51 protein-coding genes (1 of these 51 cut by a window edge) are annotated in these 57,671 nt (G+C 40.8%); 21 read left to right on the top strand and 30 right to left on the bottom strand.

Annotated features, from left to right (window positions below):
• The 6 genes from A9267_RS14360 to rfaD form a co-directional block, all read left to right on the top strand.
• Positions 1-385, top strand: partial view of an SPFH domain-containing protein gene (locus tag A9267_RS14360; protein ID WP_065109662.1) — the end only. Its footprint begins 623 nt before the window's first position; the window shows 385 of its 1,008 coding nt (coding positions 624-1,008); the start codon falls outside the window, past its left edge; it ends in the stop codon at positions 383-385.
• Between the two features lie 11 nt (positions 386-396).
• A complete protein-coding gene (locus tag A9267_RS14365; RefSeq protein ID WP_065109663.1) occupies positions 397-1,323 on the top strand; it encodes a sugar kinase in 927 nt (308 codons plus the stop codon).
• 159 nt (positions 1,324-1,482) lie between these two features.
• A complete protein-coding gene (gene prs / locus A9267_RS14370) occupies positions 1,483-2,337 on the top strand; it encodes a ribose-phosphate diphosphokinase (protein WP_065109664.1) in 855 nt (284 codons plus the stop codon).
• Between the two features lie 10 nt (positions 2,338-2,347).
• Positions 2,348-3,958, top strand: a complete 1,611-nt coding sequence (locus A9267_RS14375) for a nicotinate phosphoribosyltransferase (protein ID WP_065109665.1) — start codon at positions 2,348-2,350, stop codon at positions 3,956-3,958.
• A 328-nt stretch (positions 3,959-4,286) separates the two neighbouring features.
• The gene (locus A9267_RS14380) at positions 4,287-5,303 is read left to right on the top strand and encodes a glycosyltransferase family 9 protein (RefSeq protein WP_065109666.1); all 1,017 of its coding nucleotides are present in this window, start codon (positions 4,287-4,289) and stop codon (positions 5,301-5,303) included.
• 71 nt (positions 5,304-5,374) lie between these two features.
• Entirely contained in the window at positions 5,375-6,328 is a 954-nt protein-coding gene (rfaD, locus tag A9267_RS14385) for an ADP-glyceromanno-heptose 6-epimerase (protein WP_065109667.1), read from the top strand.
• A 75-nt stretch (positions 6,329-6,403) separates the two neighbouring features.
• Here rfaD and A9267_RS14390 read toward each other — a convergent pair whose 3' ends face one another.
• From A9267_RS14390 to A9267_RS14410, 5 genes are all read right to left on the bottom strand, one after another.
• A complete protein-coding gene (locus A9267_RS14390) occupies positions 6,404-6,805 on the bottom strand; it encodes a CBS domain-containing protein (protein ID WP_055022874.1) in 402 nt (133 codons plus the stop codon).
• Positions 6,802-7,152, bottom strand: coding sequence for a P-II family nitrogen regulator (locus tag A9267_RS14395; protein ID WP_055022873.1), 351 nt, complete (start codon positions 7,150-7,152; stop codon positions 6,802-6,804). The genes A9267_RS14390 and A9267_RS14395 overlap by 4 nt, the downstream gene beginning before the upstream one ends.
• Before the next feature lie 3 nt (positions 7,153-7,155).
• Positions 7,156-8,043: a DUF1538 domain-containing protein gene (locus A9267_RS14400; protein WP_080914766.1), complete on the bottom strand. Its 888-nt coding sequence runs from the start codon at positions 8,041-8,043 to the stop codon at positions 7,156-7,158.
• Between the two features lie 64 nt (positions 8,044-8,107).
• The gene (locus tag A9267_RS14405) at positions 8,108-8,839 is read right to left on the bottom strand and encodes a DUF1538 domain-containing protein (protein ID WP_055022872.1); all 732 of its coding nucleotides are present in this window, start codon (positions 8,837-8,839) and stop codon (positions 8,108-8,110) included.
• A 315-nt stretch (positions 8,840-9,154) separates the two neighbouring features.
• Positions 9,155-9,949 (bottom strand): substrate-binding periplasmic protein, encoded by a 795-nt coding sequence (locus A9267_RS14410; protein WP_055022871.1) that lies wholly within the window; start codon positions 9,947-9,949, stop codon positions 9,155-9,157.
• 443 nt (positions 9,950-10,392) lie between these two features.
• On the opposite strand from A9267_RS14410, the gene A9267_RS14415 reads away from it, so the two are divergent.
• Positions 10,393-11,385 carry an NAD(P)H-quinone oxidoreductase gene (locus tag A9267_RS14415; RefSeq protein WP_065110030.1) on the top strand — a complete coding sequence of 331 codons (993 nt, stop codon included), beginning with the start codon at positions 10,393-10,395 and terminating at the stop codon, positions 11,383-11,385.
• A gap of 323 nt (positions 11,386-11,708) precedes the next feature.
• Positions 11,709-12,149 carry a hypothetical protein gene (locus A9267_RS14420; protein ID WP_065109668.1) on the top strand — a complete coding sequence of 147 codons (441 nt, stop codon included), beginning with the start codon at positions 11,709-11,711 and terminating at the stop codon, positions 12,147-12,149.
• Between the two features lie 101 nt (positions 12,150-12,250).
• On the opposite strand, the gene A9267_RS14425 is transcribed toward A9267_RS14420, so the two are convergent.
• From A9267_RS14425 to A9267_RS14440, 4 genes are all read right to left on the bottom strand, one after another.
• Positions 12,251-13,285, bottom strand: coding sequence for an aldose epimerase family protein (locus tag A9267_RS14425; RefSeq protein ID WP_065109669.1), 1,035 nt, complete (start codon positions 13,283-13,285; stop codon positions 12,251-12,253).
• Between the two features lie 85 nt (positions 13,286-13,370).
• Positions 13,371-14,513 (bottom strand): galactokinase, encoded by a 1,143-nt coding sequence (galK, locus tag A9267_RS14430; RefSeq protein ID WP_055022867.1) that lies wholly within the window; start codon positions 14,511-14,513, stop codon positions 13,371-13,373.
• A 332-nt stretch (positions 14,514-14,845) separates the two neighbouring features.
• The gene (locus A9267_RS14435; protein WP_065109670.1) at positions 14,846-16,219 is read right to left on the bottom strand and encodes a sigma-54-dependent transcriptional regulator; all 1,374 of its coding nucleotides are present in this window, start codon (positions 16,217-16,219) and stop codon (positions 14,846-14,848) included.
• Entirely contained in the window at positions 16,216-18,240 is a 2,025-nt protein-coding gene (locus A9267_RS14440) for an ATP-binding protein (protein ID WP_065109671.1), read from the bottom strand. Before A9267_RS14440 ends, A9267_RS14435 begins: the two co-directional genes overlap by 4 nt.
• Positions 18,241-18,675: 435 nt before the next feature.
• Between A9267_RS14440 and A9267_RS14445 the strand changes: the two genes are divergently transcribed.
• The gene (locus A9267_RS14445; protein WP_065109672.1) at positions 18,676-20,463 is read left to right on the top strand and encodes a flavocytochrome c; all 1,788 of its coding nucleotides are present in this window, start codon (positions 18,676-18,678) and stop codon (positions 20,461-20,463) included.
• 96 nt (positions 20,464-20,559) lie between these two features.
• Here the strand turns inward: A9267_RS14445 and A9267_RS14450 are convergent, their stop codons facing one another.
• The 4 genes from A9267_RS14450 to cutA form a co-directional block, all read right to left on the bottom strand.
• A complete protein-coding gene (locus tag A9267_RS14450) occupies positions 20,560-21,354 on the bottom strand; it encodes an ABC transporter permease (RefSeq protein WP_065109673.1) in 795 nt (264 codons plus the stop codon).
• Positions 21,355-21,499: 145 nt separating this feature from the next.
• On the bottom strand, positions 21,500-23,170 hold the full coding sequence (locus A9267_RS14455) for a cation:proton antiporter family protein (RefSeq protein ID WP_065109674.1): 1,671 nt from the start codon (positions 23,168-23,170) through the stop codon (positions 21,500-21,502).
• Positions 23,171-23,324: 154 nt separating this feature from the next.
• On the bottom strand, positions 23,325-25,187 hold the full coding sequence (locus A9267_RS14460; protein WP_065109675.1) for a protein-disulfide reductase DsbD: 1,863 nt from the start codon (positions 25,185-25,187) through the stop codon (positions 23,325-23,327).
• The gene (cutA, locus tag A9267_RS14465) at positions 25,184-25,507 is read right to left on the bottom strand and encodes a divalent-cation tolerance protein CutA (protein WP_065109676.1); all 324 of its coding nucleotides are present in this window, start codon (positions 25,505-25,507) and stop codon (positions 25,184-25,186) included. Before cutA ends, A9267_RS14460 begins: the two co-directional genes overlap by 4 nt.
• Before the next feature lie 252 nt (positions 25,508-25,759).
• On the opposite strand from cutA, the gene A9267_RS14470 reads away from it, so the two are divergent.
• Positions 25,760-26,350: an FxsA family protein gene (locus A9267_RS14470; RefSeq protein ID WP_065109677.1), complete on the top strand. Its 591-nt coding sequence runs from the start codon at positions 25,760-25,762 to the stop codon at positions 26,348-26,350.
• 139 nt (positions 26,351-26,489) lie between these two features.
• Here the strand turns inward: A9267_RS14470 and A9267_RS14475 are convergent, their stop codons facing one another.
• Positions 26,490-26,852 (bottom strand): hypothetical protein, encoded by a 363-nt coding sequence (locus A9267_RS14475; RefSeq protein ID WP_065109678.1) that lies wholly within the window; start codon positions 26,850-26,852, stop codon positions 26,490-26,492.
• Between the two features lie 159 nt (positions 26,853-27,011).
• Positions 27,012-28,427, bottom strand: coding sequence for an MATE family efflux transporter (locus A9267_RS14480; RefSeq protein WP_065109679.1), 1,416 nt, complete (start codon positions 28,425-28,427; stop codon positions 27,012-27,014).
• 223 nt (positions 28,428-28,650) lie between these two features.
• On the opposite strand from A9267_RS14480, the gene A9267_RS14485 reads away from it, so the two are divergent.
• Together A9267_RS14485 and groL are read left to right on the top strand one after the other, a co-directional pair.
• Positions 28,651-28,941 (top strand): co-chaperone GroES, encoded by a 291-nt coding sequence (locus A9267_RS14485; protein ID WP_055022857.1) that lies wholly within the window; start codon positions 28,651-28,653, stop codon positions 28,939-28,941.
• A 52-nt stretch (positions 28,942-28,993) separates the two neighbouring features.
• The gene (gene groL, locus A9267_RS14490; RefSeq protein WP_065109680.1) at positions 28,994-30,637 is read left to right on the top strand and encodes a chaperonin GroEL; all 1,644 of its coding nucleotides are present in this window, start codon (positions 28,994-28,996) and stop codon (positions 30,635-30,637) included.
• A gap of 358 nt (positions 30,638-30,995) precedes the next feature.
• Here groL and A9267_RS14495 read toward each other — a convergent pair whose 3' ends face one another.
• The 6 genes from A9267_RS14495 to A9267_RS14520 all read right to left on the bottom strand — a co-directional run bounded on the left by A9267_RS14495 (position 30,996) and on the right by A9267_RS14520 (position 35,759).
• Complete coding sequence (locus A9267_RS14495) at positions 30,996-31,598, bottom strand: hypothetical protein (RefSeq protein ID WP_065109681.1); 603 nt, start codon at positions 31,596-31,598, stop codon at positions 30,996-30,998.
• Between the two features lie 133 nt (positions 31,599-31,731).
• Entirely contained in the window at positions 31,732-32,130 is a 399-nt protein-coding gene (locus A9267_RS14500; RefSeq protein WP_065109682.1) for a hypothetical protein, read from the bottom strand.
• A 123-nt stretch (positions 32,131-32,253) separates the two neighbouring features.
• Positions 32,254-33,102 carry an energy transducer TonB gene (locus tag A9267_RS14505; RefSeq protein ID WP_065109683.1) on the bottom strand — a complete coding sequence of 283 codons (849 nt, stop codon included), beginning with the start codon at positions 33,100-33,102 and terminating at the stop codon, positions 32,254-32,256.
• Positions 33,103-33,234: 132 nt separating this feature from the next.
• A complete protein-coding gene (locus tag A9267_RS14510) occupies positions 33,235-33,780 on the bottom strand; it encodes an excalibur calcium-binding domain-containing protein (protein WP_065110031.1) in 546 nt (181 codons plus the stop codon).
• 19 nt (positions 33,781-33,799) lie between these two features.
• Positions 33,800-34,777 carry a nuclease-related domain-containing protein gene (locus A9267_RS14515; RefSeq protein WP_065109684.1) on the bottom strand — a complete coding sequence of 326 codons (978 nt, stop codon included), beginning with the start codon at positions 34,775-34,777 and terminating at the stop codon, positions 33,800-33,802.
• Positions 34,778-35,039: 262 nt separating this feature from the next.
• Positions 35,040-35,759, bottom strand: a complete 720-nt coding sequence (locus A9267_RS14520) for a PilZ domain-containing protein (RefSeq protein WP_065109685.1) — start codon at positions 35,757-35,759, stop codon at positions 35,040-35,042.
• Positions 35,760-35,930: 171 nt separating this feature from the next.
• Between A9267_RS14520 and A9267_RS14525 the strand changes: the two genes are divergently transcribed.
• Positions 35,931-36,647, top strand: a complete 717-nt coding sequence (locus A9267_RS14525) for a zinc metallopeptidase (RefSeq protein ID WP_231919144.1) — start codon at positions 35,931-35,933, stop codon at positions 36,645-36,647.
• A gap of 100 nt (positions 36,648-36,747) precedes the next feature.
• Here A9267_RS14525 and A9267_RS14530 read toward each other — a convergent pair whose 3' ends face one another.
• From A9267_RS14530 to A9267_RS14545, 4 genes are all read right to left on the bottom strand, one after another.
• Positions 36,748-37,374 carry a DUF1240 domain-containing protein gene (locus A9267_RS14530; RefSeq protein ID WP_065109686.1) on the bottom strand — a complete coding sequence of 209 codons (627 nt, stop codon included), beginning with the start codon at positions 37,372-37,374 and terminating at the stop codon, positions 36,748-36,750.
• The gene (locus tag A9267_RS14535) at positions 37,371-37,985 is read right to left on the bottom strand and encodes a hypothetical protein (protein ID WP_156669175.1); all 615 of its coding nucleotides are present in this window, start codon (positions 37,983-37,985) and stop codon (positions 37,371-37,373) included. The genes A9267_RS14530 and A9267_RS14535 overlap by 4 nt, the downstream gene beginning before the upstream one ends.
• An 87-nt stretch (positions 37,986-38,072) precedes the next feature.
• Positions 38,073-38,294: a hypothetical protein gene (locus A9267_RS14540; RefSeq protein ID WP_065109688.1), complete on the bottom strand. Its 222-nt coding sequence runs from the start codon at positions 38,292-38,294 to the stop codon at positions 38,073-38,075.
• 388 nt (positions 38,295-38,682) lie between these two features.
• Positions 38,683-39,297 (bottom strand): tetratricopeptide repeat protein, encoded by a 615-nt coding sequence (locus A9267_RS14545; RefSeq protein WP_065109689.1) that lies wholly within the window; start codon positions 39,295-39,297, stop codon positions 38,683-38,685.
• 371 nt (positions 39,298-39,668) lie between these two features.
• Between A9267_RS14545 and A9267_RS14550 the strand changes: the two genes are divergently transcribed.
• On the top strand, positions 39,669-40,499 hold the full coding sequence (locus A9267_RS14550; RefSeq protein WP_065109690.1) for a sulfite exporter TauE/SafE family protein: 831 nt from the start codon (positions 39,669-39,671) through the stop codon (positions 40,497-40,499).
• Between the two features lie 135 nt (positions 40,500-40,634).
• Here A9267_RS14550 and A9267_RS14555 read toward each other — a convergent pair whose 3' ends face one another.
• Together A9267_RS14555 and A9267_RS14560 are read right to left on the bottom strand one after the other, a co-directional pair.
• On the bottom strand, positions 40,635-41,684 hold the full coding sequence (locus A9267_RS14555; protein WP_065109691.1) for a methionine synthase: 1,050 nt from the start codon (positions 41,682-41,684) through the stop codon (positions 40,635-40,637).
• 141 nt (positions 41,685-41,825) lie between these two features.
• Entirely contained in the window at positions 41,826-42,803 is a 978-nt protein-coding gene (locus A9267_RS14560; RefSeq protein WP_065109692.1) for a DUF1852 domain-containing protein, read from the bottom strand.
• 484 nt (positions 42,804-43,287) lie between these two features.
• On the opposite strand from A9267_RS14560, the gene A9267_RS14565 reads away from it, so the two are divergent.
• Entirely contained in the window at positions 43,288-45,666 is a 2,379-nt protein-coding gene (locus tag A9267_RS14565; RefSeq protein WP_065109693.1) for a hypothetical protein, read from the top strand.
• A 127-nt stretch (positions 45,667-45,793) separates the two neighbouring features.
• Positions 45,794-46,243, top strand: coding sequence for a hypothetical protein (locus A9267_RS14570; protein WP_231919146.1), 450 nt, complete (start codon positions 45,794-45,796; stop codon positions 46,241-46,243).
• Between the two features lie 122 nt (positions 46,244-46,365).
• On the opposite strand, the gene A9267_RS14575 is transcribed toward A9267_RS14570, so the two are convergent.
• Entirely contained in the window at positions 46,366-46,833 is a 468-nt protein-coding gene (locus A9267_RS14575; protein WP_231919148.1) for a YHS domain-containing (seleno)protein, read from the bottom strand.
• A gap of 298 nt (positions 46,834-47,131) precedes the next feature.
• Between A9267_RS14575 and A9267_RS14580 the strand changes: the two genes are divergently transcribed.
• Entirely contained in the window at positions 47,132-48,472 is a 1,341-nt protein-coding gene (locus A9267_RS14580) for an MFS transporter (protein ID WP_065109694.1), read from the top strand.
• Positions 48,473-48,649: 177 nt separating this feature from the next.
• On the opposite strand, the gene A9267_RS14585 is transcribed toward A9267_RS14580, so the two are convergent.
• Both A9267_RS14585 and A9267_RS14590 read right to left on the bottom strand, forming a co-directional pair.
• Positions 48,650-49,177 carry a TlpA family protein disulfide reductase gene (locus A9267_RS14585; RefSeq protein ID WP_065109695.1) on the bottom strand — a complete coding sequence of 176 codons (528 nt, stop codon included), beginning with the start codon at positions 49,175-49,177 and terminating at the stop codon, positions 48,650-48,652.
• Entirely contained in the window at positions 49,137-51,254 is a 2,118-nt protein-coding gene (locus A9267_RS14590) for a TonB-dependent receptor plug domain-containing protein (protein ID WP_065109696.1), read from the bottom strand. Before A9267_RS14590 ends, A9267_RS14585 begins: the two co-directional genes overlap by 41 nt.
• Before the next feature lie 534 nt (positions 51,255-51,788).
• Between A9267_RS14590 and A9267_RS14595 the strand changes: the two genes are divergently transcribed.
• The 4 genes from A9267_RS14595 (at position 51,789) to A9267_RS14610 (ending at position 57,303) form a co-directional block, all read left to right on the top strand.
• Positions 51,789-53,501, top strand: a complete 1,713-nt coding sequence (locus tag A9267_RS14595) for a sensor domain-containing diguanylate cyclase (RefSeq protein WP_197495547.1) — start codon at positions 51,789-51,791, stop codon at positions 53,499-53,501.
• Positions 53,502-53,764: 263 nt separating this feature from the next.
• Positions 53,765-54,931, top strand: coding sequence for a BamA/TamA family outer membrane protein (locus A9267_RS14600; RefSeq protein WP_065109698.1), 1,167 nt, complete (start codon positions 53,765-53,767; stop codon positions 54,929-54,931).
• 54 nt (positions 54,932-54,985) lie between these two features.
• The gene (locus A9267_RS14605) at positions 54,986-55,726 is read left to right on the top strand and encodes a hypothetical protein (protein WP_231919150.1); all 741 of its coding nucleotides are present in this window, start codon (positions 54,986-54,988) and stop codon (positions 55,724-55,726) included.
• Between the two features lie 407 nt (positions 55,727-56,133).
• Complete coding sequence (locus A9267_RS14610; protein WP_065109699.1) at positions 56,134-57,303, top strand: MFS transporter; 1,170 nt, start codon at positions 56,134-56,136, stop codon at positions 57,301-57,303.
• The last annotated feature ends 368 nt before the right edge of the window (positions 57,304-57,671 follow it).

A 57,671-nucleotide genomic window follows, 5' to 3' on the forward strand; every position in this document is an offset into this window, starting at 1 on the left:
AGAAACTGAAAAAGCAATACAGAAGAAAGAACAAGACCTTGAAGAGTCGCGATTAGAAGCACAGAGATTGAGAAAAATTCAGCAATTTAAAATCAACCAAGAGGATATTACGGCTCAGATTGAAGATGAAAAACAACTCGAAGAATTGGTCTCTATAAATTCAGCTAACGAGAAAGCTCGTGGTGATGCACAAGCTTATAAAATACAAGTGCAAATGCAGGCTTATCAAAATATTGATACTGATAAATTAAGAGTAATGAGCATGAGCGGTATGGCACCAGAGCAGCTTATTGCACAAGCAATAGAAAACTTAACGCAAGGTGATAATCAAATAGGTAATTTGAATATTTCACCTGATCTACTTACTACACTGACTAATACCTAAAGGAGCTTGTTATGCTCACAGATAGAAAAATAGTAGTTGTAACAAGAAAGACTAGATTGCAGGAATTAAAGGAAAAATACTGCACCCTTGGGCAGGCTAAGTTTTATCTTGAACATTTAGGTGAGTCATTTAGTGACTATGAAGAAGAAAGTACTCTTTACTCCAACTCTGTCGCCCAATCTATTAGCCTCTTAAAAACAGTTGGTCGGGTTCAGCAACTAGAAAGAAGTGTGCTTTCAACTTATTTGTTTTCTCCCGATGATTTAGTCGTAGTTATTGGTCAAGACGGATTAGTGGCTAACACGCTTAAGTACCTTAATGGACAACCTGTAATAGCAGTCAATCCTATCCCAACACTTTATGATGGCCAGCTTTTGCCCTTTTTAGAAGCTGAGCTTGGTGAAGTAATTCTACAAGTGCTAAACCAATCTATTAATTCAAAAGCAATTGCTATGGCTGAGGTAAATACCAACATTGGTCAAAGTTTATTAGCCGTAAATGACCTATTCATTGGCCCCAAGACACACACTTCTGCAAGATACATGATGTCTGTTGATAATCACCAGGAAGAGCAAAGCTCTAGTGGCGTTATTGTCAGCACAGGCTTAGGCTCTACTGGTTGGTTTAGAAGCATAATTACAGGTGCGAGTGGTATTATGGATAAACCGATTAACCATCACCTACAAAACGGATTTTCGTGGGATAGTGAGTTTCTTTATTATTCAGTTCGGGAGCCATTTCCGTCAGCAAATACCAAGTGTAGTAAGGTTTTTGGAAAAATAACCAATCATTCAAAATTCAGCATGTCTTCAAAAATGGCTGAAAACGGTGTCATCTTTTCTGATGGAATTGAGCAAGACTGCCTTGAGTTCAATGCCGGAACTGTTGCCAATATATCTATAAGTAGTCGCGTTGGAAATTTAATCACTCCTCACTAGCTTTCCTCGCTATATCAGTAGGTTATTTTAGCTGTTACACTCACTGACAATAAAAAACAAACTTTACGTCCTTGTGACACAAATGAGACTTGATCAATACCTAACTCTTTGCTAAATTACATTGTGTCTCAGGGACACAAATAATAAAAGGAAGTAATAATGAAAATATTTAGCCATGATTCAACAGGAAATAAAACACCTATCTACTTTGACAGCTTTACTTTTTCTGGCGGAGAAGAGCACATTCGTTTTAATCCAATGGACTTTGCAACTACGGTAAAAGTAGAAATCTTTGAACGCCTTACTGTTTCTTCAAAGCTAATGCAATTAATGGTTGCCGTTGATGCGCTTAAAAGACTTTCAAATGAAGCGACTTCTATTGAATTGGTTATTCCTTATTTTCCTTATGCACGTCAAGACAGAGTTTGTGTTGAAGGTGAAGCGCTAGGTGCAGCAGTTATGGCAAGCTTTATAAACAATTTAGGCTTCGCCAAAGTAACTATTTGGGATGCGCACAGTGAAGTATCACCAGCATTATTAAATAGAGTAGTAAACGTACCGCAAATTAACCTACTTGAGCGATGCGATGAATTAAGCCAACGTCTATCTACAGGCGAACTTACCTTGATTTCACCTGACGCTGGCGCTAGTAAAAAAACAATTAAAATTGCTGAGACATTTAATGGTGAGCCTGAAGTTATTCAAGCACAAAAAATGAGAAATTTGAAAACAGGTGAAATCATTAAAACTGAGATTCTTGGTGATGTTAACGGAAAGAAAGTACTTATCGCTGATGATATTTGTGATGGTGGTAGAACATTTATCGAGTTAGCTAAGGTATTAAAAGACAAAGGCGCAGTGGAAGTTTCACTGTTTATCACACACGGTATTTTCTCAAAAGGATTAGAAGTATTTGAAGGTCTAATTGACGCTATCTATACAACTGATTCATTTAGAGCCGCTGAAGAATTCAGCACGAGCAATAAAATTAAATTACAAATTATTGAGATGTAAGGAGACTATCATGACTATTACCGCTGCTAGTATGCAAAAAGATGTTTATAAAGAATTCCACAGCCGAGCTTATCACCCTGATGTGACAGAAGTTTATGCCAACTTCACATCAAGAAGTGGTAAATTAAGTAATGTTGAAAATAGTAACAAAGTAGCATTTGTTGGTCTTCAGTATTTTATTAAAAGCTACTTACAAGAAGAATGGGCTGAATTCTTTAACAGCGATAAAGCTGTCGCTGTTGCAAACCATAAACGTATTATGAGTTCAATGTTGGGCTACCCTGTAAACGTCAAGTATCTAGAAGACTTACACGATTTAGGTTATTTACCATTAAGAATAAAAGCACTACCTGAGGGAACACTTGTTCCTTACTTAGTGCCACCAATTACTATTGTTAACACCAAAGAAGGCTTTCAGTGGTTAACAAATATGATTGAGACAGTGTTAAGTTGTGAAAACTGGCCAATCCAAACAAGCGCTACTACTTCAGTTGCTTATTTAAAAGTATTCAAGGAGTTTGCTAATAAAACGGGACTTCCTTTAGATTTTGTTCCTTTTCAAGGACATGATTTTAGCTTTAGAGGTATGTTTGGTAAGCACGCTGCTGCTATGAGTGGTTTTGGTCACTTAGCTTCAGGGCTTGTAGGAACAGATACCATACCAGCAGTATTATTTGCTGAAAAATACTATGGTGCAAACGTGGATAATGAACTTGTAGGCTGCTCTGTAGATGCTACTGAACACTCTGTTACTTGTTCTTGGATCATGGAAGGTGAAATTGAGTTCTTTAAATATTTAATGAAGGAGCAATCTCCAGCTGGGATATTAAGTGTTGTGTCTGATACTTGGGATTTTTGGACATTAGTAACTGATTATCTACCACAGCTTAAAGACGAAATAATGGCTCGCGATGGCACATTAGTGATTCGCCCAGACTCTGGAGATCCGGTAAAAATATTAACAGGTTATAAAATCTCTCCTGTTTCTGAGTACAGTGAGCTATTCCAAACTCAAGTTGAAGCTGAAAAAGATGTTATAGAAAATGGGTATGAAGCATATCGCTGGAATGGTGAATACTACGGTTTCGAAAATAATGGTTTCGATAGTGAACAGACTATTCAATTAATGCTTTGTGAAGTTAAAGGGCTTATTGAATGTTTATGGGATATTTTTGGTGGAACGACTACCAGCAAAGGGTTCAAGTTACTTGATGAACATATTGGCGCTATTTATGGTGATGCTATTACCCTTAAACGCCAACGTCAGATTTTACAACGCTTAATGGACAAAGGCTTCGCTTCAAAGGTTGTGTTAGGTATTGGCTCATACAGCTATCAATATGTGACGCGCGATACTCACGGCTCAGCAGTAAAGGCTACCAGTGTTGTTAAAAACGGTGAACGTGTTGCTATTTTTAAAGACCCTAAAACTGATACTAAGAAGAAATCTGCTAAAGGTTTATTAAAAATTGAGCGAGTTGATGGTGAGTTAACCTTGTTTGATAACGTGACTGATGAAGAAGAAAATCAAGGGTTATTAGAGGTTGTTTTTGAAGATGGAAATCTAACAAAGGAAACTACTCTAGACCAAATAAGAAAAGTAATAAACGAGCAAATATAACTCTGATTTTGGTTATAATTTTGTAAGGTTAATAGGATAAGACTTGTGGCAACCTAGCAACTTATTGAACATAACTTAACAAAAAATCTGAAACTTACCTGTATCGCCTTATATATAAAGGGTTTTGTTTTTATATGAACTACCGTATTAATACAAAGTATTTTTTGGATTAATCGAAGTGATATTTAAAATCCCTGTTATGCAGGGATTTTTTGTTGTTCATTAACAAGTTTGATTGATGATGAGTGTGAAGCACGCTTTGTTGGTATAAAATGAAACATTCATTGGTTTATTTTGACGGATAACAAAGAGTTTAGGATCTGAGTAAATGAAAAAAATCCTGTATGTTAGACATGATAAAATTGGTGACTTCACCACGAAGTGGCCCGCACTTAGCATGTTAAAACAGGCAATACCGGACGCAACAATTGACGTATTTGTTGCTCCTGTAGTGAAAAGTTTTGCCGAGGCATGCCCTCATGTGGATAACGTCTTAGTTGATACAGGTGATGATGCTGCTATAGCAGAGCTGATTAAAGAGCAACATTACGATGCAGCTATCGTTTCATTGTCTCAATACCGAGTTTATAAACTACTTAAACCAGCTCGAATTCCTTATGTACTGGTTCCCACGCTAAATTGGTACCAATATCTCTATAAACACAGAACCAACGCACAATATCAAGATGGCATTTCTGTTTGGCGAAGAGGTTGTAATGTTGTTGAGCACTTTCTAAAAGAGCACAATTACCCTATTCCAGAAGTGAAACGACCTTTTTGGGATATGAGCAATAAAAAGCACAAGTGGCAAGAGTATTACAATAAACAGGGTGAAGAAAAGTTGATTTTCGCTCACCCTGGAACGGGCGGTTCGTCGGGCGGAGTGCCAGTTAAGTCATTTTCAAATATGCTTATTGATATTAATCAGCGTACTGCGTTAGATTGCCGATTTGTGGTCACTTACAGCGGCCAAGAAGAAGTGCTTGCCGATGAAATGGTTGCCATTTTGTCTGAAAGCGGCATTAAGGTTGAAAAAGCCAAACCACTGCCGAGCTTAAGCGACTTTGCTGAGTCATTAGTGGCTGCAGATATGTTTATCGCAGGTTCAACAGGCCCCTTACATTTAGCAGGCCTTCATAATGTCCCGACGTTAGGGTTTTATGCTGGCAGACGATCTGCACCGCATATACGTTGGCAGTCATTATCAGCAGATGATCGCCGTTTAACCTATACGCCGCCTGTTGGCAAAAGAACGGGCCGCAATATGGCGTTAGTTGATTTTGACAAGGCAGCCAATGAGGCTGCAGCGTTTTTAGATTCATTTTATTCAGACGTTAGTCGTTAAGTTAAGGCTATCAAAACAAGATTTGGTTTAAGCGTGATGTATGTTCACGCCAATACACAGGAATTGAGCTTATGATCGTGGTTACAGGTGCTGCAGGATTTATTGGTAGTAATTTAGTTAAGTCACTTAATGAAATGGGCCGTACAGATATCATCGCCGTCGATGATCTTACTGATGGCACGCAAATGTTTAATTTAGCCGATTGCGAAATCGCTGATTACTTAGATAAAGATGCCTTTTTAGCCAGTATTAAAGCGGGCGAGTTTGACGGTAAATTAGAAGTGATTTTCCATCAAGGAGCATGTTCATCGACCACTGAGTGGGATGGCAAGTTTATGATGCAAAACAACTATGAATACTCAAAAGTATTACTGCATTATAGCCAAGCAAATGATGTGCAATTTATTTATGCATCATCGGCATCTGTGTACGGTGGTAGTGACACTTTTGTTGAGAAGCGCGAAGTTGAAAAACCGCTAAATGTGTATGCTTACTCTAAGTTCTTATTTGACCAATACGTCCGTCAACAAGACACAACTGCCCAAGTTGCAGGTCTTCGTTATTTTAACGTTTACGGTCCTAGAGAGCAGCATAAAGGCGGTATGGCGAGTGTAGCATTCCACTTTAATAACCAAATCAAAGCGAACGGCGTTTGTCGTTTATTTGCCGGTGTAGATGGCTATGAAGATGGTCAGCAACTACGTGATTTCGTGTTTGTTGAAGACGTCGTTAAAGTGAACATTTGGTTATGGCAGAACAAAACCGTATCGGGCGTATTTAATTGTGGAACAGGTGAAGCACAAAGCTTTAATGATGTAGCAAATGCCGTTATTCAGTACCATGGTAAAGGCGACATTGAATACATTCCTTTCCCTGATAAATTGAAGGGTGCTTACCAGAGCTACACTCAAGCAGATTTAACCTTGCTTCGTTCAGTGGGTTGCGACCATGTTTTCAAAACGGTTGAACAAGCAGTGCCTGAGTATTTAGATTGGCTAAAAGACCAACATTTTATCGGCCAGTAATCATAGATTGATGGCAAATCTATAAAGCCTTGATGAGTAAATCATCAAGGCTTTTTTATTGGCAAAATCCTAATGCTATTGACTAACCATGCCTTTAAGCACGATATCGTCATAAGTCACAAAGCCAATAATGTTGCTGTTTTCAACCACAGGTGCTTTATTGATTTGGAATTGATCAAATAGCCTAGCGGTATAACGGATATCCATATCTGCGCTGACAGCCATCACGGGTTTTATCATGATTTCATATACGTTAACTCGCTCCGGTGACTTATTTGTTGCGAGGACTTTTCTGGCAATATCGCTGAGCAATAGCATGCCGTATTCGTCATGCTCATTACGCTTGTTGACGACCAAAATAGAGACATTCTGTTCCACCGCGATCGCAATAGCTTCGCTAATGGTCAGCATACCGTCAATCATAGCGTATTGATTCATCAATACATCTCGATTTTTAATAGGCGTTGTCGGCTTCATATTTGATCCTTAATATCATTGGTGAGTTTTTCAACTTGATGAGCAACACCAACGGCATCTTCAACATCAATTTGAATCGCAATACCTTGGCCTGGGTTAGTGTTAAACCCGCCCACCTCGCATATTGTCTCTAAAATATGGCGACTCATATGCTCTTCTACTAGCCATAAAATCACATCACGCTGAACATCTAAGCCTAAGCCCATGAAGGTTTTCTTTTTCTTTAGCCCTTCACCTCTAGCATGGTTGATAACTGTGGCGCCAGTGGCGCCAGCTTCTCGGGCGGCATCAAGTACAGTGTCTGTCGTGATGTCGTCAACAAAAGCGATAATTAACTTAAATCGCATTTATTACTCCTTAATGGAATGATTATTTTTTATTGTTGATGTTGGCACTGCTGAACTAGGAAGTGCCTCTGATATATCTGCTGGAACGGCTGCATTTTTTTCATTGAGCTCAGTTTCATCAATTGCTTGGGATTTTCGTTTATCTAGCCAGGCTACAAGTTGGGCATAGCTCATTACAGCAATAATGGGAAACAAACTGGCAAAAGCGATAAGCCCAAAGCCATCAATAAGTGGATTACGTCCTTCAACATTTGAGGCTAAACCTAAACCTAATGCCGCGACCAGGGGCACGGTAACAGTTGAAGTGGTGACGCCACCTGAATCATACGCGAGTGGGATGATGGATTTAGGTGCGTAGAAGGTTTGGATCACTACCACCACATAACCTGCCATGATGTAATAATGGATTGGGTCACCAACGACGATGCGAAAGCAGCCTAGCGAGATGCCGAAAGCCACGCCAATTGCCACCGAAATACGTAACCCTTGAGTGCTAATCGTGCCACCTGACACTTCATTCGCTTTAATAGCGACTGCAATTAATGAGGGTTCGGCAATGGTGGTGCTGAACCCAATAGCGGCAGCAAAGACATACACCCATAAATAGTCTTGCCAGATGTAAGGCCCAGCAGAACCATCAGGGTGCAAAATTTCTGGTGAGGTTAACTGATTTGCAAGATTTTCACCGATTGGGAACAGCGCCAGTTCGAGTCCGACTAAGAAAAAGCTTAACCCGAAGGTGACATAAACAAACCCAAGCACCACCGTTTTCCAGTTAGCTATAGGACGTTTAAGTACACCTAATTGGAATCCAAATAGAATGATGGCTATCGGGATCACATCTCGCATTGTGAGCAGCAAGGTTTCTAATAACTGATAAAGCCACGTCATTTGACCTCCTTGGAAAATTGTACCTGCTCATTAAGTAAAGTAATGCCTTTATTGCACATCATTGTCATAACACCATGCCGTAAAGTAAGACAAAAATTACCGGCGTTAAACTTGCAAAAGCAATGAGTCCAAAGCCATCTAACATTGGGTTTCGGCCTTTAATCACAGTGGCTAAGCCCACGCCTAATGCCGTCACTAATGGCACTGTAATCGTTGACGTGGTCACGCCACCCGAGTCATAAGCGATGCCGATGATATTTTCTGGGGCGAAGCTTGTGAGGATCATGACAATAATGTAGCCACCGATGATCAGGTAATGAATTGGCCAGCCTTTAACTATCCTGATTACTCCAAGCAAGATGGCTAAGCCAACGGAGACTGCTACCGTTAATCTCAGTCCCATCGCATAACTGTCCATTGCTGCTTCTGTGGCGGCAATGGCGCCACCTTCTGCTGCGACTTCAGCCGCTTCAGCTGCTACAGCGGTCAGCGCGGGTTCTGCTAGGGTCGTGCCAAAGCCGAGTGAGAAAGAAAAAATGACTAACCAGAATGTGCTACCTTTGCGAGCAAGGGCATGAGCTAAGGACTCACCGATTGGGAATAGGCCCATTTCCAATCCGAACACAAAAAAAGTCAGTCCTAAAACGATAAAGATGACACCGACAAGGATAGAAAAAAGGTTATCAGGAGCTTGTTGGAGGATAAAAATTTCAAAAAAACTCACCACTAAAATAATGGGGACTAAATCTCGAAAACTGCCGAGCATAGATTGTAATAACTTAACTAATCCGCTCATTCCACCTCCTGTGAAAGTTAATAATGACAATCGCTTAAGCGTAATTCCTCGCGTATATGGAAAAGAAAACGCCTTATTGGAATGGTCTAACTTATATATTCAGTTTGCCAAGGTTACACATTGAGGCAACAGAAATTTAACAAAAGTTGCAATAGTTTTGAGCTAGATCAATTTGTCTTTGAAAATGTGCGCTAGGTGAATCGAACTGAAGGTATTTGCAATAAACAATCAAACCTAAAAGGTGCTAATTGTGGGGGGAGTCGTACAGTGCGAGGCATGTATAACTAGGGCATTGTAAAGCAAGGGCATTTAAAACTAAGGAGTTAGCGCTAATGGATCTGCTGGGTGCTCAATATTGTATTTATCCAATATTTGTTGGTATTCCCCCGTTTTTTTGAGCTTAGTTAGCCCTTGATTAAACATTTTGGCAGCTTTAGTCGCGCCTTGGTTAAAGCCAACATACAAAGGCAATGGTTCACCGAAGGTACCTGCAAAGCGAATTTGATCATCTAGAGCTAGCTTTTCAGCCGTGTTTTGAATAACCACTTTATTACCCAGCATGACATGAAAGCGGCCTTTGATAAGCCTTTTTAGGTTCATGGTTAACGGCTGGTTTCCAGTCGCAATGTAGAAACGATTTGAATTGGCAATTTTATCGTTTAATCGCTCGCCATAGTCATAACCACGAATGATACCAACTTGCACGTTATCTAAATCTTCAAGCTGGTTAAATTGCCAAGCAAACCCTGTCGTGGTGTAGAAATCTTTGCTTGCATAACCCACAACTACTTCATCAGTATATAAATTAAATTGGCTAACATGCTCTGGCGTGACGGCTAATATTGCATCAATATTTCCGTGTTGGACTTCTTTTAAAGCACGATTAAATGGCACTGCGATAAAATGAACCGGTTGATCCATTTCAGCAAAAGCCCTTTTTGTTAATTCAGTGACATAGCCTGTTTGACCTTCACATACGTAAGGGCACCAAATATCAGATGCGATTAAAAGGGGCTTAGCAGATAAAGACGCTGACCAAAGGCTACTAAGGCACAATAGACATGCTGTAGTGCAAGCGAACAACTTAGTTAAGGCTGTGTTTAGCGTCATTTTCACAATGATATAAATTCCAGTCAGTTTATGTGTTCGCAATTCATAACAGGCCTAACAAGCAACCCATTATTAGTTTGTTGAGTCAATAAAGAACAGTATAACTAAATCTTCCCGAGTAATAAGTTACTTCGTGTACATTTGAAGTCATAAGGTTAAGCAGTGAGTCTAACTCTTTGAGTTATTGTATCTTAAAGCGGCAATCTATTAGATTAAATTTAATCGTTCTTGGTATTTTTGCCACTTTTGTAAAGCGAAATCGTTAATCGTCGTGAGTTATTGATAAGTTATGTAGCAATGCTATCTTCATGCTTTTGTCTCGGCGCAGTTTTCGAGTTGAAGGTGTCTAGAGGCTAATTTGTTTCAAGGTCATGTTGTCCATCTGGTCACATTCTGGTGCTTATTTCACCCTTGTTCGACTGACTATTATTGAGGTTTATATCATGAAATATATTACTTTTACTGAGCCTGGAAGCGCAGAAGTTATGAATATTGCACAATCTCAAGATGACTTAATCACTCAAGCATTAACGTCGGATCAGGTTGTCATTAACGTCCATGCTGCAGGTGTGAACGGCCCCGATATTAAGCAGCGAGAAGGGGCATATCCAGCCCCCAAAGGGGCTAGTCCTATTTTAGGCTTAGAAGTGTCAGGTGAGATTATTGCTGTCGCAGAAGGTGTTTCTCAATGGCAAGTTGGCGATAAAGTATGTGCCTTAGTTCCAGGTGGCGGCTATGCCGAACAAGTCGTGACGTTTGCTAGTCATTGTTTACCTATTCCTAAAGGTTATAGCTTTGAGCAAGCTGCTGCACTACCCGAAACCTGCTTTACGGTTTGGGGCAACATGATGATCAGAGCAGGGTTGAGTAAAGGTGAGTCTGTATTAATTCACGGTGGCTCAGGTGGTATCGGAACAACAGCAATTCAAATCGCTAAGGCAATGGGAGCACGCGTATTTGTCACTTCTGGTTCTGATGAAAAGTGCCAATATTGTCTGCAACAGGGGGCAGAACTTACCATTAATTATCACACACAAGATTTTCTCGAGCCGATACTTAATGCGACAGATGGCCAAGGAGTCAATGTGGTGTTTGATATAGCGGGTGGAGACTTTGTGAATAAAAACCTCAAAGTGGTGGCAACGGATGGCCGAATGGTGACTGTCGCCATGCAAAGGGGAATAAGAGCTGAAGTGGATATTTTTAGACTCATGGCAAAGCGGATCAGCTGGACAGGTTCCACCTTGAGGCCGCAAAGTGTTGAAGCGAAAGCTGACATTGCTGCAGCACTGAGAGCGCAAATTTGGCCATTACTTGATAGTGGCTCAATTAACATCAAGCTGGATAAGATCTTTGCCTTTGAAGAGGTTATCGCAGCACATCAATATATGGAGTCAGGACAGCATCAAGGTAAAATTGTATTGAAAGTGATATAGAACAGATTTTTTCGAATTGAGAACTTGAAGCTTACGTATTTTGGGCTAAATTTGAGCGTGTATGAGAGGGTTAATTTTCAGCCATATTGTCTGATTATTAGCGATTGATATGCGGGTAGGTGAATCGCCTAGCTCACTATGATATCGATTTTATTGTTGAGTTCAAAATATCAAAAACTTCATAAAACATCAGTTGATTTTTGAAGAAGTTTTTGATTAATTACCCTCAATAGTCATGCGTTAACTGTATGGTTTATTTATTAAACGATGTACTCATCAGTACATTTTTAAAGGTATGTGTTGATTTAAGGGCGTTAGCATATATGTATAACACTGCAAAAAAACAAGTGTGGTTCGGTGAATTAAGAACTGCAAGAGGCACGTCAATCGTCGTTCATGATAACCGTTTACCTGAAGCGTCACCTGGACGGATCTACTTATTCAATGCGAGTCGAAATACCATTGGTGAGTATGTCGAAGATATTGTTAAAGTGAATCTTCATGAACTTGATGATGCGCAACTTGCTGAGGCAAAAGCTGAACATGATGCAGCATGGCAAGCCGCTAGAGCTGAGTTTATGGCAAAGCATGAGGCACATATTGAACTATCTTCAGTGCCAGATTCAGCACCTGAAGTGAAAAGTAAGGCGCCGGTTGTTCCCGACGAACCAATGGATGATGTCATGGATGCTGATGACGATATGGAATTTGAAGATACGGGTTTTGAAGCCAGTATGAGTGATGATGGTGGCGACGACAGGTAGCATCAATGTAAAACGGCATTGGTTGACTATAGTATTGTCATTACAATAAAAAAGGCGCTCCCTTCAAGGGTAGCGCCTTTTTTATGGCGAATTCTCAGGGCTTATAGCACACCAAACTCATAGCGAGTGTGATGGTGATAAGTATCACCTGCAGCAATCCACGGCTCACCCGGTAAGTGGGGTTGATTTGGAGAGTCTGGTAGCATCTGCGGCTCAATACATACAGCGCGATGGGATTGATAAATCTCCCCTTTAAAACCTTTTGTTCCCTCAAGGAAGTTTGCCCCATATAGCTGAACGCCAGGCTGATCAGTGTAGATGGTCATAGTGCGGCCGCTTTTAGGGCTTGATAGGCAACCAAAGCGAACAAGATCATGATTTGTCTGAGCTAGAACATAACAATGGTCAAAACCATTGGTAGCGCTTAATGCTGCTCGCTGTGTCTGCTCAGAAAAAGGTGTCGGTTTTGATAAATCTAAGTCGCTGCCAAGCGTTTCATCCATTGAGGTAGGCACGCCGACATCGTTCATGGTTAAATATTGGTGGGCATCGACTTGAATGTGATGATCCACATTCGTCTCACTATCAGCGCCTTCTAAATTAAAGTAACTGTGCTGAGTTAAACTAATAGGACAGGCTTTATCGACCTGAGCTTGCATGTCGATCAGTAAATTATTGCCTTCTAAACGGTAGTCTAGCTGAACTTTACATAGCCCAGGAAAGCCCATTTCTCCATCAGGGCTGTCGACCGTTAACCGCACTCCATCAGCTAAGGTTTCCATATGCCATTGCTTTAAATGAAACCCGTCACGACCGCCATGTAAGCAGTTTGTCGCTTGGTTAATGTCTAGTTGATAGTCTTGCCCTTGATAATGCAATTGACCATTAGCGATACGGTTAGAATAGCGACCTGCAATCGCTCCTAAATAGGCTTGCTGAGCTAAGTAGTCAGCGACACTGTCACAACCCAGTACAATGTTCTGACGCTGTCCAAGTTTATCTGCAGTCCATAATTCACGAATGATCCCACCTAGGCTTAGAATTTCGATTGCGATGTTGCCGTTATCGATTCGGACACGCTCGATGCTGCCACCACGAGGGTCTTGCCATGGCTCCAATGCCGTGATTTCAATCATTGTAGTCTCTTCCTGATGAGATAATTAAGCCCTGTGGCAGCCGCTACATTCACTATTAGACACTGCCAACTGATGCTGTAGTGGGTTAGTCGATTCTGCCTGCACCATCACTGGCTGAGCATAAATAAATAATGGCCTCAAGCCCCGTTTGTTCTGGGTATTTGGCTTCAATAGCGTTGACAACAGCATCGGTAAGTTCATGATCAATTAAGGCTACAACGCAGCCATCACTCATACGAACACCGCCACGGTTGCCAATGACGTCTTTAACAATACCGACAAGGGTATCGATTTCTTGCGTGGAAATGTCGAAATCGGTTTTCATTGAGTCATGAGATTGTGCCATCAACTGACTGAAACGTGTTATATCATTTTGCTCAAGTGCTCTAGCAGCATTTACAGTACGTTGATTCTCAGTTAACACATGCCTTGCTCGACAAAATAGCGTGTCACCTAGGGCATGCTTTTCACGATTTAGCTGCACCAAACTGACTTCTCTTAATGACTCAATGGCTAATAGGTCGTTAATTTCGGCACACTCTTTTTTGCGTGCTTCAAATCGTTCTATTAAACTTTGGCGATCGATATGTGGATCGACAATTAATAAACTGAGATTTTCAGGGATCGAGACAGGCTCACTATCAAGCTCTAAACAATCAATGAGCAGGGCATGATCAGCTTCAGCCAAGGCGCTAATGGTTTGATCCATAATACCTGACTCAGTTTTTATAAAGCGGTGTTCGCCACGTTGCGCTATTTGGGCAATAGCAAGTGGTGATAAGTGCAGTTGACTGGCATAGCTGATAGCGGTGCCAAAAGCGACCTCTAAGGCAGCAGAAGATGACATGCCGGCACCTAAAGGCACATTGCCAACAATCGCTAAATCAAGCCCTTTTGCTTTTAGGCCCGATTGAAACATCGACGCGGTAAATCCTTTTAAATAATTACCCCAGCTATTACTGTCTTGGCTGGTACTTTCTTCACCAAATTTCCACTGTATTATCTGACCCGGAAACGCATCAGTTACAGCACGAAATGTATTGTCACTGCGCTCTTTAACAGCGATGACAGTGTGAAAGTTAATTGCAGCGGGTAAAACAAATCCTTCGTTATAATCCGTGTGTTCGCCAATAATATTGACGCGACCTGGTGCTTGATAAAGGTCGTCAGCCGTAGTTCCAAATGTTTGTACAAACAACTTCATGGCTTTTTGAGCAGGATTAGACATACAGTTACAGTTCCAAAGAATGCCGAATTACTTAGATATTTTTACGAGTATCGAATTGACTACTTAACTTTAAACTTAGACTAAATTGAGTTAATTGTCCGATAGATATGTGATTTATATCACGATTGGTCGGAGGTGTAACTAGGATTCACTATTTTGATTCCATTTCTGACCGAAAATGGATATTTATTAAGTAAATTCATGTCGTTTGGTGTAGCCGCTTATCTTAAAGGACTATTCTAATGCGGCTATTATTTCGTTTAAAGAACAACAGCCGTCTAGATTAAACAGTATCAAGCGCCCATTTTAGACAGCCTTGATCATGAATCGAGTTACTCTTTTTTTGTTATTCGTCGACTTAATGCCGACTGACTGATACCTAACATTTGCGCGGCTGCGGTTTGATTATTTGCCGTACGGCTCATTGCTTCATCAATCAAGGCTTGGCTCATATCGGCTAAGGTCGGTAAAGTCTGCGGAAAAATAATCCGATTTCCTTTAGGAGAGTTTGATGATTTAAGTGCATTAATCGCTTCCATAAATGGGGAGATGGTTAACTGCACTCCATCACTGCGACTGACTGCATCGAACACCATGCCTTTGAGCTCATGTAAGTTACCTGGGAAGTCATAATCTTGAAGCTGTGTCGCTAGATCGCTTGGTTGATGCGGCGGTGTTGAGTTCATTTCTTCTGCAGCTTGTGCGATAAAATGATTAATCAACATCGATATATCAAGTTTGCGCTGCCTTAAAGGGGGTAAATGGATTTTATGGGCACGTAAGCGATAGAGCAAATCACGCCTAAATTTACCTTCTTGGCTCAAGGCGAGTAAATCTTGTTGAGTGGAAGCTATGATGCGGCAATTGACTGGATAGGGTCTGTCACTGCCCATTGGGTAATATTGTTTTTGCTGCAAAATATCAACAAGCTTCGCTTGGCATGATAAAGGCAAATCTGCAATCTCATTAAGGTAGAGCAACCCTTTGCCTACTTGGTGTAATGCGCCAGCTTGCGATTGGCCTGGTTCTTGGCTTAAGCGCCCAAAGACCTGAAGTTCAAAAGCGCTTTCACTTATTCCTGCTAAATTGATATTAATAAAAGGGGCATCAGGGCTGCATAACTGATGGCAACTCTTTGCAAATTCATCTTTGCCTGTGCCACTTTCACCGTAAATCAGTATTGGCTCAGGGCTAAAAGCCACCGCTTCTAAATAACGAAATTGATCAAGCAAGGCTGGCTCGCAGGTCAGAATATTATTAAACGCACTGGGCTGGGTTAACGTTTTGCTTAAAAAGCTTTCTTTTATTCTATGGTAATTACGCTCTAGCCCGACGACTTCTAAAGCACGGCGCACCGTTAATGCTAATTCAGCGACATCATCAGTTTTAATAAAGTAGTTATAAGCGCCATGTTTAATACAGCGCACCGCTGTTTCTACTTCATTGACACCAGTAACAATAATCACTCGAGTGTTGGGATACTCAAGGCGGATTTGCTCGAGTAAATCCTCGCCCGAATGAAATGGCATCGTTAGATCAAGTAACACAAGGGCGTAGTCAGTGCCTTCTAACCGACTCATCACTTGGCGGCTATCAACACAGGTGTCGATAACAGCTTCTGGTACTAAACGATTTAAGGTCACTGATAGTGTACGTAGCCATGAGGCTTCATCGTCGACGAGTAAGATATTACGTGCGAGTTTCACTGTATTGGCTTCCTGCTATTTGTTGTTGATGAGCTTATTGGCGAAAAAGGCGCAGATTGTTCAGGTTCGATGGCACTAAACACCAAAGTAAACTGACTACCTTGATTGAGTGTTGAAGTGACTTTCATCTCACCGTGATGCTCTTTTAAAATGCGGCTGCACACTGAGAGCCCTAGGCCGCTTCCACCGTATGAGCGACGTGTCGTGAAAAATGGCTCAGTGATCCGCTTCAGCGTCGCTTTGTCCATGCCTGAACCATTATCTTCAACACTGACATAGGCAGCTTTGCCTTTCATTGCTGTACGTAAATGGATATGGCCATTAGTGGTGTCCATGGCATGACATGCATTTTGAATAAGGTTAATTAACACTTGGTGTAACTGCTGGGCGTCGCCTTTGATAATTGGGCTTGGCTCAGCAAGCTCAACGGTAACTTGGAACCGCTTAAGCTGGTTGGCGGTTAAACGCTGGGCTACGTGTACCACTTCATTTAAGCTGGTAGCTTGATGGTTCGCTGACAAATTTGGTAATGCGTAACATTTAAGATCATTAACGATTCTGGAGATGCGTTTAGCACTCTCTTCTACGACCTCATTACTGTGGTTAATCTCGGCGAAAGCCGCTTGAGGATCTAATCCTGCAATTAACCAAAACGGGTTTTGTTGTTGGTAATACTCGGCAGCAGGTTGCAGATCTTTCATTGCCTCGGCAAACAGAGCAATGGAGTGAATAATAATGCCGGTTGGGTTATTAATTTCATGGGCGACACCAGCCGATAACTCGCCTAAAGAGGCTAAGCGACTGGCTTCATCATTGGCTTGGCGCAAATGCTGTTGCTCAGTGTTTTCTTCAAGTAGTACAACGGCTTGCTCGTCAGCAATTGGATGAATTTGCACTTGCCAATACTGAGCAAGATATCCCATGTCAGCAATAAAGGACTTTTTAGAGTCAATGACGCTTTTAACACTTTCAGCTAAATCAAAAGGCGACCCATCAATGTAATGAAACTGGCTATGAGTCAATAACTGATTATTGTCATTACTCCACAGGCACTGCATTTGTTTATCAAAGATGGTCATTCCATGAGGTATACCATCCAGCACAGCTTGGAACTGCTGTGATAATGAACGGATTTTTTGCTCGGCGATTTTACGTTGTTGTAGCTCAAGCGCTAATGCTTCAGAGCGATACTTCAAACTACGGCTTACGGAAAAGGTATACAGCATGCCCATTGCCGAAATTATCGAAATAACAATAGATAAAGTGAGCATCTTTTGGTGAGTTGAGGTGATATCAAACTTTTCTCGTCCCATGCCAAACCATTTATTGACTAATCTGTCATATTCTCCCGAAATTTTCAGTTGCCTTAAAGCATCATTGATTTCTTTCAATAACGGGGCATTGGCAGGATGACTAACAAAGGTAAATGCACCAAAAATTAATGCATCACTGGCGCTGCGCACTGATGGGTATTTGGGTTGTAACCGTCTAGCGACAAAATTCTCCGCTAGGACCACATCCACTTCTTTACTCATCAACATTTGAAAGCCTGTTTCGTACAAATCGACTTTCACTTGGGTGAAATCTTGTGGCTGATTTTTTAAAAAGATATCCACAAACGCGCCATTTTTAATGGCCACCCGTTTACCAACTAAGTCAGACCAATTATCGATGTAGTCTTCACCTTGCAAAGTAAAGGCTTTGGCATGCGTGGCATACACAGGATCGGATTGCGCCAGTTCTCGACGAAAGTTAACAGGGCTAACAACTGCAATCACATCCACATCACTGTCGCTACTGTGCATGTCACTGACTAATTGCTGAAATGTCTTGCGCCTCACTGTAATAGGCTTGTTCAACAGTAAACCAATGCTTTCCATGAGTTCTACATTAAACCCTTGATCCACGCCATTATCTCGCCACTCAAGCGGCGCAGTTGTGGAGTGCACACCAAACACAATTGCCTCTTCAGCATTAGCAGGTATGGATAGTATTAGCAGTAATAGCGCAAAATATTTCATCAAAGGATAATGGATTTACAAGAGATATTAGCTGCACTTTAGCAAATGATAATCTTCAGAACTGTGGCATTGAGCGTAAATATGACACAAAGATGAGCAGTGAGATTCAAGCTTGATTTTAGTCAGTTTATTTCTAAGCTTTGACACGTCTTAGTTTGAAAGAACCAAGAAATTCAGCATCAATTGATTGTGACACAGATCACTACAGGCTATGCAAAAATGCATAGTCACCATTGAGGTTATGCGCTTTTGCATAGCTATAAATGGCAGATGTGATCCGCTGTAAAGTTTCAAATCGAGTCTGCAGAGTTTGATTGAGGCCGCATTAACCCAGAGTCAAAATAGTCTTACATCAGGTTCAATAGCAAAAGGTATGGCTTAGTGATTAAGCATGCCAAGGCGAATTAGCGTCATTGCTATTTTTAAGGAGTTACCATGAAATTAACACGATGCGCAGCCTTGTTAGCTGTACTACTTGGCTCAGCGGGGTTAGCGGGAGGCGCAATTGCAGCTGACAACCTTGCTGACTTTCACTCAGAAAATCAAGATTGTGAAAGCTGTCATTTACCAAGTGGTGAATTGTCTAATGACAGCTTAACTTATGAAAATGAACAGTGTGTGTCGTGTCATGGCACGTTAGCGGAAGTGGCAGAAAGCAATACTCGTGAAAATTATAATGCCCATGAATCTCACTTCCCAGGTGATGTCGCATGTACATCATGTCATAGCGGCCATGAAAAATCAGTCGTGTATTGTGACTCTTGCCATAGCTTTGAGTTTGATATGCCATTTGGCAGCAAATGGGAGCGCTACGAACCTACGATTGCAGAATTAGCAAAAGATGCAGCAGATCGTAAAGCGGCATTATCAGCAGCACCAAGTGACATTGTGAATGTGGTGGTTGTGGGCTCTGGTGGCGCAGGCTTCTCAGCCGCAGTGGCAGCAACGGATGCAGGCGCTAAAGTTATTTTGATTGAAAAAGAGCCAGTGATTGGTGGTAACGCTAAATTGGCTGCAGGTGGTATGAACGCCGCGTGGACTGATCAACAAAAAGCTAAAGATATTAAAGATAGCGTTGAGTCTATGTATAAAGACACCATGAAAGGTGGTCGCGAGTTAAACGATCCTAAGTTAGTGGATGTATTAACCTCTCACTCTAAAGGCTCTGTTGATTGGATGACAGGCATGGGCGCTGATTTAAATGATGTTGGTCGTATGGGCGGCGCATCAGCTAACCGTTCTCATCGTCCTACAGGAGGTGCAGGTGTAGGGGCTCACGTCATTCAAGTGCTTTATGATAATGCACTTAAGCGTGATATCGACATGCGTATGAATACCCGTGGTGTTGAAGTTATCAAAGATGATTCAGGTAAAGTGGAAGGTTTACTGGTTAAAGGTAAATACAAAGGTTACTACTGGATTAAAGCTGAAGCGGTCGTCATGGCAACGGGTGGATTTGGTCGTAACAATGAACGTGTTGCTAAACTTGATCCTAAGTTAAAAGGCTTTATTTCAACTAACCAGCCAGGTGCGACAGGTGATGGTTTAGATGTTGCGGGTAACGCTGGCGCAGGCATGACAGATATCCAATACATTCAAGCGCATCCTACTTTGTCAGTGAAAGGCGGGGTGATGGTGACTGAAGCGGTGCGTGGTAACGGTGCCATTTTGGTTAATAAAGAAGGTAAGCGCTTCGTTAATGAAATCACTACTCGTGATAAAGCTGCTGCGGCGATTCTTAATCAAACCGGTAAAGTGGCTTACTTAATCTTTGATGATTCAGTGCGTAAATCATTGAAGAAAATCGATAAGTACATTCAACTTGGTGTCGTGCCATCAGCTGAAACGCCAGAGAAGTTAGGCAAAATTGAAGGTATTGACGGTAAAGCACTAACGGCAACGATTGCTCAATACAACAAGTTAGTTGCAGCAGGCAAAGACACTGACTTTGAACGTGCGAACTTACCACGTGCATTAAATGAAGGTCATTACTACGCCATTGAAGTTACACCAGGTGTGCATCACACCATGGGCGGTGTTTCAATTGACGATAAAGCGGAAGTGCTCTCAGAAGATAAGAAAGTGATTCCTGGTTTATACGGTGCAGGTGAAGTGACAGGTGGTGTTCATGGTGCCAACCGTTTAGGTGGTAACGCAATCTCTGACATCATTACCTTTGGCCGCTTAGCAGGTGAGCAAGCGGCAGCCTATTCAAAAAAATAGTCATCAATTTTGAATCGGTAGTAACAAAATAGCATGACTCCCCTTCATGCTAATAACTAAAAAGTGAGCCTCATGGCTCACTTTTTTATGTCTGGTTTATCTTTGGTTATCAGTATTGGTGAGCAAGTTAAAACGCATTTTGCCTGTATGCGCGAGCAATTTATGTAAAGCAAAGCTAATTGAACTTGTTACAGAAATCGTTAAGGTCGCAAAAATGGCAACCAAAATGACGATCTGATATTTGACTGCGATTATGGGGTCTACACCCCCTAAAATTTGTCCAGTCATCATGCCAGGTAAACTGACTAATCCCGTTGTCGCCATCGATGCCAGAATCGGGGCAAAAGATTGTTGCAGCGCTGTTTGCACAAAAGGCGCTGCCGCTTGTTTAGGTGTTGCACCCAAGGCAAGTGCGCCTTGATATTGTGCTTGCTGTTGGTCAAATGCAGCAAATAATCGCTGCAGAGCAATAATATTGCTACTTAAACTATTTCCCAGCAACATTCCTGCTGTGGGTATCAAATATTGCGCATTGTAAATCGGTGTAGGCTGAAATAACCACAACATCATGATGAGCAATATTGGCACAAGTCCTAGTATTAAGCCTGATATAACAGGCGCCATCAGTGGGTGTTTGGGTAAATTAGCCTTGCTGATTATGGCGCTAGCCCCCACAAGTAACATCACGATAAGCCAAATGAAGTTAACCCAAAGGTTATCAAGGTGAAAAAGATACTGCAGATACACACCAATTAACGCCATTTGCACCGTCATACGAGTCACCGCAATGGCCATATCTTTGCCCAAGTGAAGCTGATAAACCTGATTAATCGCAATGGGGGCGATTAATACCAGCATAAATAACCCAAGCGCTAACCAGCTAATATCCATAGGGTGTCTCGTTTAATTGATGAATACAGTTCCCCGTCGTTGACAGGCATTGTAGATAAAATATGAGCATAAAAAAGCGCCTTATGAAACCATAAGGCGCAGATAGATTCACGTTAGCGTGTCACGCTATGCTATTACTGAGAAGCTATGGCTTACTGAGAATTTGGTTTATTTCATCAGACGCGACAGCCTTATCTTGTGAATTGTCTTGTGAATTGTCTTGTTCGTCTTCAGTGACTGGCTCTAATAACTCATGGATGACATTATCCACAAAACCTGCACCAGCAGCTTCGTACAAGTTATATACGCTGTCTACACCTTGCTCTTTGAGTGACAATGCATCTTCTGAGTACTGGACTATCGCACTAATTTTGCCTTTATACTCCAGTTTTTTCAGTTGCTCTACAGCAAACATATTCCCCACATGGTGCGGCATGGCAAGTAACACGAGTTCTAGACTTGGGGCACGCTCAAGCTTTTCCCAAAAGTCGGTATCGCTGGCATCACCTTGCACCACATTACGGCCCTCATTACGATGAAAATCGACCAAATCTTGTTTATGTTCAATTCCTAGAATTTCGCCTTTATATTTACTGCGAAGCTCATCGTAGGCGCCCGAGCCAATGCGGCCCATACCTAGAATCAAAAAGCGTGGATTGCCGACAGGAATTTGTCTGTCTTCAGGATGCAATGGGTGCTTTTCTAAGGTCGTTACTGTTGTCTGAAAACGCTGATAAATGCGGTTGACGCTGGCATTCAGCGGCGCTGCAATTAAAAAGCTAATACTTAACGCTACGGCGAGAATAATCAGCCACTCAGCAGGTAACCAGCCTTTTTGCGCGGCCACGGCTGCTACGATTAAGCCAAACTCACTGTAATTACCTAAGTTAAACGATGCAAACATTGATGTACGAGCACGCAGTTTAAAGCGAGTTAATATGACAAAGAACAGCATGATTTTAAACGGCACTAATAGTACCAATAGGCCTGCTAAACCGACATCTTCAATGGTTGGTAGTCCATTTAAGCCAATCGTTAAAAAGAACGCCACTAAGAACAGTTCTTTAAAGTAATAAATTGATTTGGCCAGCTCAGAGGATTTAGCGTGACCAGCAAGTAAAATCCCCATGATCAAGGCGCCTAAATCTGGCTTTAATCCGACCGCCTCAAATACCCAAGCGCCCATAACCAATGCCATAGCAAGACCAAATAGAATTAGCATTTCACCGTGGCCAACACGATCAAACACTTTATAAATAACCGGTTTTAACAGCGGCAATAACAATAAACCCAGAGCATAAACTGAGGGGAATTCACCTTTAGAGATAGTTAAGAACAAGACAGCGAAGATATCTTGCATGATCAAGATACCAATAGCGATACGGCCGTATAACGCTTGGCCATCACCGTTTTCATCTAGCACTTTAACGGCAAATACCGTACTGGAGAAGCTTAATGCGAAGCTCAGCAGCAATAGTTGGTTCATTTCAAGATCAACCAATCTATCTAAGCCAACCAAGCCTAACAATTTAAGGATAGGTAAAAAGAATAGAATTGAGCCAACTAAGTGAAGACTGGAACTGGCCCAAATCTCCGACTTAAGTAAACTTTTAACATCCAGCTTTAAGCCAATGGCGAACAGTAACAACATGACGCCTAAGTCTGCTAACTCTTGTAGCAGTGGAACACTTTCATCTTGTACGCCAAAGATAAACAGTAAGAAGCCGGCCGCTAAATAACCAATGAGCGGAGGGAGTCCCACTCGGCTGACTAGCATGCCGCAAAGAAGGGTAATAATGAAAATTGCTGGTTCCATAATGCCTTAAGTCTAGTTGTTGAAAAGAGGTTGTAGGTAAGTAGATTGTATAAGAAATTAATTAACTTGATATTAAAAATTGCGTATAAAATAAAAAAATGGCCAATTTAATTACTAAATTGACCATTTATCAGTAGTTTACTATGTGGTGAAATTATTTTTTAAGTAATAAATCTAGGTGTTCAGCAAACGGTTTAGGCCCCATAAAGCCTGTTACTCGTAAATCTTCACGTTGGTTGCCATTTTCATCAAACATCAACAAGGTAGGTAAGCCTAATACGCTGAAATGTTCTAGCAATTCCACATCAATCGCATCACTCTTAGTGACATCAGCTTGTAGTAACACCATTTGATCTAAACGTGACATCACTTCAGGGGCAACAAAGGTAATGTTTTCAAACTCTTTACACGCCACACACCAGTCGGCGTATAAATCTAACATTACGGTTTTGCCACTAATACTGGCCTTATCGAGTTCAACTTCTAAATCTTCTACAGATTTAATAATTGTAAACTCAGCATGCTCAACTTTAGCTGTTTGACTAATTTGAGTGCTCATTGAAGGCGCTTGCATCCCCAATGCAGACATTACCGCTTGGAAACCATACGAGAAACTGGCAAGCAAAGTCAGCATCAGTAGCACGCCTCGAGTGGTTTGCTTCCAGTTAAATTCTGAAAGTTTATTCTGGTGCATTAAGTAGCCAGTTAAGCTAATACCCCAAATTGACCACAGTACATCAGACACTACGCCAGGCCAGATACGGCCGACCATCACAATCGATACCGAAATCAGTAAGAAACCGAAGATGGTCTTGATGATATCCATCCATGCACCTGCACGAGGTAACAGCTTACCACCAGATGTACCAATAATAAGAAGGGGAACCCCCATGCCCATGCTTAATACATACAAGGCTAAGAAGCCTTGGAGCAGATCACCACTTTGTGCAACATAAATAAGCGCACCAGACAGCGGCGCAGTAGTACAAGGGGAGGCCACTAAGCCTGAAATCACGCCCATAAAGAATACGCCAACAAGGTTGCCACCTTTTTGGTTATTCGACAGGGTGTTCATTTTGTCTTGCCATTTACCAGGTAGACGCAGCTCGTACAGACCAAACATCGATAAACTTAATAGCACAAACATGACGGCTAAGAAGATTAAGATAGCGGGATGCTGCAGCGCCGCTTGAAACTTCATTCCGGCAGAAGCTACCACTAAACCTAATAGCGAATAGGTGATGGCCATACCTTGAACATAGGCCATCGATAAGGTGAATGCTTTAGCCGTTGATAACTGCTTGCCTTGGCCAACAATAATGCCAGACAAAATAGGGTACATTGGGAATACACATGGGGTTAACGCTAATCCAATACCTAAACCAAAAAAGATAATTAAGGTCCACATTAGACTGTCGTTAGCTAACATCTGGCTCAAACTATCTTGCTGAGTAATTGGCGCTTGTGTGTCAGTGTTTTCTGAGGCGTTATCAGCCGCTTTCTTTGCTGCATAAGCATCGCCGATGATGGCTTTTTTCGTTGCAATTTTACCGTCGTTTGCTTCAACCGCATCTAAAATGACATCACGCTTGGTTGGGGGGTAACACAGTTTCCCTTCAGCACAGCCCATAAAGGTTACTTGTACTTTGGCATCGTCAGCGGCTTCTTTTATCGCTAATGGCAATGTAACAAATGAATAGTAAACGGCTTGCTCGCCAAAGTACTCGTCATCGTGCATCTTGCCTTTGGGGAGGTCAATATCACCAATCACAGCGCCATCGGCACTAAATTGCAGTTTGTCGCGGTACATGTAGTAGCCGTCAGCAATGACAAAGCTTATGGCGACTTGATTACCTTTTTGCTGGTAATCAAATACAAAAGCTTCTTCAACGGGCATTAATTCAGGCTCATCTTGCAAAAAACTGAATTTATTACTGTTGCTAAAAATGTCTTCACTGTGAGCTAAAGGGGAGAGCAGCAGTAAAGTGGTAAATATAAGCGCAAATATTTTTTTCATGATTGAGAAGTTTCTTTTATCCATTGTAAATAGTTTGGCAAGCCTTGAGCGATCGGCACAGCGATTAACTCTGGTACTTCATAAGGGTGTTGTTGGATCACTAATTGTTCAATGGCATCATAATGACAGGCCAAACATTTTATGTGCATTCCTACTTCACTACTATGACAAACCTCATCCTCCCATACATAGACTGACTCCATTTGTGGATACAGTTGTACGCATGCTGCCAGCTTTGCATCGACTAAGGCACTAGCCAGTTTCTTGGCACTGGCAATATCAGGACAAGTTGTTATAACTAATAAATACGCTGCTGACATAGGGAGTCTATCATCTTTGGTTTATCTTAAAGTTAGCTTAAGCTTAATAACCTAAAATAGGTGATTGCCAAGGCTGGTATATTTATCACGACCCTTTATTGCAACTAATTTTCATTATTCACAATAAAGCAATACTGTACGATTTTTTGTAATCGGTTGCATTAGTCATTAATGATTATCGTGACGCGTCTTGAATTAAGACCCGACTACCCCCATATATCGTTCATAGCCAATGAAAAAATTGAGGCCAACATGCTGTTAGTTATATTTTTAGTGTTTATTCTTGTCCCTGCTATTGAATTATCAGTACTGATTTCAGTAGGTGAAGTGTTCGGCTCATTAAATACCATTGCATTAGTGTTTTTAACTGCGATTGTGGGTGTGTCATTGGTTCGTAGCCAAGGCTTGAGCACCTTGATGTCTGTGCAATCTAAGCTTGAGCGTGGCGAAGCGCCAGGCAAAGAAATTGTTGAAGGTATGATGCTTGCTGCTGCTGGTTTATTACTGTTATTCCCAGGGTTTGTGACTGACTTTATTGGTTTATTACTGCTTACCCCCATCACTCGCTCGCCGATTGCGAGTTATATTTTTAAACGCATGCAAATGCGAGTTGTTGCTGGTGGCGGTTTTCAAGGACAAGCTGGACAAAACCCGTTTGGTCAACAAGGTTTTGGTCAAAATCCATTTGATCAAGGCCGTCATGGAGATAACGGTAATACGTTCGATGGCGACTTTGAGCGTAAATTCGATCCAAGTGAATTAACCCCAGAAACTCATCAAGTTGAAGTGAAAGATATCACGCCGAAAAGCGACGATAAGTCAGAAGATGAAAAAACGAAATAACGACGCGATTTAAGTCACTGCGCTATATACCTTAATGCTGACGCAGTTAAGGAAAGGCTGCCCATTTCGTATAAATGCGACTAAAAAAGAAAGCCGGCTGAGAATACTCAGCCGGCTTTTTTGTTACTGCTTGGCAAATTTAATCACTGGAATGAGCAGCGGCATCATCCATTTTTTTACCCATTATAAAAGCGCTAATGGTGCCACCAATCCAACAGAGTAAAAAGGCGTACATTGCCAAAGTGGCCGACGTGGGTAAGTTGGCAGTGACACTCGCGTGCACTGCGCTATATATGGCTGTAAAGTCTAAGGCGATGTTACCTGCGACAATATCATCGGCTATGGCTTGAGCTCGCTCGATAACCACAATCATCATGGCGCATAAACTGGCAAAACAGGTGATGATAATACCCCAACCCATTGCCTTTTTGCCCAAATATAAATGTCCTGTGCCAGGGCAGACAAAGGCATTGAGTAGCGCGGCATTAATGGATTTACTCATAAATGATTCCTCATATTCTTCCTTGAATGCTTGCGTCATGACACTCGGTTACATAAACCTGTATAACGCTACGTTATGACACATTGGGCAAGTAATACAAATTAATAAATCGTCATCTTGATAAGTTGCTAAAGCGCCAGATGTTAGATTCCAGACGGCTTAGATAACGCTGTCAGCGGAGTTTGTAATGCCACTATCACTACCGCTATTACCATTTGAATTATTATTGGTGTACTTAACCGAAGGATGTTCAGTGATCCTGCAAGCCATAATGTAACAGGCTATTCCCATAATCACGTTAGTCACTGGTATAGCAATAAACAAGCCTTTTACGCCGCCCAAATACATCCCTAAAGCAGCCAGTGGCAACATCAATCCAAACAACCTGATGACATTAATGACTAATGACTTTAGTGGTCGGTGGTAGGCATTTAAACAGGTGGCAAACATGATAACGATAGCAAGCCAGCCGTAAGCAGCAGGCAATACTTGAATATAAAAACTCAGCCAATCGATGACTAAAGGGTCGCTACTGAACAACTTAGCAATGGATTCGCCACTTAACAATATTGGAATATACATTAAGCTTTGAAACACAAATGCAAACCGTAGTGCGAGCAACATGCCTTCTTTGGCTCGCTTGTGTTGTCCGGCCCCGAGGTTTTGCCCAACAAATGGCATAAGACTGGAGGTCATCGCCATGGTGACTACAATAAATAAGGTTTCTAAGCGAATACCTGCCCCATAAGCTGCCACAGCGGCTTGGTCTGCTCGGGCTAGCATGGCTAATATCACCCCATTGGCAATAGGATTTAGCATATTCATTAAGGCGGCAGGTCGTGCAATGTGACCTAATGTTTTCCAGTTCTTTTTTATCCTTAGCTTACATAAACTCATCATTTCGAGGATTTGTTTTTTAAACACTAAGATATAAACAGACACGGTAAATGAAACGACCCAAGAGACCAATGTCGCAATGGCAGCCCCTTGGATTTCTAATCGTGGAAATGGCCCGATACCAAAAATAAGGAAGGGATCTAAAACCAGATTAATAATGGCGGCAACAGACATAATAATTGCTGGTGAGCGGGTGTCACCAGTTGCTCTTATTCCTTGGTTACCGACCATTAATAAGACTAAAAGTGGAGCACTGATGAACCAAATCAGCATGTAATCGTGGATCAGTGGTAACGTTTTTTCGTTTGCCCCCATTAGGGTAAACAATGGGTCAATGGCCATAATTCCTACTGACACCAGTACACTGACTAATAAAAACGTCAGTAATAGGGCATCAAACAAGAAATTTTTCGCTTTATCATGATGACCAGCGCCAATGAGCCTTGCTAAGTTTGTTGATACAGCGGCACCAATGCCTATTGCAATACTTGCAAAAACAACAGCGACAGGAAAAGTAAAACTGACAGCAGTAAGCGCATCAGTCCCTAATTGGCTAATGAAAAACGTATCTATAAGGCTTCCACCATAAATGGTGAGGATACCGATAAGGTTAGGGAAACTCATGTTAAATAGCACGCGGCCAATGGGTGCGCTGAGTAACCCGTGTTTATCTATCATTAATCTCGACTTAAACACGAAAACGGGAGGCAAATACTACCAGCATTCATTCTGTATTAATAAATACTCGCTACAAATTTTACAAAAAAATCGCAGTTTTTTAGAAAAGCCCCTTGGAACTGTGATCATCTACCCCCATATATCATTCATCAAAGGGTAAATACCCTTATCATTTGTTTAAACCGCCTCGTTTGTGGGCAGCAATCATTAGGAGAGTCCGTAGATGAATATTCGTCCATTACATGACCGCGTAATCGTAAAACGTTTAGAGGTTGAGTCAACTTCAGCTGGTGGCATCGTATTAACTGGTAGCGCTGCAGAAGTATCAACACGTGGTGAAATCCTAGCTGTAGGCAATGGTCGCATCTTAGAAAACGGTGAAGTTAAAGCCCTTGATGTAAAAGTCGGCGACGTAGTGATTTTCAATGAAGGTTACGGTGTGAAGAAAGAAAAGATTGATGGTGAAGAAGTTCTTATCCTATCAGAATCTGACTTAATGGCAGTTGTAGGTTAATCCTAATTATTAACTCGCTTTCAATCATCAACAAATTTTAAGGAACAGACAAATGTCAGCAAAAGAAGTTAAATTTGGCAGTGACGCTCGCGTTAAAATGCTAGACGGCGTAAACATTCTAGCTAATGCAGTAAAAGTGACTTTAGGCCCTAAAGGTCGTAACGTTGTTTTAGACAAAAGCTTTGGCGCACCACTTATCACTAAAGATGGTGTTTCAGTTGCGAAAGAAATCGAACTAGAAGACAAGTTTGAAAACATGGGCGCACAAATGGTGAAAGAAGTTGCTTCTAAAGCCAATGATGCTGCGGGTGACGGTACCACTACCGCTACTGTTCTTGCACAATCAATTGTGACTGAAGGTCTTAAGGCTGTTGCCGCGGGTATGAACCCAATGGATCTTAAGCGTGGTATCGACAAAGCCGTTGTTGCCGCTGTAACTGAGCTTAAAGCATTGTCTCAAGAGTGTTCAGACTCTAAAGCGATTGCTCAGGTTGGTACTATTTCAGCTAACTCTGACGAATCAATCGGTGAAATCATTGCCACTGCAATGGAGCGCGTCGGTAAAGAAGGCGTTATCACTGTTGAAGAAGGCCAAGCACTAGAAAACGAATTAGACGTTGTTGAAGGTATGCAGTTTGACCGTGGTTACCTATCACCATACTTCATCAATAAGCCAGAAACTGGCAGCGTAGAGTTAGATTCTCCATTTATCTTATTAGTTGATAAGAAAATCTCTAACATCCGTGAATTACTACCAATTCTTGAAGGTCTAGCAAAAACAGGTAAGCCATTGCTTATCGTTGCAGAAGACGTTGAAGGTGAAGCATTAGCAACATTAGTTGTGAACAACATGCGTGGCATCGTTAAAGTGGCTGCTGTTAAAGCACCAGGCTTTGGTGATCGTCGTAAAGCAATGCTACAAGACATCGCAATCTTAACTGGCGGTACAGTTATCGCTGAAGAAATCGGTCTTGAAATTGAAAAAGCGACCCTAGAAGATTTAGGTACTGCTAAGCGTGTTGTTATCACTAAAGATAACGCAACCATCATCGATGGTAACGGCGAGCAAGTTCAAATCTCTGCACGCGTATCGCAAATCAAACAACAAGTTGAAGAATCAACGTCTGACTACGACAAAGAAAAGCTACAAGAGCGTATGGCTAAGTTAGCTGGCGGTGTTGCAGTGATTAAAGTTGGCGCAGCGACAGAAGTTGAAATGAAAGAGAAAAAAGCGCGCGTAGAAGATGCATTACATGCAACTCGTGCTGCAGTTGAAGAAGGTGTTGTACCAGGAGGCGGGGTAGCGCTAGTACGTGTTGCATCTAAAATTGCTGAAGTTGAAGTGAGCAACGAAGATCAAAAACACGGCGTTATTATCGCACTACGTTCAATGGAAGCACCACTTCGTCAAATCGCGACTAACGCAGGTGAAGAAGCATCAGTTGTGGCTAACAACGTGAAAAATGGTAACGGCAACTACGGTTACAACGCAGGTAACGACACTTACGGCGACATGCTAGAAATGGGTATTCTTGACCCAACTAAAGTAACCCGTAGTGCACTACAGTTTGCAGCATCTATTGCAGGTCTTATGATCACAACAGAAGCAATGGTAGCTGAAATTCCACAAGAAGCTGCAGCGCCTGATATGGGCGGTATGGGCGGCGGAATGGGCGGAATGGGCGGCATGATGTAATTTACTGGTTTAAATGGGTTATAGCTGCGTTACTTTGCAGCTCGTGTAGAAAAACACTACACGTCGCTACAAAAAGCCTTGCTCTAAGCCCATTTATCCTGCGTAAATGCTCTGCTGGTCTCTAGCCTAAAAGCTTAGAACCGAACTTCTTGTAAAAGAAAATGAAAGCCCCGATACCTAACGGTATCGGGGCTTTTTGCTTAGAGTTCAAAAGCGTTATTTCGATTAAGTTTACTTCGAACTCACTTTTCCCGTGAATTCTTCCATGGGTTTAGAGATTTAATTCTTATGTAGGGCAACTTCTATTCATAGCCATAAATATTTTAATCTCTCCTGCATGTATATGATTGAGTTTACACTAGCTTTTAACTATCCAGTCAATTGCTGATTTTGCTTTATCCTTAATAGAGGGATAAAGCAAGCTGGCAACAGTTGAAGAAAGTATGCCAACAATAAAGCTAATCAGTAAGCTAATAAACTGAACAGATACATCATCATTGTTAACGTCATCTAGAGTTTTTTTAAGACTAATAATTTCTTCACCTTGGAGTGTTTTAATGGTATCCAAGTTTTTCTTAAGTTCACGAAAGGTTACCCCGTCATCATCCATCTTGGCCTTTAAATCAACCCAAGCTTCATATTGAGCATCAATTTCTCTAGTAGTTAAATTAATAAGAGCTACTGTTTTTGTGATCGTAGAACGTATGTCTTTGAGCGGTAATGATTCAATGTCATTAATCATTAAATTCATCTTATCAGAGTGCTCTTGTAACTTAGTTAAACTGTTTGGTGTACGGGTAACTAGCATAAGGTTTGTGCTGGTGGCATTTTCCATACCCATAGTGACAACCGCAGCTCGATAGCCTAGTAAGCCGAAAACCCCTAAGATAATTAAAACAAGAACTATTACCCTTTTCTGAGTAATCATCATTCTTTGAGCAGGGGTTAGTTGGCGGTTCATTACGCAGTCCTGATGAGAGGATTAGTTGATCAATAAAACTACTTTACCACTTTGTTAAAATAAATGTAACCAATTGTATTTATGAATTTTATTGGTGAAAAGGATAAGTGGGAGCAGAGTAAACTTTAACCACTTACCTTAATTGCTTTTGATGTTTTCTTATATAAAAATCAAATAAAGCCAATAAAACTAGATAAAATACAATGTATATAAAAACAGTAACTTTCTTTTCCGGAACAAATTGGAATTTATAAATGAAGTCATTAAGAACCATAAAAGCACCATAGCCCATACAACCAGTAAGTAACTTTGTTTTCTTTGGTTTATATATAGCGATACACAATTTTGAATAAACGGTATTAAAATGCACTAAACTAAATAATATTGAATAAACTAAAAATTCAATATACCAATCAGAAAATCCTACCAAATAAACAGCTATATAAACACAAAACCAAGTCATAATTACCATAACCGCTTGATTGAAAACTTGGTCGTTATACTCCATGTTTTCTGAGTTTATTTCCCGCATAAATATCCTTAAAAAGTGGAAATTGGGGGCAGAGTAAACTTTTTCAGCCCCCCTTAAATATCAATTACACCATTGTCTTTCACATGGCACACCGTCGTTGTCGATTTGGTGTTTGAGCAAAACTCATATTTTTAGATTGAATTCTGCGTTTGCTATGCGCTTAATCATTTGCGGGTCAGTATCTCCAGTGAATCTTATCCAACGTTTGTAGGTGTCTATGGCTGCTTGATAAAAGGATTGTTGGTAATTTAAATCTGCGAGTAATCGCAGTGCAGCAGCATGATCTTGATCTGACAAAAGTTGATTTTCAGTCGCTGCAGTTAAGTAGTTTATTGCAGTATCAAAATCTCTTTTTTCTGCAGTAAAACTACCGATAAGTCTATTGACATAAGCTTGTTCAAATGGAGTCGATGTTTTTATAACTTTCGCTGTCGATATAGCCTGATCTAGTTTTCCATCTAAGTACAGTTGGAAGCTATGGCTGATTGATTTCCATAGATATTGGTCTGTAATGATTTGGTTTTTATTCGGTGGGCGAGGGGTGAAGTTACTGGTGAAAGAATCAGAGTTAACCGCATTTTTATCACTTAAGGTAAAGTCGAGTTGGATCGTCATTTCATGTTGATGAATAGCCTCTCCATTAACTATTTTGGGTCTGTATTCCCATTTGCTTAAAGATTCGATAGCCGCTTGGTCGAATACGCCTTCAGGGTTAGATTTCAATACGCTAATATTTTCAGTGTTGCCTTGGGCATTTATATCGAAATTCAACTGCACCCAACCTTCAATACCTTCATTTGCCGCAGCAATGGGGTATTTAGCTGGAGATGGTTTTACCAACGGCCTCTTGCTCAAATTTTCAATATCCGTTTCTTTATGGGGTGCTATGGCTTCAGAAGTCGATTGACTGCCTGCGATTGTGCAACCGCAAGTTATCAGAATCAAACTTAGAGTAATTATTTGTCTTTTCACTATTTTTAAATTTCCTTTATTTTTGTTTTCGTTAACACTAAGTGCTCGGTTTATGAACAGTTTATATAGCCACCCATGATCAGAAAAGAGAAAAGTGGGGTCAGAGTAAACTTTTATCCTGACCTTTGAGCATCAGTTACACCACTGGCTTTCACAGGGGATGCCGTCTCTATCACCGTCCATTTTTGTACCTGGGCAGTTGTTATTATAAAAAGTCGCCTCGGCACATGAGCGCATATGGCTACAGTGGGTTTTTCCTGCCTCACAGCGGAAATTTTGTACGGGCTTAAACTGCATTTGTTCAATATCTTGGTTAGTTAGTACTGGTGTTGCGGTCATGTCTTTATATTTTTGAAAGCCGAATATGCCGAGGGCTAATATGACTAAAAGAGGGATAAGCATGCCGCTTGTTGATCTATTATTGTCGTGTCGGCGATTATTATTGGACTTGCGGGTAGAGGTGACTGCGACACCTTCGATATTGGCTTTTATCGCTTTGATCTTTCCATCACTTTGAGTTTCTGAAAAGTAGTTAATTTGGTCGCCTACGAGTGGTTTTCTCGTCATGTGTTTGAGTATTGATATATGAATGAATATATCTTTATTACCTGTGGAATCAGGTTTGATAAAACCAAAGCCTTTTTCGTCGTTCCAACGAACAAGTTTGCCCTTTTCCATGTTTTTCAATTGCTATTCCTTAGACTATTTGCTGACTATGACTGCAATCTTGGCAATTCAAGGTGTAAGTTTCTTTTCGTTTTTGTACTTTGGTATTTTTGCTGTGGCACATGGGGCAGGCTTGTTTCATTGGCGTATTTTTAGTGCATTGATTACAGTTGATGTAATAACCAAACTTACCGTACATTGGGATATAATTTGTTGATTCACCACAATGTTTACAGCTTAATTTTGTCGCTGATGCAGCTTGGTTATTAGTTATTGGCGTGGTGTTATTAACTGCTGTTGGTGCTTGGGGTTGCTGATTTTCTTCAGGAGTTTTAGTGACCACTTCACTTGCTTGGCTATTGCCATCGATATGCTGGCTGATGATGAAGTGGCCTATAGAATCGAGTTCTTCTTGGTCGAAGTAAGGTCGAGTGTCATAGACATTAACTTTTCTTAAAAGCTTATTTCCTAGTTTCATTATTTTGTTGAGCTTATCCACCAAAAACTCAGATTTGACCAACTTGTCAGACACTTTCTGAGGCATAGTGTTTCTATCAATGATCGCATCACTTGATACCACGCAGAGGTGATCCCAACGGCGACCATTGAAACCTTGTTGAATACCTAGCATCTTGCCAAGAATTTCTACTTTATGATGCTTGAGTAGTTCTTTGAGTAATAGCTGTTGCAGTTCAACTTGCTTGATTGGCGAGGGGATGCCTGACCATTGGTTGTTATAGCTGCGAGTCCATTCTTGTTGCTGATTGACCTTTACATGACCTTTAATGCTTTTTGATTCGATCAGTACAAAGCCATAGGGGTAAATGATCAAGTGGTCGATCTGGGCGACTTCATCATTAAAGGTGAATTTGAAATCATTGATGATCAGTATTTCGGGGTTATCTTTAAATGCACGGCGTAAAAAGAAGGCCACGTTTTGCTCTTGCTTTTGACCAGCAATAGCCTGTGGTGAAGCCGTATTTTGAAGGGTTTTGGTTTTTAGAATCATTTATCAACAGCATCCATTCATAACTTGATAACAATCAGTACCATAATACTCATAGAATACGTTTTAAGGCTATATATTATTTAAGTTTGGAAATGACTTGCGAAATAAGTGAGGTCATAAGTAGGAACAGAGTAAATTTTTCAAAGTCCCATTTTAATAATATGAAAATAAAGTCCTGATACAGTTAAGTATCGGGGCTTTTTGATCGGGAGAGGAAACATCATTTGGTTAAAGTTTAATCTGCCCTCACTTACTTCTTTCTTTAGCTAGCTTGAGAGAGCATAGGATATTGCAGAAGCTGAGCGAGTTGTTGGTTGATTTTGGGGCTCATTTGCTCGCTCAAAAACTCTATTCCTAATGACAGCACTCCATTACGACCAGCATTGCTATTACTCACTTTGGCCTTGATTTTAAGTGGCACAGTACTCGCGTCTAAACTAATAGCTAGCTCAATCAATCTGTCTAAATGATGTAAGGTTTTAGGTTGGCTATCGGTTTTAAAGCGACAACCCGATATCGAAATATCATGGATTGTCCCGGTCAGTAATTGGCTATGTTGCTCAGAGTTAGCTTGCTGAACGCTCAAGCTAGCAGGGAGATGAGTACTCAACCTTGCTTGTTTGCGCAGGTTAATCATCTCTAATTTTTTTGGGAAATCGATAAACAACAGATAATAGGGAGCTCTACTTACCGACTGGATACGCACTTTAAAAGCAACGCAGGCACCTGTATTACCTTCAATAATTGATCTTACTACCACAGTCTGCCCTTCAACTAGCATGCTTTCTTGAGTACGAAATACCGTTTTAGGTAACGCCAATAGAAAATACTTGCCAGTTTGAGCACCTACAACACGGCCTTTGATGCGCTCGTTACTAAAAAAAGCAAACTCGATGTCAATTTGGCTATCAGCCTTGAGCAAACCTAAAGTGTGATTGATTTTCTCTGGTTCAGTAACAAGCTGTACGCGTTTATTAGTCACTCTAATGCCACCTCGTGATAAATAGGCCGCAGCCTAAAATAAGTCTAGATTTAGACTTATGCTAACGGATAAATAGGCTACTAATTTGCCATTTGGCGCCAAGCTTGATGGGAAATAATAAAAAAGAGTCAACCAATGCTAATGCCCTTGAGTCATCATGGTGAGAGTTATATGCCCGTTTATGGCATACTGGTTTTCATGCTATGGATCATTCTACTTATTGTCATTGCGGGCTGCGTATTCTTGCCCGGCTTGTGGGTCAATCACATCATTAACAAGTTTAAGCAGCCTGCAGATCGCTACCGTCAGCAAGGTAGCGGTGGTGAACTTGCACGTCACCTTCTAGATCGTTTTGGCCTGCATGACGTCAAGGTTGAAGAGACGCCCGGTGGTGATCATTATGATCCCGCCGCCAAGGCTGTTCGCCTCACGCCTGATAATTTTTCCGGTTACTCCCTAACTGCTGTGACTGTCGCTGCCCACGAAGTCGGGCATGCGCTGCAGGACTCTCGCGGCGAGACGATGTTTATCACGCGACAAAAGCTCGCTAGAGCCGCAATGGTCGGTGAACGTATTGCTGGCATAATGATGTTCGCGGCGCCAGTGGTGTTTATGCTAACCCGTATACCGCAAGCTGGCGCGTTGACTATTTTGATTGGCGTGCTGTCGATGGGGTTGAGCACTATTGTGCATTTGGTGACCTTGCCGGTGGAGTTAGACGCCAGTTATGGCAAGGCGCTGCCCATACTAAAAGAGGGCAATTATCTGCATGACGGTGACCTAAAACATGCGGAGAAGATCCTCAAGGCTGCGGCGTTGACCTACGTGGCAGGCTCGCTGGCTAGCTTGCTCAATCTTGGCCGCTGGATAGCGGTGCTACGCCGCTGATAGGATAAGTGGGTCAGAGTGAATTTAAAAAAACTATATCAATAAAACGAAAATAAAAAACCTGATATTTAACAAAGCATGGGCTTTCATATGCTTAACCTTATAAAGGTTTTCTTCTTTTAAGATCAGATAATCCATGCTCTCGACGATAGAATGGGTTATCTTCGAGTAATTCCACAATCATCAAGTCTAGTTGTTTATCTGAGGGCTCTTTTCCAATATTGTCGTAATGGTCTAGCTGCTTTAGTAAGTCGTACTCAATAAGCACTGCACGTTCTTGGCAATACCTATCTGACTTAACCCAAACTACAGGTGTTCCCCTTGTTGGTGAATCGTACCAAGTACAATGCGAGTATCCATTTGCCCTTAATTCAGAGCCAATCCAAAAGCTATACGTGATACTAGTTATTATCATTAATGGTATTGAAACTATCGTTATTTTGACAAATAGTTTCATCAGAGTATCCTTAAATTTATCTAAAAGGACGAGAATAAACATGTAATCCAATATTGTGAGAACAGGTATAAAAAAGATTGCACCAAAAGCAAAATCTCTATTGCCAATGTAAATATAACTATTTCTTATTTTTTCTATATTACCAAGTTCTTCAAAAAAGACACTGGCGCAAACATAAAACATAAATGAAAAAATAAAGAGTAATACTATCGACAGCACTTTTAGTTGTTTTTTACTCACTGGCTTTTCAGTGAAACTTTTATTACTCATCGTAGACTTAAGCCTCGGTATGGGATACCAAATATTCTATGTAAAAATAATATAGGGTCATCGTTATATTGCCTATTGACTTCTTGCAGTTGGTTATTGATTTTTGAAGTGTTATTGAGCAAATTCTTTTCCATATTGATCATTGCTTCAGCTATTCGGTTGGACCAATATTTGGTATCTATAAACATAGAGCTAAAAAAACCAATAACTGTGCCAACTATAACAATTACTGCTAACCCGCCAACAACAGCAGTCGTTAATGCAGCCGCTGCTGTAACCAACATTAAAGATACAGCTGCACTTCCGGCAGCAATCAATAAATCAACAACCATGCCACCAACAAAGTGGTGCCAGGTTTTTTTATCATCCATCAATTGATCAAATGCATGAAATGCGGCTGAAATCAGAATGGTAACAACCCCACCTGTCTTAATAGTTTTCAGTGCTCCAACTTTTCCTATCCCCATGGAGATGACCTTAGGGTTGTTGGCTAAATATCGAGTGCCAGTAAGATCTCTTCTAAGACCTGCATATCCTTGGAATATGATAAAGGATTTACCAGAATAAGTTGCGAGCTTATATTTATTGAAAACATTCCCACTTCGCTGCATTTCAATTGCTAGTGCACCTAGTGCGATACTATCATCAAATACCGGTATAAAACCGCTTAATGTTTTAATCGAGTCTCGGTATTTATCCTAATATTGTTTGCCTGCTGCAGATGCATTGGAAAGTACTTCGCCCACTTCATTTACAGCTTGCTTTTTAGTCATCCCCTGTTTTAGTTTGTGACTAATATTCAGTTCAATGAATTCGGCAGCGTTCATTTGTACTAAGGTATGTTCGTTACCTGATAATATTTTGGTGAGTTGTTTTTTTCTTTGGTAATCGTGGGTCGCTCTTTTGGCATAAGCTGACATGGAATATCCTTATATTTCGTGTCTCAATCCTTTTTATAATGTCAATTGTACCTTGCTGTGTGATTTATGTAATCTAGTCTTAATAGCTATTTAAAAGCTTTAATACATTCTTAATGTTGTATCGAGGCCAGTTAGTATCAATACAGAAAAATAATTTTATTTATTATTTTGTTCCAACACTCATTTCAAATTCATTGCTGGTTAAAGCTGAAAGCTTGAAGCTAAACTTCTTGGGTAAGAAATTATAAAGCCCTGAAACCTAGCAATTCTGGGCTTTTATTAAAGTATATTAGCATTACGTTCCGTCAGGATTGCGTTATTTTCTCTTAGCCAAAAACCTATTAGATATTAGATGTGACAGTTTATATGTTGTTCTAAGCGCAATAAGTTAGTCGGTGCTAGGCAAGATATAAGGCACGAACCCGAAAACCACCCTGTGCCCTCTACAGTTGCTGCAATTCAAGTTCTTTAACGTATCTACCACGTGTGAATAAGCCATATTTGTCGATACGGTAATTCGCTCTATTTCTCTGCCTTCTTTATCATATAAGGTTTCCTTTTTTATCGATTCTTGAGCCGCGGGTTGTTTTATTTCAATAGGCGGCTCTGAACCATCCAATATGGACTCTAATTTATTCCTCATTACAATCGAATCGCGTAGGTCACTTTGTGAGGCCTTTTCCATCCATTTTTCTGCCAGCTTAAAATCTTGTTCAACATACATCCCATACATGTAATACAAGCCTAATTGATAATGTGCTGGCGGGAAGTCTAACTGTGCAGCTTTTTTTAAGTAGTAAATGCCACGGCTATGACTCACATCCACGCCATTACCAAGCATATAAACGTGAGCTAAGGCCATATGTGCTAACGGGACATTTTCTTTAGAGTACTGGCGAAATGCTCGAACTTCTTCTGCGCATGTGGTCTCACAAAACTCTGAGGATGCAAAAGAAAAGCTCGTTGTTGAAACAAACAACATCACATAAATAATGATTTTCATATTCAATCCTTTGACAGTTTATGATCTATATTCAATTTCAGCATCGCAAAATCGAAGATGTACCAATTCTGATACATATTTATCTCTTTTTTGAGTATTAGGGAATAGTAAAAAAGTATCGAACTTTTTGATATTCAAATAAGCCGTCAATTGAGCAATTAACGAATTAACATCACTTTTAGCTCCCTTGTAACTCGTTATAGCTAGAAATTAAGTGTGAAAGAGTGAATCTTTCTAAATTTTTAAAGAAAAACTTATACGCTCATATTGAATTTCACTCATGTGTTGATGAATGCAATTCAATTCATCAATCGAGTGAGTTTATTTACAATTCATTCAACTGACATAATAAACAAATAGAAGTTTGATTAATGAATATCTTTGAATTTATCACCGCGAATATATCGACCTTTTTGGCCTTGGTGGCCACTGGCGTTTTCGCTGGAATTTTAGCGGGTTTGTTAGGTGTCGGCGGCGGGATTGTTATTGTGCCTGTGCTGTTTTTCTTGTTCCAAAGCTTTGGTGTGTCGCCTGAGTCGGCAATGTTGGTGGCGACCGCGACTTCGCTTGCGACCATAGTGCCGACCTCTATTAGCTCAATACGATCGCATCATTATAAAGGTAATGTGGATGTTCATCTGCTAAAGCGTTGGTTTGTATTTATTCTGCTGGGTGTTTTGCTCGGCAGTTGGTTAGTGACTCGCGTTGATGGCACGTTATTGACCATTCTGTTTGGGATTATTGCGGTGCTGTCGGCGCTCAATATGTTATTTAGAACAGGTAAACCTGCGTTGTTTAACGCATTGCCGGGTAGAGCTGGTCAAACGTTGATGGGAACATCGATTGGTTTTTTCAGCTCAATGGTTGGCATTGGTGGTGGGACGATTTCGGTTCCGCTGCTGACGCTATATAACTATCCCACTCATAAAGCTGTTGGCACGGCTGCGGCAATTGGGCTGATTATTTCACTGCCTGCAGCGCTCACCATGTTGGTATTAGGTAGTACCCCAAGCGATGCGCCAACTGGCACTTTGGGTTTGGTTAATCTGGTGGGGTTTATCTGCATTGTGCCGCTAACGGTTTTATTTGCACCTGTTGGCACATCATTAGGGGCGAAGCTAGATGGCGTAAAGCTTAAGAAGGTTTTTGCTGGTGTATTACTGTTTACTGGTCTGCGGATGTTGGGGCAGCTTTTTCTGTAGTGTTTCTGTTTTGGTTTTCTATTTAGGCTTTTTGTTTAGGTACTCCACTTAAATGCATTAGCCAATATACTAACAAAGTGCTCATGTTGAGCACTTTGTTTTATTTATCCGCCTTAACTAACATTGGTCACTTTTCTAGTTGTTGGCAGTAAGCTCTTGTCTCACAATGGCTGCGCCTGCACTTAAGGCATTGAGTTTTCCTCTTGCGACATCACGTGATAAAGGCGCCATGCCGCAGTTAGTACATGGGTACAGCTTGTCGGCATCCACATATTTGAGTGTTTCACGCAGGGTTGCTGCGACTTCTTCAGGTGTTTCGATGGTGTCGGTGGCCACATCAATTGCACCAACCATTACCTTTTTACCTCGTATTAGCTCAAGCAGTTCGATGGGCACATGGGAGTTATGACATTCTAACGAGATAATATCGATAGTAGACTGCTGCAGTTTAGGAAAGGCCTGCTCGTATTGGCGCCACTCTGTGCCTAAGGTCTTTTTCCAATCTGTGTTGGCTTTAATGCCGTAGCCATAGCAAATATGCACCGCGGTTTCGCATTTTAGGCCTTCGATGGCTCGCTCTAAACACGCAATCCCCCATTCATTCACTTCATCAAAAAACACGTTAAATGCAGGCTCATCAAATTGGATGATATCAACCCCTGCAGCTTCTAACTCTTTCGCCTCTTGATTAAGTATTTTGGCAAACTCCCAAGCAAGTTTTTCGCGGCTGTGGTAATGGTCATCATAGAGGGTGTCTATCATGGTCATTGGGCCAGGTAAGGCCCATTTAATGGGTTGCTTAGTTTGCTGGCGTAGTACTTTGGCGTCTTCAACAAAAACCGATTTAGGACGTGAAACAGCGCCCACGACAGTAGGCACGCTCGCATCATAACGGTCACGAATTTTGACGGTTTTTCGGTTTTCAAAGTCAACGCCAGTTAAGTGCTCGATAAAGGTGGTCACAAAGTGCTGGCGGGTTTGCTCGCCATCACTGACGATATCAATCCCCGCTTGTTGCTGTTCATGCAATGACAAGCGCAGCGCATCGTGTTTACCATCAATTAATTCCTTGCCTTGTAATTTCCAAGGCGACCATAAGGCCTCAGGCTCTGCAAGCCATGACGGTTTAGGTAAGCTGCCTGCTGTTGATGTTGGCAGTAGAGGTGTTTGTGTATTTGTTTTCATAATAATGCTGCGGTACCTTAAATTTTTGCGTGTGTAGCTTAATGTCATCGCCTAATGTTATTGCTAAAATGAGTACTTAAAATGAGTACTTAAAATGAGTACTTAAAATGAGTACTTAAAATGAGTACTTAAAATGAGTACTTAAACTGCGTAATTAGCAGACCATTGTTCGAGTAATGATTGGTAAGGTTTGATGAAGTGTTCTTCTGCAAACTTGCCTTGTTTCACTGCTAACTTACTGCGCTCTTCTCGGTCATAAATAATTTGCGTGAGCGAGTGGTCTTGGTTTTTCAAATTAGGCTGATAGCAGTTTCCTGCCACCGCATTGGCATTATAAATTTCAGGTCGGTAAATTTTTTGAAAGGTTTCCATTGTGCTGATGGTGCTAATTAACTCAAGGTTGCTGTAATCATTCAGTAAATCGCCAAAAAAGTAGAACGCTAATGGTGCAACACTTTTAGGCGGCATAAAGTAGCGAACCTGTAAGCCCATTTTTTTGAAGTATTGCTCGGTTAACGATGACTCATTGGGCTGATACTCAAACCCCAATAATGGATGTTGATTACCCGTTCGCTGGTAGGTTTTGTTGTCTGATACACTCAGGCAAATAACCGGTGTTTTTTTGAAGTGCTGCTTATAGGTATCTGAGTTCACGAAATACTTAAACAATTTGCCATGCAGATCGCCAAAGGTATCAGGGATACTAAATTGGCTTTGACCTTTATTATGCTCAGACAGTAAGACGCTAAAGTCATAATCTCGCACGTAAGATGAAAAGTTATTGCCAACAATGCCTTCAATCCGTTCCTTGGTGTGATGATCTACTATATGGGTTTTCAATATCTCAATTGATGGGAAGGCTTGATTATTTCCTTCAATTTCCATATCTACAGAAATGATTTCAAGTTCGACAGAGTATCGATCACCTTTTGGGTTATCCCAATAGGCGAGGGCATTAAAACTGTTATCGATCATCGTCAATGCGTTTCGTAAGTTCTGCTGACGACTTTCGCCTCTGGCTAAGTTGGCAAAGTTAGTGGTAATGCGAGTGCTGTCTGATGGCTGGTAGTTTTCATCAAGACAAATATTTTTAATCGAAAATGTAAAATCGTTACTCATGATCTGCAGTCCCTTTTCCGTAATAAACCCTGAACCTGTCGCTAATGCTTACTTGGCTTTCAAATCCTTTTGAAAGTGCTCCTGCGATTAGCCTTCATCTTTTTTGTAAGCCGAGTGTGTTTTATACGTGTTTAGGTAGATGATGAAAATTGATTAAATTTCCGCTGCAACATGAGCGTTGTTCATGTTGGCTTTCGCGTCATGCTAATCGCTTACGTTTATACACACCGAAATCAGCAACTCAAGGTCATTAGGAGGTTAATATGTGGGTAAATTTAATTGGCATTACGTTAATAATATTGATCATATGGTGGTTTTGGGGGAAGAAAATCGATAATTCTAAGTAGTAAAAAGCGTATTGATGGCTTACTCGTTTAAAACTACTTTATAATTCTTATCGAACGATTGTTGCAGTCTTGTTAATTTTGCGGCTAATGTATTATGCACCTACATACATGGATGTAAAACTTAAGTAGGACGCTAAATGCTTTTTTCTCGTATACAAAATTTAACCTTTTTGAGCTCAATATTACTATTATCAGCATGTGGCGGTGGTAGTAGCGGCGGTGGTAGTAGCGGCGGTGGTGAGACAAATAATAACGAAATAGCACCGCAGGAAAAAACCACATACCTTGTATCAACTTTGGTAAATGAAGGTGGGAGAATAGAACCGATTAGCTTCACTGTTGAAAGCGGTTCTTCAGCCACTTTTACTGTTATGGCCGACGAAAACTATATGATTACTAGTGTGTCGGGCTGCGATGGTAACTTAACAGGCAATACCTATCTGACTAATGCTGTAACGGGGACGTGTGAAGTTTCGGCAATGTTTAGTTTAATTCCCCCTGCTGATGACGAAGCCCCTATCGTAAATGTGCTATTTCCAGCCAATAATTCAAGAGCTAACGGCTCAAAAATTACTGTTAGAGGCACAGCTAGTGATGAGGCAGGTGTTAAAGCTGTAAGGGTAAATGGAAAGTTAGCTAACATTACAACTCAACAAGAAAGTAACTCAATTGGGCAGCTAGATGAGGTAGTCAATACTCAAGTTGATTGGCAAATAGAGGTTCAGTCAGACATCGATGAAGATCTGGTTATCACCACTGAAGATGACGCAGGTAATATTGATGAAACTGCTGAATCAATTAAAGTATTTAATGCGATAATCCCATCTAATTTTATTGTAGATAAAACCAATAATCGTTTAATCGGTCATTTAAATCCCACTCAATTTGCCATAGTTGATTTACCTACAAAATTCATGCATGTCATTAATGTGCAATCACTTGGCGAGTCTAACCCCTTCACCTATTACGAAAATCAAAATAGTCTTATTCATTCAGAGTTAATAGAGGAACAGCTTACATTATCGAGAATTGATGTAGCTTCTGGCGATGTTGAAGTTATTTTAAATCATGATTTACAACTCGATTCATCTAAGTGGTCATTTGCACATGTTAAATCACTCGTTATTGGCCCTGAAGAAGATGAATTATTCATGTTGCTGACTTATTTTCCTGTAGAAGGTGTTAACCAAGCACAATCCATCATTATGAAACTGGATTTAAATACTAATTCTTTATCTACGATAATTGAAGGTCAAACCTTGTCAGGCAATTCGGTTTCAACAAGCGATATTGCATACACTTCCAAAGGGTTAATCGTTTTTAATAGTGCTTTTGGGGGGAATGATGATGGACTGTCCATTGTTGAGTTTGACGGTTCTGATAGTAAAGCTATCACGGGAAATCTAGGTATTACTTCAGCAAGTGTTGATGTTGACCATCAAAATAACACTGCTTATGTTGCTGGGTATAAAGGATTCAGTCGAATAGATTTAACGACAGGTGAGCATAGTGAATTCTCACTTGAAACAGATCAAGATGAATTGGCTATTTCTCAAATTCGTTCAACAGGGCTAGATTTATCAAATGATCAGTATTTAGTGAGGGATAGTGATTTAGATGTGATTGTGGCTGTTAATCTAACCTCAGGAACAAGAACTACATTTGCTAGTAATGGGGTAGGAACTGGCCGTGTCATGATTGCTCCGAGGGAGTTATCTTTAGATAGTGCGAATAATATTGCTTATATTGCCGATGACGGAGGAAACTCTCCTGGTTTTATTTTAGCGATCGATATGGAAACTGGTGACAGAGAAACTGTATATAGTTTTGAAGATGAATATAACTATATGATGAGTGGCTTATCATTCGATCCAGCGACGAATATTTTGTATACGTCGATTAATAATCAAGTTTTGGCTATTAATATTGAAGATAAGTCTAGTGAAGTTATTAGCAGCGCCTCAATAGGGAGTGGTGTATTTTTCAGTGGTATTACTGATGCAGTGTTAGATAAGACTAACGAGCGAGTTTTAGTTGTTGATTACCATGGTCAAGCAATACTTGCTGTTAACCTATCTGATGGCTCTAGGACGATTATTTCTTCATCTAATTCGGATAGTCTTGTCGGCGAAGGCATTAGTATTTATGGGATAAGTTCAATTGCGTTAGATGAAGCTAACCAGTTGGTTTATGCCGCTAGTCAAGTTAACAAGAATATTATTAGCATCGATCTTGCTACAGGTAACAGAAGCTTATTATTAAATTCTTGTGAAGGAGAGGATTTCGTTGATGACGGCTTAAATCATATTTCATTCAATAAATATGATAACTCACTGCTATTCGCTAATCGTGTCATTAGCCAATTTAATATTGATGATAATGTCTGCAAAAACTCATCGCTTAGTTTACCTTTCGATCTCGAGCAAAATGAAAGGGGACAAACTTTCGCTAATGACTTTAACAAGCTATATCAGATTGATTTAGTCACCAATGAAAAAGTGATACTGTCAAAGTAGAACACTTGTCTTCGCATTGAGAAACACTTATATGAAAATGAGTGTTTCTCTTGTATCTAAAAGTATTAAAAGACTGGGACTGCTTTTAAGCTAATTCTCAGATACGTTTATTACAATTCACACCTTATTGTGTATTTCACCCGTTAAAGAGGGACTTGTTATCAAGGATACAACTCAATCTAGTCAGTCAACTAAGTCTCGCAAGCCTTGGATTGCGTTAGGCGTCATTGCTGCCATTGTGATGTTAATTGCTGTGGTATTTAGTGTATTGCCGAAAGGTTTTAAAACGACACATGAAGATATTGGTTCTGGTAAACCCGTTTTAGTGTTTGTTTACGATCCTAACCTTGCAGTGAGTAACAGTCAGACTGAGCAAATGAATACAGCACGCGCGGCGTTAGGTGATGACGTGTCGTTTCTGATTGCGAGAATAGGGACGCCAGAGGGCGATCAATTTATTCGTAAATACCAAGCAAGACCTGCAGAGCTACTCATGTTTGAGCCCGCTGGTAGTTTGGTAAAAAGGCAATATGCCTTAATGCAATCCAATGAAATCATGCAGTGGGTAAGGTATTGAAATAGCTAGTGAAATAGCTAAATCTCAACGCGTGATACTTCACAGCTTTAGTCATTAAAAAGGGTCGAATGGTTCCATTCGGCCCTTTTTATATTAACTAACAGTCATAACTCGATTGATGTTCAATTTTTGGTGACTTTTTGCTGCCAATATCCATCGGCTTCTTGAATAAATTGCGCTTTATTTTCGAGCCAGTTTTCTCGCACACTTAAACTGTAGTTTAAATATAGTTTGTCTTGATACACGGTAAAAGCTTGTGGATCACTGCTGACAACAAAGCCGCTGCTCATGGCGTAGGCGCAATAACCGCCGTATTGTGGGGCATATCGTTCGGGGGATTGTTTAAATTGGGCTAAATGTTCTTTGCTGGCAAATAACCATTGTGAGCCTTGATACTCAGCTTGAAAATCTGTGCTACCTTTAACGGCTTTATTTTCAGTAAAGTAAGCCACGACATCGTAACCTGTAACAGCATATCCTTGGTCATTATAAATAGGCTTATTGCTTAAGCTAGTACAGCCGACTATTGCGAATGCCATAATAAGCGGCAGCAATAATTTACTCAGTTTTATCATCTCATGTCCTATCATCTCACTTCCTTTGAAGTTAACAGCTTTGCTACTGAGTAGACCTAGAAAGTTAGAAAATCATTTCATTGCTTATGTTTACTTCTGCCTGTGTCTTTTAAAATATCTGCGTTAACAGTATATTAACGTTTCGAGTTTTAAGGGGATGCAATTGAAATGCATACCTTTGTGGTTTAATTCCTTCTACCCACTCGCATTTAAAAGTCGATAACGCTGATCTTTTTATTAATTCGTGGCGACATAATTTTCCCAATGGCTTGGCTTTTTAAAAGTTTGTTTTGTCATGATTTAAGGATAAAAAATGCAAACTGATGTATCGATTGCAAGGCTCAAACAATTTCCGCGACTGATGTGGATTTTACTGTTTGGCTCGTTCATAACCCGTGGCAGCTACTACATGGTATGGCCATTTCTTGCGGTTCTCTTATACGAAGAATTTGCTTTAACTGCCACTGAAGTTGGGATGGTACTTTCCGGTGCTGCAGTCATTTCAGTGTTTACTAGCTTTGCCGGAAGTGCGCTATCAGATTGGGTTGGCCGGCAAAAATTAATGTATATGACTGGGGTACTGTACATTATTTCTTTTTCATTGCTTGCAGAAGTGGATACGGTTAAAGGTTATGTCGTCGCGATGACACTGTGTTCAATTGCGACATCGCTGTGGCGGCCTTTAGGTTCTGCGTTAATTGGCGATATTATTCCCGATAAACAAACCCGTGAGCTTGCCATGCAGTCCTGGTATTTTGTTGTCAATGTCGGTTGTGCTGTGGGTCCAATGCTTGGGATTTGGCTTGGTTTAACGGGTCAGCAATCTAGCTTCTATATTACTGCTGGTGCTTTTGTTGTACTGCTGATTTTATTGTTTTGGGGTTTCAAGCACCAAGCGGAGCTTGATAAAGCGAGTGCTATGGCCTCTGGCAGTTTTGATTTTGGCAATGAACAAAATTGTGAACAAGACAGTGCAAAAGAAGCTAAAGTTCCTGCTGAACATTATGACGACAGTGTGAAAACCAATGCTGATACACAGCCTGTTTCAGGTAAGCGCATCGCCAGTATTTTGCTGCAAGATAAGTTATTTCACTGCCTTATTTTAGCGAATACCTTATGTATGTTTATCTATGCTCAAATGGACAGTTCACTGATTCAGTACTTAACTCGTGAACAAGCGCCGCAATTACTAACGCTAATATCGAGCATGATTTTTACCAATGCTTTGGTGATCATTTCAAGTCAGTTTCTACTGCTTAAATTAATGGCCGACTATAGCCTAACTCATCGAATTCAGTGTGGGCTGGTGTTGTTATTGATATCTCAGTGCTGGATGGCTGCTAACCCTGTTGATTTGTTCTGGGGCTGGATTGGCGCTGTGGTGGTGATGAGCCTTGCTGAAACAATTTTGTTCCCGACAATGAATGTGCATATTGACCGTCTCGCGCCAGCTAAATTACGCGGTGCCTACTTTGGCGCAGCATCCTTTTATGAATTTGGTTTCGCTTTTGCACCATTTGGTGGAGGTATTATTTTAGATTCACTGGGTGGAAGTTGGCTATTCATCATTGGTGCGGGTTTGTGCGTTGTAGTAATGGGATTATATAAAGTGCTTCCGAAATTCTCGCGTCCTGATTTTGCCTCAGTATCGTAACGGCTAGGTTTATAATAAAAATGCCCTTTATAGAAAATCTGCTAATAGATGAATTTATTTTGCTCTTTGCCAAACCTTTGAAATAAAGGCGATATTAGCGCCTTTATTTATGTTATGAGTCGTTGAAATCCTATTGCTTTTACCGACTTCAATACTGCTGTTTTTAGTGCAATGAAGCTAAAGTGAACATTCACCAGCACTGAGTTCATTGGTTAATTTACGTAACATGGCTTCAGAGGTGAAACCACGGCGTTTAGCCAGCACATGACCTTGAGTATCGAGCACTAAGGTGGTTGGAAAGCCTTTTACACCACCGCTTTTACGCACAAACATTTTATTGCTTTGTTTTGATGGGATATCGGCTGAAAAATGACGTAATTCACGCTTTAGTTGGCTTTTAGAACCTTTATCGCCAACTAGAGTAAAGTGCACGCTATTGCCACATTCACCTAATAGCTCGGTGATAATTTTGCCCTGCTTTTTGCACCAACTGCAATCAGGCTGAAAGTACATCAACACGGTAGGTTTTTCAGCATGGTAACTCACCGAGGATTGACTGGTGCGCAAATCCTTTAATTGAATTTGCGCCACAGAAAGCTCAGTGCTGTTTGATTCTGCACTCGCAGTGTTACTGACAACAAGAGTTGCCAGTAACACTAGGCAGTTAAAGCTTACCTTCAATGCCAACATAAAACTCACGACCATGTAATGGACCATAGATGTAAGCAACGTCATAGCCGCCATCAGCATCATAAAACAGTGGTGATTCCCCTTCTTCAATTTGGGTATAGTTAAAGATATTTGATAAGCCGCCGTAGACTTTGATTTGGTCTGTTAGGCTGTACTGTACTTTTACATCAGATACTGTAAAGGCAGGTGCATCTTGGCTTTTAAGCGAGCTAGGGTCACCTTTGATGTCATAACCTTCGTAACCGTAGTCGGTTAAGTCACGCTCACCAAACCATGTGGTATTCCAAAATACGGTGAAATCGTCAGTTTTCCACTCAAGCTCAATACCTGCACGGGTTTCAACCGGAGCAATTGAGTATGAAGAGCGAAATACGTCGTTATAATCAAAGTATTCAGCACTGGCATTAATGGTAAGCTCATCAGTTAGGCTGTAACCCGCCACGATGTCGACTGTAGTGACTGATGCATCTTCATCAAGCTGAGTCAGAATTGGTACACCGTCGTCAGTTTCTTGCAGTGATGCTAAGTTTTGCACGTTTGAATGCGCGACTGAGAAGGTTCCCGTTAATGTGCCAGTATCATAGCTTAAGGCATAGTTAGCTGATAACGATTCTTCTAATGAATCGACGTCAATCAGGTAGCCTTTTTCAGAGTCTAGAATACCGTGGTCAGTTTCAAAGAATGATAATGGCGCGCGGTAGCCTCGACCTGCAGATAAGCGAGAAGTCCATGTGTCACTGTGGAAATAACGCATGTCGACACGAGGGGCGATAAAGGTTTCGTCGATTTCAGTGCCAGGTTTTTTGTCATCAACAAAATCAGCGGTCACTTTGTCTACCCGAAGTGCCATCGCGATTTCAATATCGTCAGTAGGAGTCCATGTATCTTGAATGAATACGCCTTTAACATCGTAATCAAATGAGTCACTGACATAAGCTTCAACGTCATGCAGCGCATCCGTATGCGAGCGCATTTCTTCGGTGCGAATATCTGCGCCGTAGGTTAAAAAGTGATTGTCGGTCAGTTCTGTATCAAACTTAGCTCGGGCATAGTACATGGTGTCTTTTGCACGGTAATCAATGCCTTCATAAAAAGAGTCTTGCTCATGTCTTGCATAGCTTACGGCAAACTCAGAGGTGGTGTAATCAGATAATTCACTGAGTAATTTAATGTAGGCTTCATCACGGTTGGTTTCAATCCACTCAGTGGTTTCCCACGCTTTACCTATGTACTCATTACGGACATCATCACCAACAAATAAGCTATCAGACTCTACGTCATCATAGCTGCTGATCGCCTCTTGAATAGAGCCAACATTGTCGCCAATCACAGGGCCACCAAAGATCTCGCTCCGCACTTTTGCTACACGCAGGTGAATGTTATTGGTGTCGTTTAAATCATGGCTGACTAACGAACTGACGGTATAGTTCTCTTGGAAAGGCGCTTCACTAACACCATTATCATCATGATCTTCCTGATCTTGTTTATCATATTGGCCGATTAAGGTGATACCCGTTTTGCCGTCATCTGAAATTCCTGTTGCCATTCCTTTCATTGCGGTGAAGTCATGTGATCCCTTAGCGATATCAACAGACACTTCGTTTTCGTAGGCTTGTTTAGTGACAACGTTAACGGTTCCGCCAATCGCTTCAGGGGCAATCAAGGAAGCGCCTGCGCCACGTGCAATTTCGATACGGTCAACCCCCGTGGTTGAAATAGCATCAACCGCATAGTAACCAGAAATCATAGTATGTGTTGGTAGGCCATCTACTAAAATTGTCGTATGTTCGCCTTTCATACCATTGAGCATGATGCGCTTAACACCACACATTGAACATTCATTTGAAACATTCACGCCGGGTTCATTATTGATTGCATCAGTTAAACTCAAGGCATTTTTGTTTTGAATCATCAGTTCATCCAACACTTCTGTTTTTTGAATGACATCTTTCAAACGACCATCTTGCTGTAATTTTTGACGCACACCTCTGACTTCAATTTTTTCGATTTCATCATCGGTGGCTGTGGTCTCAGCTTGAGCCGAAAAGGTCAGTGCGCTGAGTATTGCTGCGGCTAAAATTGAATGCTTCATATTGTCAACTTTTGTGATTGTTAGTGTATGTAAATGTTGCTTTCGTGCTGCACTTGTTAAGCTTGTTGCAATTTTATGGCGTAGATAAAGCTGATACAAATGATAATGATTAGCATTTGTTGTAATTGTGGGCTGGTGCACAAAGGTGTGAATTACTTGGTTTTATAGATGATCTAGATCAATAAATGTTGTGATTTATTTTGCTGTATTTGGTGTGTAAATGACATGTATCAGCTGAAAGTAGAGGCTTTTGCGATTTAATAAACTGCCAAGGATGTTAATTTTAGTATTTCCTTTATCATGTTTTTGGGCATGAAAAATGCCATTTAAAAGCTGTAATCACTTTTCCCTACATGATTAGAACGGCTTGTTCTTCAATTGAAACAAGCATCTATCGAAGATTTATTGCTTCAGTGTTATTATCAAAAAAATAACAACTATATATCATTTGTTTTTATGCTTGAGCTGAGTGTATGGAATAAAATATTTTCAAAGAAAGCGGCGTGTGTTGGTTTCCAACATATGAGGCTGGTGATGATACTTTTTTACTCAGTCATGTCATTATTCATGAGCTTTACACTGCATGCAGACACAATTGAAATCCCTAGTTTTAGTAAAGGCAGTGTTGGTAAACATACGGCATATTTTCGTGAACGTGACGGTAAGCTTTCTTTAACAGAAGCGCGTCAACAATTTCAAACAACTGAACTTTCTCTTGGCTCAAGTAACTCTATTTCTTTGGGCATTGGCGTTGATCCTGTGTGGATGTCAGTTAAGGTCAATAATGTCGCTAATACAAGCCAAGACTATCGCTTATCAGTAGAAACGCCATGGATTGATTATATTGATACTTGGCTGATTAAAGATGGGCAGGTAATCAAACATATTGCTGGTGGCGATGCTTTTAGTTTCGATACTAGGCCAATGCAGTATCGCTTTTACGCTTTCGAACATGCCTATTTACCTGGTGTCACTGACATTATTATGCGGGTTGAAACGAAAGGTCCAATGGCGCTACCTGTGCAATTTAATAGTGTAGAAAATGCGATAAATCGCGACATTGTCAGTGGTTATCAGTATGGCGCGTTATACGGAATTATGGTGGCGCTAGCATTATATAATTTAGTGCTATTTGTGTTTATTCGTCAGCGTGAATATGGCTTATATGGTTTGTACCTGTTGGGCTTTGTTTTAAATAGCTTGTCTTATACTGGTCAGTTGCACACGATTATTACCTATGATTTTGGCCCTTACTTCCAAGATTGGCTCGATATCTTTTTAATGATCACTTATAGCGTTGCAGGGTTACATTTTGCAAGATCGCTACTGCATACCAAAGAATATGCACCAAGGTTAGATAAATTTGTATTGCGTACAACGCTGTATATTCCGCTAGGAATGTTAATTGGCTTTGTGTTTAACCAACTATTTTTTTCGATGGTGTTGGCATTTATCTTAAACACTTGCTTCGTCATGTTATTTATCGCCATGGGGGTAAAAGCATTGCAAGCACAAAAGCCATTTGCGGTTCTTTTCATTTTATCTTCGGTGACTGCCGCGGTGTGTATAACTATTTCAACACTCGCTGTTGCAGGCGTGTTAGTGCCTTATAACGATTACACGTTTAAAGCGATTGAAGTGGGTATGGCATTCGAAGCAATTTTACTGGCATCCATTTTGGCAAGGCAGTTTAGAATAGCGCAAATTGACAAGCTGATAGCTGAAAAATATGCCCGCACGGATCCATTGACTGAACTGAATAATCGACGTGGTTTTAAAGTGCTTACAGAGTTAACTTGGCCAAACATTGTCGATACTCAACGTAATATCTCAGTTGCTCTCATTGATATTGATTTCTTTAAAAAAGTAAATGATGAGTATGGGCATAGTAAAGGCGATGAAGTGTTAAAAAAAGTGGCGAAAGTCATTGCTGAAACATCAAGAGAAGGCGATATCTCAGCCCGCTGGGGAGGTGAGGAGTTTATTGTATTTTTACCTGATACCACACGAGATGGCGCTATTATGCATGCAGAAAGAATACGTGAGGCTATTGAGGCCATTTCATTTACGGGCATTGATTGCGAATTAATGTTAACTGCAAGTATTGGTGTTGCTGGTAGCGTCGCTGCTCGATTTGAGGATGAATCAATTAATCACGACACCCTTGAGGTTATGATAAAAAATGCCGATAGGGCACTTTATATTGCAAAGCAAGATGGTAAAAACCAAGTTAGAGTGGTGAGTTAATGGTCACCTCTGTCATTCCAATTAAGTTGATTGATGAATTCTTAAACTTATAAATCAAACTCTTACTCTTATGCTGAAGTTCAGCACATCTCAATGCTAGGTCAATCTTCATATTGAAACGCCGTAATATAAAATGTAAGCGCATTAAATTAATACCTAAGTTACAACAAAATTAATTGTTGAAAATTTTTGTAATGGTAGAATGCGCCCCACGAGCCACATGGCAATTTTCCCGATATTTTTCACTTCACATTAGAGCCGCTATGAAACGGATTTTATTACTCACTTTATTGGCATTTTCGAGTACTACTCTTGCTGTTGAGCCATTAATCGATACACCAGAAGACATGGAGCCGACTTGGGTCGATGATATCTTGTCGATATTTGGCGCTGATGGTGAGTTTGATGACAGTAAACCCATCGATATGAGTTATCTGCCTACGGCTTATTACACACCAGAAAAGAAGTTTGGTGTGGGGCTACTCATGGTCGGGTTATATAAAACTGAAGGGGCAGCCGCAGATGAACAGCCTTCATCATTGGTATTGAATTCATTTGTGTCGATGAACAACTCTTATGGTATTGAAGCTGAAAACATGACGTTTTTTAATGGCGGTAAGCAGCGCTTACTGTTAGACGTCGAATTATATAATGAAGCGGCGGTGTATTATGGCAAAGGAATTGATGATGGTAATCTAGACATTAATCATCATGAATATGAAGAACAGCTTTATAGCTTTAAACCTCGCTGGATGACAGAGGTTGCCGATAATTACTTTCTAGGTATAGGTGCAGATTTTACTTATGCAAGTGCCGATAAATTAGAATATGTTGAAACAGGTGAGCCTGTCGACGAAAGCACGATTTTACCAAGTAACTTTAGTTCTGGTGTTGTCGTCACTAGTATTTATGACTCACGAGATTATCGATTAAACGCCACCAAAGGGTGGTTGTTTCAAGTTGATGCTGGTGTATACCAAAACAGTGAGTATTCGACGTTTTCAACTTACAATGTCGAGCTGGCAAACTACATCGATTTAAGCTCAACGTCTTTGTTAAGTCATGCGCCTGGGTTAATTGCTTGGCAAGTTCAAGGTCATTTTACTAGTGGTGACGTACCGTGGAATGAATTACCAGATTTAGGTGGCTCAAGTGCTATGCGTGGTTTTATTAAAGGCCGTTATAGAGATGAGCAAATGATGATGGGCCAAGTTGAGTATCGTTTACCGATATTTCAGCGCTATGGCATGGTATTTTGGGGCGCGGTTGGCAGTGTAGCTCCTTCAGTGAGTGACTTAACTGATGAGTTATTAGCCTCTTACGGCACAGGCTTTCGCTTTAAAATTAAAGACAATATCAACTTACGATTTGATGTGGGTGTAGGCGAAAACGAAACTAACTTCTACCTTAATGTGAATGAAGTTTTTTAATCTACATCACTCAACTTGTATGTTTGAGCACGATAGTAAAATAGTAGAGAAGTAATGAGCGTATTAAAACTGACAATAGCGGTTAAATTAGTGCTGGTGGTTATCTTGTTTCCACTTTGCACCAATGCATCTGAACAGGATGCTGCTGTCGAAAGTCAGTGTAGTCGTACTTCTCACTATGATATTTATTTGAGTGGCATTCACACTGGCACCATGAAAAGAACCGAAACATGGCAAGGTCAGTCGGCTGTGGTCACCTCAACCAGTAAAGCCAGCATATTAGGTATTGGCACGCAATACGATCAGCGCGCTGAGCTGTCTTGGTCGAATACCCGTGATGAATGGATAACCGATAACTTTCATCAATTAGTGACAGGCTTTCGCGCTCGGGATATGAAGGTGTCATTTAGCCATGATGGGCTTGCATCCGAGGTCGATATTGATGGTGAAAAAGATCGTTACACATCTACCGAAATCCCCCTTCGAGATGTCGATACGCTAGCCATTCAAATGCGTCAATTATTACTCCAAGGTCGAACTCAATTCGCCTTAGTTAGGCAAGCATCTGATGCAATTGAGCCTTATCAACTGTATGTCAAAAAGCCTCTCTCCGAACAGATTGAACCATGGGGAGAAATGACCTTAATCCCTGTTGAGCAGTCTGGTGCAGAGGAAGTCACATACTTCTTCGCCCCAGAAATGGACTACCAACTTGTTAAAGCACGCTATCACGGCATTATTTTAAAAGGCCTAATTGAGCTTAATCATTACCATTCTACTTGTGATAAACAATAACGAAAATTTAAGTGAATAGTTTAATCTTGTCATTATTGTCCAATACATTGGTATAGGTAAGCTAAACGTCTATAACTGGTGCTTTAATTTTGCTCTGTGGCTTTTTTTTAGCTTATAAATATATTTTTTATTCATATATCTCCCTCCTTTTTTATTTGATGAAAGGTCTTTCCTTTAAGCTCTTGTACTTGCTAGTGCTATTTTACTAGCGTGTTTTACGTACTAAAACATGATCTACATTCGATTTTTGAAGCATTTTTAACCATTTTTGATTTTGGAAACAAAAATAGCTTTACTTGTTATTGCTTCAAGAATACATTCGCCGAAAATAGTCTAAGGGTGATTTTACCCCTTTAGCCGATAAGCACGATTTAACCCTTCAAAACCTTTCATTAAGTAGTACTAAATTGACGATAATCACGCATGATAATGTTGAAAATAACATTGTTACCCCTGTAGTTGGTTTAACTTTTTTCGCTGTCGCATCAGGCTTTTTAATGAGCCTTATTCCTTTATCTGTGACCCATTTTGATATCGATTTATCATTAATACCTTGGCTCGCCAGTGTGTTTTATTTTGGTCTATTGGTTGGTGCTACCTGTATTCAACGAGTGATTAAACGACTTGGACATAGGCGGTCTTTTATCTCTTTTTTGACTCTGGTGGCGCTGACTGTTGTTGTTATGATATTGGTGCCACATCAAGTGACTTGGTTAGTCGCTCGTTTTGTTGCTGGCATGGCTGTAGCAGGTGTATTTGTAGTCGTAGAGTCTTGGTTGTTAATGGCAAATTGCTCTAAGCAACGTGCTAAGCGGTTAGGGCTATACATGGCGGCTTTGTATGGCGGTAGTGCTGTAGGCCAGTTAGCTATTTCAGTGTTTGGAACAGACGGAATACAGCCATATTTGTGTGTATTGTTACTCTTGTTTATGGCGACATTGGCTCCCATTCTGATTCGTTCTGGCCAGCCCCATAGTCACGATCAACAAACTATTAGCCGCAAAGAAATCCGTCATATCAACCGCCCAGCGATTATTGGCTGTATGGTGTCAGGGTTATTGCTCGGTCCAATTTATGGATTAATGCCATCATATTTAACGCATATCAGTGTTTTTGCAGAGCACACAGGACTGCTAATGGCGAGCATCATTATGGGGGGAATGTTAGTGCAACCCATTGCCAGTGCGATGTCGACCCGGATGAGCAAAAGCTTATTAATGGCGATATTTTGCATGCTAGGTTGTTTAGCGGTTATGGGCGTGCTTGAGTCTTCTACGTTAGTAATGATGGGGTTTAGTTTATTGCTATTAGGCGCGAGTAGTTTCGCGCTCTACCCCATCGCCATCACACTGGCATGTGATCATTTACCGACTGAAAAAATGGTATCGGCTACAGAAATGATGCTGCTGTGCTATAGCGTGGGTTCTGTTTTAGGTCCGCTGTTAGCCACAACATTTACCGAAGTCGGAAATGGCTTGATCATGTACCTAGGTGTTTGCTTAATAACAACCTGTATTTATATGTTGATGAAAAGCGCTGAAACCATTTCGTCAGGCCAAAAGCCCATTGCGGGTTAACGCCCTTACGGCAGCTGCGAAGTCCTCGCAGCTGCACTTCATTCTACAAGCTTTACTGCCTGTTATAGGCAGTAAAGCCATCAGTTGAACCAAGCGTGCTAGTTTGGATAAATCGAGTCATTTTTTCTATTCAAAAACAGGTCACGACACAAACTTATCAATATGTTGCATCGGTGGTTCGGCCTTTTTTACACTCAGCTTCATTTAATAACGTGTAAATTTCTCACTCTATTAACGCTTCTATTTGTTTATATTGTGTTTTTTTAGCAAATAAATGCAGTTTTTCTTTCGTTAAAGCCTATGTGGCAGTGTACTCATAACGCTGATAATAGTTCTTTATGTTACATAATTACTCTTATTTATCAGTA

Origin of the sequence: Shewanella sp. UCD-FRSSP16_17, assembly GCF_001675935.1 — a bacterium.
GTDB classification, from domain to species: Bacteria; Pseudomonadota; Gammaproteobacteria; order Enterobacterales; family Shewanellaceae; genus Shewanella; species Shewanella japonica.

Excerpts from the sequence above, each read along its gene's own strand:
- A9267_RS14565 (WP_065109693.1), top strand. The coding sequence starts at position 43,288 with ATGCTTTTTTCTCGTATACAAAATTTAACCTTTTTGAGCTCAATATTA.
- prs (WP_065109664.1), top strand. The coding sequence starts at position 1,483 with ATGAAAATATTTAGCCATGATTCAACAGGAAATAAAACACCTATCTAC.
- A9267_RS14590 (WP_065109696.1), bottom strand. The coding sequence starts at position 51,254 with ATGAAGCATTCAATTTTAGCCGCAGCAATACTCAGCGCACTGACCTTT.
- A9267_RS14400 (WP_080914766.1), bottom strand. The coding sequence starts at position 8,043 with ATGACGTGGCTTTATCAGTTATTAGAAACCTTGCTGCTCACAATGCGA.
- A9267_RS14405 (WP_055022872.1), bottom strand. The coding sequence starts at position 8,839 with ATGAGCGGATTAGTTAAGTTATTACAATCTATGCTCGGCAGTTTTCGA.
- cutA (WP_065109676.1), bottom strand. The coding sequence starts at position 25,507 with ATGTCAGCAGCGTATTTATTAGTTATAACAACTTGTCCTGATATTGCC.
- A9267_RS14455 (WP_065109674.1), bottom strand. The coding sequence starts at position 23,170 with ATGGAACCAGCAATTTTCATTATTACCCTTCTTTGCGGCATGCTAGTC.
- A9267_RS14580 (WP_065109694.1), top strand. The coding sequence starts at position 47,132 with ATGCAAACTGATGTATCGATTGCAAGGCTCAAACAATTTCCGCGACTG.
- A9267_RS14475 (WP_065109678.1), bottom strand. The coding sequence starts at position 26,852 with ATGAGTAAATCCATTAATGCCGCGCTACTCAATGCCTTTGTCTGCCCT.
- A9267_RS14390 (WP_055022874.1), bottom strand. The coding sequence starts at position 6,805 with ATGAAGCCGACAACGCCTATTAAAAATCGAGATGTATTGATGAATCAA.
- A9267_RS14555 (WP_065109691.1), bottom strand. The coding sequence starts at position 41,684 with ATGAAAACAAATACACAAACACCTCTACTGCCAACATCAACAGCAGGC.
- galK (WP_055022867.1), bottom strand. The coding sequence starts at position 14,513 with ATGTCTAATCCTGCTCAAAAAGCCATGAAGTTGTTTGTACAAACATTT.
- A9267_RS14560 (WP_065109692.1), bottom strand. The coding sequence starts at position 42,803 with ATGAGTAACGATTTTACATTTTCGATTAAAAATATTTGTCTTGATGAA.
- A9267_RS14595 (WP_197495547.1), top strand. The coding sequence starts at position 51,789 with ATGATACTTTTTTACTCAGTCATGTCATTATTCATGAGCTTTACACTG.
- groL (WP_065109680.1), top strand. The coding sequence starts at position 28,994 with ATGTCAGCAAAAGAAGTTAAATTTGGCAGTGACGCTCGCGTTAAAATG.
- A9267_RS14540 (WP_065109688.1), bottom strand. The coding sequence starts at position 38,294 with ATGTCAGCTTATGCCAAAAGAGCGACCCACGATTACCAAAGAAAAAAA.
- A9267_RS14425 (WP_065109669.1), bottom strand. The coding sequence starts at position 13,285 with ATGATTGAAATCACGGCATTGGAGCCATGGCAAGACCCTCGTGGTGGC.
- A9267_RS14445 (WP_065109672.1), top strand. The coding sequence starts at position 18,676 with ATGAAATTAACACGATGCGCAGCCTTGTTAGCTGTACTACTTGGCTCA.
- A9267_RS14530 (WP_065109686.1), bottom strand. The coding sequence starts at position 37,374 with ATGAGTAATAAAAGTTTCACTGAAAAGCCAGTGAGTAAAAAACAACTA.
- A9267_RS14450 (WP_065109673.1), bottom strand. The coding sequence starts at position 21,354 with ATGGATATTAGCTGGTTAGCGCTTGGGTTATTTATGCTGGTATTAATC.
- A9267_RS14480 (WP_065109679.1), bottom strand. The coding sequence starts at position 28,427 with ATGATAGATAAACACGGGTTACTCAGCGCACCCATTGGCCGCGTGCTA.
- rfaD (WP_065109667.1), top strand. The coding sequence starts at position 5,375 with ATGATCGTGGTTACAGGTGCTGCAGGATTTATTGGTAGTAATTTAGTT.
- A9267_RS14585 (WP_065109695.1), bottom strand. The coding sequence starts at position 49,177 with ATGGTCGTGAGTTTTATGTTGGCATTGAAGGTAAGCTTTAACTGCCTA.
- A9267_RS14395 (WP_055022873.1), bottom strand. The coding sequence starts at position 7,152 with ATGCGATTTAAGTTAATTATCGCTTTTGTTGACGACATCACGACAGAC.
- A9267_RS14510 (WP_065110031.1), bottom strand. The coding sequence starts at position 33,780 with ATGGAAAAGGGCAAACTTGTTCGTTGGAACGACGAAAAAGGCTTTGGT.
- A9267_RS14495 (WP_065109681.1), bottom strand. The coding sequence starts at position 31,598 with ATGAACCGCCAACTAACCCCTGCTCAAAGAATGATGATTACTCAGAAA.
- A9267_RS14600 (WP_065109698.1), top strand. The coding sequence starts at position 53,765 with ATGAAACGGATTTTATTACTCACTTTATTGGCATTTTCGAGTACTACT.
- A9267_RS14550 (WP_065109690.1), top strand. The coding sequence starts at position 39,669 with ATGAATATCTTTGAATTTATCACCGCGAATATATCGACCTTTTTGGCC.
- A9267_RS14500 (WP_065109682.1), bottom strand. The coding sequence starts at position 32,130 with ATGCGGGAAATAAACTCAGAAAACATGGAGTATAACGACCAAGTTTTC.
- A9267_RS14575 (WP_231919148.1), bottom strand. The coding sequence starts at position 46,833 with ATGATAGGACATGAGATGATAAAACTGAGTAAATTATTGCTGCCGCTT.
- A9267_RS14415 (WP_065110030.1), top strand. The coding sequence starts at position 10,393 with ATGAAATATATTACTTTTACTGAGCCTGGAAGCGCAGAAGTTATGAAT.
- A9267_RS14515 (WP_065109684.1), bottom strand. The coding sequence starts at position 34,777 with ATGATTCTAAAAACCAAAACCCTTCAAAATACGGCTTCACCACAGGCT.
- A9267_RS14410 (WP_055022871.1), bottom strand. The coding sequence starts at position 9,949 with ATGACGCTAAACACAGCCTTAACTAAGTTGTTCGCTTGCACTACAGCA.
- A9267_RS14380 (WP_065109666.1), top strand. The coding sequence starts at position 4,287 with ATGAAAAAAATCCTGTATGTTAGACATGATAAAATTGGTGACTTCACC.
- A9267_RS14525 (WP_231919144.1), top strand. The coding sequence starts at position 35,931 with ATGCCCGTTTATGGCATACTGGTTTTCATGCTATGGATCATTCTACTT.
- A9267_RS14470 (WP_065109677.1), top strand. The coding sequence starts at position 25,760 with ATGCTGTTAGTTATATTTTTAGTGTTTATTCTTGTCCCTGCTATTGAA.
- A9267_RS14420 (WP_065109668.1), top strand. The coding sequence starts at position 11,709 with ATGTATAACACTGCAAAAAAACAAGTGTGGTTCGGTGAATTAAGAACT.
- A9267_RS14605 (WP_231919150.1), top strand. The coding sequence starts at position 54,986 with ATGAGCGTATTAAAACTGACAATAGCGGTTAAATTAGTGCTGGTGGTT.
- A9267_RS14485 (WP_055022857.1), top strand. The coding sequence starts at position 28,651 with ATGAATATTCGTCCATTACATGACCGCGTAATCGTAAAACGTTTAGAG.
- A9267_RS14460 (WP_065109675.1), bottom strand. The coding sequence starts at position 25,187 with ATGAAAAAAATATTTGCGCTTATATTTACCACTTTACTGCTGCTCTCC.
- A9267_RS14535 (WP_156669175.1), bottom strand. The coding sequence starts at position 37,985 with ATGCAGCGAAGTGGGAATGTTTTCAATAAATATAAGCTCGCAACTTAT.
- A9267_RS14375 (WP_065109665.1), top strand. The coding sequence starts at position 2,348 with ATGACTATTACCGCTGCTAGTATGCAAAAAGATGTTTATAAAGAATTC.
- A9267_RS14440 (WP_065109671.1), bottom strand. The coding sequence starts at position 18,240 with ATGAAATATTTTGCGCTATTACTGCTAATACTATCCATACCTGCTAAT.
- A9267_RS14545 (WP_065109689.1), bottom strand. The coding sequence starts at position 39,297 with ATGAAAATCATTATTTATGTGATGTTGTTTGTTTCAACAACGAGCTTT.
- A9267_RS14365 (WP_065109663.1), top strand. The coding sequence starts at position 397 with ATGCTCACAGATAGAAAAATAGTAGTTGTAACAAGAAAGACTAGATTG.